At 65.8% G+C, this 55,825-nt stretch carries 56 protein-coding genes (2 of these 56 only partly in view); 39 read left to right on the forward strand and 17 right to left on the reverse strand.

Annotated features, from left to right (window positions below; genetic code table 11):
- A protein-coding gene (locus NZL82_RS08380) for a transglutaminase family protein (protein ID WP_261269297.1) crosses the window boundary here: on the forward strand, positions 1–45 show its end. 849 nt of this gene lie to the left of the window's left edge; 45 of the gene's 894 nt are visible here — the last part of the coding sequence; its start codon lies off the left edge, out of view; its stop codon occupies positions 43–45.
- Positions 46–110: 65 nt separating this feature from the next.
- On the opposite strand, the gene NZL82_RS08385 is transcribed toward NZL82_RS08380, so the two are convergent.
- Positions 111–341 carry a hypothetical protein gene (locus NZL82_RS08385; protein WP_261269298.1) on the reverse strand — a complete coding sequence of 77 codons (231 nt, stop codon included), beginning with the start codon at positions 339–341 and terminating at the stop codon, positions 111–113.
- Between the two features lie 99 nt (positions 342–440).
- On the opposite strand from NZL82_RS08385, the gene NZL82_RS08390 reads away from it, so the two are divergent.
- The 6 genes from NZL82_RS08390 to NZL82_RS08415 all read left to right on the forward strand — a co-directional run bounded on the left by NZL82_RS08390 (position 441) and on the right by NZL82_RS08415 (position 5,468).
- Complete coding sequence (locus NZL82_RS08390) at positions 441–1,388, forward strand: J domain-containing protein (protein WP_261269299.1); 948 nt, start codon at positions 441–443, stop codon at positions 1,386–1,388.
- Positions 1,389–1,395: 7 nt separating this feature from the next.
- Positions 1,396–2,367 carry a YihY/virulence factor BrkB family protein gene (locus NZL82_RS08395; protein WP_261269300.1) on the forward strand — a complete coding sequence of 324 codons (972 nt, stop codon included), beginning with the start codon at positions 1,396–1,398 and terminating at the stop codon, positions 2,365–2,367.
- 8 nt (positions 2,368–2,375) lie between these two features.
- Positions 2,376–3,167: an enoyl-ACP reductase FabI gene (gene fabI, locus NZL82_RS08400; RefSeq protein ID WP_261269366.1), complete on the forward strand. Its 792-nt coding sequence runs from the start codon at positions 2,376–2,378 to the stop codon at positions 3,165–3,167.
- 200 nt (positions 3,168–3,367) lie between these two features.
- Positions 3,368–3,913: a GNAT family N-acetyltransferase gene (locus NZL82_RS08405; RefSeq protein ID WP_261269301.1), complete on the forward strand. Its 546-nt coding sequence runs from the start codon at positions 3,368–3,370 to the stop codon at positions 3,911–3,913.
- Positions 3,910–4,977 carry a chorismate synthase gene (aroC, locus tag NZL82_RS08410; protein ID WP_261269302.1) on the forward strand — a complete coding sequence of 356 codons (1,068 nt, stop codon included), beginning with the start codon at positions 3,910–3,912 and terminating at the stop codon, positions 4,975–4,977. The genes NZL82_RS08405 and aroC overlap by 4 nt, the downstream gene beginning before the upstream one ends.
- 62 nt (positions 4,978–5,039) lie before the next feature.
- The gene (locus NZL82_RS08415; protein ID WP_261269303.1) at positions 5,040–5,468 is read left to right on the forward strand and encodes a hypothetical protein; all 429 of its coding nucleotides are present in this window, start codon (positions 5,040–5,042) and stop codon (positions 5,466–5,468) included.
- Positions 5,469–5,621: 153 nt separating this feature from the next.
- Here the strand turns inward: NZL82_RS08415 and NZL82_RS08420 are convergent, their stop codons facing one another.
- From NZL82_RS08420 to NZL82_RS08440, 5 genes are all read right to left on the reverse strand, one after another.
- Entirely contained in the window at positions 5,622–6,911 is a 1,290-nt protein-coding gene (locus NZL82_RS08420) for an adenylosuccinate synthase (protein WP_261269304.1), read from the reverse strand.
- Between the two features lie 113 nt (positions 6,912–7,024).
- The gene (locus NZL82_RS08425) at positions 7,025–8,131 is read right to left on the reverse strand and encodes an ATP phosphoribosyltransferase regulatory subunit (protein ID WP_261269305.1); all 1,107 of its coding nucleotides are present in this window, start codon (positions 8,129–8,131) and stop codon (positions 7,025–7,027) included.
- A complete protein-coding gene (locus NZL82_RS08430) occupies positions 8,128–8,469 on the reverse strand; it encodes an endonuclease domain-containing protein (RefSeq protein ID WP_261269306.1) in 342 nt (113 codons plus the stop codon). The genes NZL82_RS08425 and NZL82_RS08430 overlap by 4 nt, the downstream gene beginning before the upstream one ends.
- Before the next feature lie 177 nt (positions 8,470–8,646).
- Complete coding sequence (serA, locus tag NZL82_RS08435; protein WP_261269307.1) at positions 8,647–10,224, reverse strand: phosphoglycerate dehydrogenase; 1,578 nt, start codon at positions 10,222–10,224, stop codon at positions 8,647–8,649.
- Between the two features lie 151 nt (positions 10,225–10,375).
- Positions 10,376–11,530 carry a phosphoserine transaminase gene (locus tag NZL82_RS08440; protein ID WP_261269308.1) on the reverse strand — a complete coding sequence of 385 codons (1,155 nt, stop codon included), beginning with the start codon at positions 11,528–11,530 and terminating at the stop codon, positions 10,376–10,378.
- A gap of 143 nt (positions 11,531–11,673) precedes the next feature.
- Here NZL82_RS08440 and NZL82_RS08445 point away from each other — a divergent pair, with 143 nt between their 5' ends.
- The 5 genes from NZL82_RS08445 (at position 11,674) to NZL82_RS08465 (ending at position 14,790) form a co-directional block, all read left to right on the forward strand.
- Positions 11,674–12,336 carry a DUF4328 domain-containing protein gene (locus NZL82_RS08445; RefSeq protein WP_261269309.1) on the forward strand — a complete coding sequence of 221 codons (663 nt, stop codon included), beginning with the start codon at positions 11,674–11,676 and terminating at the stop codon, positions 12,334–12,336.
- Positions 12,337–12,436: 100 nt separating this feature from the next.
- Positions 12,437–12,943: a DUF2975 domain-containing protein gene (locus NZL82_RS08450; protein ID WP_261269310.1), complete on the forward strand. Its 507-nt coding sequence runs from the start codon at positions 12,437–12,439 to the stop codon at positions 12,941–12,943.
- The gene (locus NZL82_RS08455) at positions 12,943–13,164 is read left to right on the forward strand and encodes a helix-turn-helix transcriptional regulator (RefSeq protein WP_261269311.1); all 222 of its coding nucleotides are present in this window, start codon (positions 12,943–12,945) and stop codon (positions 13,162–13,164) included. The genes NZL82_RS08450 and NZL82_RS08455 overlap by 1 nt, the downstream gene beginning before the upstream one ends.
- 42 nt (positions 13,165–13,206) lie before the next feature.
- On the forward strand, positions 13,207–13,869 hold the full coding sequence (locus NZL82_RS08460; protein WP_261269312.1) for an extensin family protein: 663 nt from the start codon (positions 13,207–13,209) through the stop codon (positions 13,867–13,869).
- A gap of 33 nt (positions 13,870–13,902) precedes the next feature.
- Entirely contained in the window at positions 13,903–14,790 is an 888-nt protein-coding gene (locus tag NZL82_RS08465; protein ID WP_261269313.1) for a TIGR00730 family Rossman fold protein, read from the forward strand.
- 1,066 nt (positions 14,791–15,856) lie between these two features.
- Here the strand turns inward: NZL82_RS08465 and typA are convergent.
- Both typA and NZL82_RS08475 read right to left on the reverse strand, forming a co-directional pair.
- Complete coding sequence (gene typA / locus NZL82_RS08470) at positions 15,857–17,698, reverse strand: translational GTPase TypA (RefSeq protein WP_261269314.1); 1,842 nt, start codon at positions 17,696–17,698, stop codon at positions 15,857–15,859.
- A 245-nt stretch (positions 17,699–17,943) separates the two neighbouring features.
- Positions 17,944–20,895 (reverse strand): pitrilysin family protein, encoded by a 2,952-nt coding sequence (locus NZL82_RS08475; RefSeq protein ID WP_261269315.1) that lies wholly within the window; start codon positions 20,893–20,895, stop codon positions 17,944–17,946.
- Between the two features lie 359 nt (positions 20,896–21,254).
- Between NZL82_RS08475 and NZL82_RS08480 the strand changes: the two genes are divergently transcribed.
- The 13 genes from NZL82_RS08480 (at position 21,255) to NZL82_RS08540 (ending at position 30,603) form a co-directional block, all read left to right on the forward strand.
- Entirely contained in the window at positions 21,255–21,884 is a 630-nt protein-coding gene (locus tag NZL82_RS08480) for an aspartyl/asparaginyl beta-hydroxylase domain-containing protein (RefSeq protein ID WP_261269316.1), read from the forward strand.
- Between the two features lie 130 nt (positions 21,885–22,014).
- A complete protein-coding gene (locus NZL82_RS08485) occupies positions 22,015–22,587 on the forward strand; it encodes a NifU family protein (RefSeq protein WP_261269317.1) in 573 nt (190 codons plus the stop codon).
- Positions 22,587–23,177, forward strand: a complete 591-nt coding sequence (locus NZL82_RS08490; RefSeq protein WP_261269318.1) for a malonic semialdehyde reductase — start codon at positions 22,587–22,589, stop codon at positions 23,175–23,177. The genes NZL82_RS08485 and NZL82_RS08490 overlap by 1 nt, the downstream gene beginning before the upstream one ends.
- Before the next feature lie 8 nt (positions 23,178–23,185).
- Positions 23,186–23,824, forward strand: a complete 639-nt coding sequence (gene tsaB / locus NZL82_RS08495; protein WP_261269319.1) for a tRNA (adenosine(37)-N6)-threonylcarbamoyltransferase complex dimerization subunit type 1 TsaB — start codon at positions 23,186–23,188, stop codon at positions 23,822–23,824.
- Positions 23,824–24,294, forward strand: a complete 471-nt coding sequence (locus tag NZL82_RS08500) for a GNAT family N-acetyltransferase (RefSeq protein WP_261269320.1) — start codon at positions 23,824–23,826, stop codon at positions 24,292–24,294. Before tsaB ends, NZL82_RS08500 begins: the two co-directional genes overlap by 1 nt.
- Before the next feature lie 100 nt (positions 24,295–24,394).
- Positions 24,395–24,817, forward strand: a complete 423-nt coding sequence (locus NZL82_RS08505) for a Fur family transcriptional regulator (protein ID WP_261269321.1) — start codon at positions 24,395–24,397, stop codon at positions 24,815–24,817.
- Positions 24,817–25,563: a 1-acyl-sn-glycerol-3-phosphate acyltransferase gene (locus tag NZL82_RS08510; RefSeq protein ID WP_261269322.1), complete on the forward strand. Its 747-nt coding sequence runs from the start codon at positions 24,817–24,819 to the stop codon at positions 25,561–25,563. The genes NZL82_RS08505 and NZL82_RS08510 overlap by 1 nt, the downstream gene beginning before the upstream one ends.
- Before the next feature lie 78 nt (positions 25,564–25,641).
- The gene (locus tag NZL82_RS08515) at positions 25,642–26,037 is read left to right on the forward strand and encodes a hypothetical protein (protein ID WP_261269323.1); all 396 of its coding nucleotides are present in this window, start codon (positions 25,642–25,644) and stop codon (positions 26,035–26,037) included.
- A gap of 134 nt (positions 26,038–26,171) precedes the next feature.
- Positions 26,172–27,494 (forward strand): tRNA (N6-isopentenyl adenosine(37)-C2)-methylthiotransferase MiaB, encoded by a 1,323-nt coding sequence (miaB, locus tag NZL82_RS08520; RefSeq protein WP_261269324.1) that lies wholly within the window; start codon positions 26,172–26,174, stop codon positions 27,492–27,494.
- Between the two features lie 402 nt (positions 27,495–27,896).
- Positions 27,897–28,895 (forward strand): PhoH family protein, encoded by a 999-nt coding sequence (locus tag NZL82_RS08525; RefSeq protein WP_261269325.1) that lies wholly within the window; start codon positions 27,897–27,899, stop codon positions 28,893–28,895.
- Positions 28,896–28,989: 94 nt separating this feature from the next.
- Positions 28,990–29,505 (forward strand): rRNA maturation RNase YbeY, encoded by a 516-nt coding sequence (ybeY, locus tag NZL82_RS08530; protein WP_261269326.1) that lies wholly within the window; start codon positions 28,990–28,992, stop codon positions 29,503–29,505.
- A gap of 9 nt (positions 29,506–29,514) precedes the next feature.
- On the forward strand, positions 29,515–30,420 hold the full coding sequence (locus NZL82_RS08535) for a hemolysin family protein (protein ID WP_261269327.1): 906 nt from the start codon (positions 29,515–29,517) through the stop codon (positions 30,418–30,420).
- A 6-nt stretch (positions 30,421–30,426) separates the two neighbouring features.
- Entirely contained in the window at positions 30,427–30,603 is a 177-nt protein-coding gene (locus tag NZL82_RS08540; RefSeq protein ID WP_261269328.1) for a hypothetical protein, read from the forward strand.
- A gap of 481 nt (positions 30,604–31,084) precedes the next feature.
- Here NZL82_RS08540 and NZL82_RS08545 read toward each other — a convergent pair whose 3' ends face one another.
- Positions 31,085–31,933 (reverse strand): hypothetical protein, encoded by an 849-nt coding sequence (locus NZL82_RS08545; RefSeq protein WP_261269329.1) that lies wholly within the window; start codon positions 31,931–31,933, stop codon positions 31,085–31,087.
- Between the two features lie 201 nt (positions 31,934–32,134).
- Between NZL82_RS08545 and NZL82_RS08550 the strand changes: the two genes are divergently transcribed.
- Complete coding sequence (locus NZL82_RS08550) at positions 32,135–33,463, forward strand: sorbosone dehydrogenase family protein (RefSeq protein ID WP_261269330.1); 1,329 nt, start codon at positions 32,135–32,137, stop codon at positions 33,461–33,463.
- A gap of 38 nt (positions 33,464–33,501) precedes the next feature.
- Here the strand turns inward: NZL82_RS08550 and NZL82_RS08555 are convergent, their stop codons facing one another.
- From NZL82_RS08555 to NZL82_RS08565, 3 genes are read right to left on the reverse strand one after another with little or no spacing between them, the layout of a single operon-like run.
- Positions 33,502–34,131 (reverse strand): LysE family translocator, encoded by a 630-nt coding sequence (locus NZL82_RS08555; protein ID WP_261269331.1) that lies wholly within the window; start codon positions 34,129–34,131, stop codon positions 33,502–33,504.
- Positions 34,132–34,171: 40 nt separating this feature from the next.
- The gene (locus NZL82_RS08560) at positions 34,172–34,474 is read right to left on the reverse strand and encodes a polyhydroxyalkanoic acid system family protein (protein WP_261269332.1); all 303 of its coding nucleotides are present in this window, start codon (positions 34,472–34,474) and stop codon (positions 34,172–34,174) included.
- The gene (locus NZL82_RS08565) at positions 34,471–34,902 is read right to left on the reverse strand and encodes a VOC family protein (RefSeq protein WP_261269333.1); all 432 of its coding nucleotides are present in this window, start codon (positions 34,900–34,902) and stop codon (positions 34,471–34,473) included. Before NZL82_RS08565 ends, NZL82_RS08560 begins: the two co-directional genes overlap by 4 nt.
- Before the next feature lie 118 nt (positions 34,903–35,020).
- Between NZL82_RS08565 and lnt the strand changes: the two genes are divergently transcribed.
- Both lnt and metK read left to right on the forward strand, forming a co-directional pair.
- Entirely contained in the window at positions 35,021–36,559 is a 1,539-nt protein-coding gene (lnt, locus tag NZL82_RS08570) for an apolipoprotein N-acyltransferase (RefSeq protein ID WP_261269334.1), read from the forward strand.
- A 41-nt stretch (positions 36,560–36,600) separates the two neighbouring features.
- Entirely contained in the window at positions 36,601–37,800 is a 1,200-nt protein-coding gene (gene metK / locus NZL82_RS08575; protein WP_261269335.1) for a methionine adenosyltransferase, read from the forward strand.
- Between the two features lie 48 nt (positions 37,801–37,848).
- Here metK and NZL82_RS08580 read toward each other — a convergent pair whose 3' ends face one another.
- A complete protein-coding gene (locus NZL82_RS08580) occupies positions 37,849–38,658 on the reverse strand; it encodes a formate/nitrite transporter family protein (protein ID WP_261269367.1) in 810 nt (269 codons plus the stop codon).
- Between the two features lie 64 nt (positions 38,659–38,722).
- On the opposite strand from NZL82_RS08580, the gene trmB reads away from it, so the two are divergent.
- Positions 38,723–39,403 carry a tRNA (guanosine(46)-N7)-methyltransferase TrmB gene (gene trmB, locus NZL82_RS08585; protein ID WP_261269336.1) on the forward strand — a complete coding sequence of 227 codons (681 nt, stop codon included), beginning with the start codon at positions 38,723–38,725 and terminating at the stop codon, positions 39,401–39,403.
- A gap of 32 nt (positions 39,404–39,435) precedes the next feature.
- Here the strand turns inward: trmB and NZL82_RS08590 are convergent, their stop codons facing one another.
- Positions 39,436–39,648 carry a hypothetical protein gene (locus NZL82_RS08590; RefSeq protein WP_261269337.1) on the reverse strand — a complete coding sequence of 71 codons (213 nt, stop codon included), beginning with the start codon at positions 39,646–39,648 and terminating at the stop codon, positions 39,436–39,438.
- A gap of 156 nt (positions 39,649–39,804) precedes the next feature.
- Between NZL82_RS08590 and NZL82_RS08595 the strand changes: the two genes are divergently transcribed.
- Positions 39,805–40,254 (forward strand): hypothetical protein, encoded by a 450-nt coding sequence (locus NZL82_RS08595; RefSeq protein WP_261269338.1) that lies wholly within the window; start codon positions 39,805–39,807, stop codon positions 40,252–40,254.
- Positions 40,255–40,478: 224 nt separating this feature from the next.
- Positions 40,479–41,750: a methyltransferase family protein gene (locus tag NZL82_RS08600; protein ID WP_405051351.1), complete on the forward strand. Its 1,272-nt coding sequence runs from the start codon at positions 40,479–40,481 to the stop codon at positions 41,748–41,750.
- 61 nt (positions 41,751–41,811) lie between these two features.
- Here the strand turns inward: NZL82_RS08600 and NZL82_RS08605 are convergent, their stop codons facing one another.
- The gene (locus NZL82_RS08605) at positions 41,812–43,185 is read right to left on the reverse strand and encodes a glutamate--cysteine ligase (protein WP_261269340.1); all 1,374 of its coding nucleotides are present in this window, start codon (positions 43,183–43,185) and stop codon (positions 41,812–41,814) included.
- A gap of 45 nt (positions 43,186–43,230) precedes the next feature.
- Positions 43,231–43,974, reverse strand: coding sequence for a 16S rRNA (uracil(1498)-N(3))-methyltransferase (locus NZL82_RS08610; RefSeq protein ID WP_261269341.1), 744 nt, complete (start codon positions 43,972–43,974; stop codon positions 43,231–43,233).
- A 77-nt stretch (positions 43,975–44,051) separates the two neighbouring features.
- Between NZL82_RS08610 and ppk2 the strand changes: the two genes are divergently transcribed.
- Together ppk2 and NZL82_RS08620 are read left to right on the forward strand one after the other, a co-directional pair.
- A complete protein-coding gene (gene ppk2, locus NZL82_RS08615; protein WP_261269342.1) occupies positions 44,052–44,807 on the forward strand; it encodes a polyphosphate kinase 2 in 756 nt (251 codons plus the stop codon).
- A gap of 89 nt (positions 44,808–44,896) precedes the next feature.
- A complete protein-coding gene (locus tag NZL82_RS08620) occupies positions 44,897–45,907 on the forward strand; it encodes a glycosyltransferase family 2 protein (RefSeq protein WP_261269343.1) in 1,011 nt (336 codons plus the stop codon).
- Between the two features lie 145 nt (positions 45,908–46,052).
- Here NZL82_RS08620 and NZL82_RS08625 read toward each other — a convergent pair whose 3' ends face one another.
- The gene (locus NZL82_RS08625; protein WP_261269344.1) at positions 46,053–46,196 is read right to left on the reverse strand and encodes a hypothetical protein; all 144 of its coding nucleotides are present in this window, start codon (positions 46,194–46,196) and stop codon (positions 46,053–46,055) included.
- A gap of 87 nt (positions 46,197–46,283) precedes the next feature.
- On the opposite strand from NZL82_RS08625, the gene ubiA reads away from it, so the two are divergent.
- The 6 genes from ubiA to glgA all read left to right on the forward strand — a co-directional run.
- Complete coding sequence (gene ubiA, locus NZL82_RS08630) at positions 46,284–47,192, forward strand: 4-hydroxybenzoate octaprenyltransferase (RefSeq protein WP_261269345.1); 909 nt, start codon at positions 46,284–46,286, stop codon at positions 47,190–47,192.
- A 153-nt stretch (positions 47,193–47,345) separates the two neighbouring features.
- Positions 47,346–48,656 (forward strand): Nramp family divalent metal transporter, encoded by a 1,311-nt coding sequence (locus tag NZL82_RS08635; protein WP_261269346.1) that lies wholly within the window; start codon positions 47,346–47,348, stop codon positions 48,654–48,656.
- A 91-nt stretch (positions 48,657–48,747) separates the two neighbouring features.
- A complete protein-coding gene (locus tag NZL82_RS08640; RefSeq protein WP_261269347.1) occupies positions 48,748–51,180 on the forward strand; it encodes a glycogen/starch/alpha-glucan phosphorylase in 2,433 nt (810 codons plus the stop codon).
- Positions 51,177–53,330 (forward strand): 1,4-alpha-glucan branching protein GlgB, encoded by a 2,154-nt coding sequence (gene glgB / locus NZL82_RS08645; protein ID WP_261269348.1) that lies wholly within the window; start codon positions 51,177–51,179, stop codon positions 53,328–53,330. Before NZL82_RS08640 ends, glgB begins: the two co-directional genes overlap by 4 nt.
- 80 nt (positions 53,331–53,410) lie before the next feature.
- A complete protein-coding gene (glgC, locus tag NZL82_RS08650; RefSeq protein WP_261269349.1) occupies positions 53,411–54,673 on the forward strand; it encodes a glucose-1-phosphate adenylyltransferase in 1,263 nt (420 codons plus the stop codon).
- Positions 54,674–54,681: 8 nt separating this feature from the next.
- On the forward strand, positions 54,682–55,825 hold the 5' portion of the coding sequence (glgA, locus tag NZL82_RS08655) for a glycogen synthase GlgA (RefSeq protein ID WP_261269350.1). 311 nt of this gene lie beyond the right edge of the window; only the first 1,144 of its 1,455 coding nucleotides appear in the window; the start codon lies at positions 54,682–54,684; its stop codon lies off the right edge, out of view.

Raw genomic sequence — 55,825 nt, forward strand, 5'->3', positions numbered from 1 at the left:
GTCAGCGTCGATGTCGCACCGCTGGGGGAGTTGGTGGCCGGGTAGCGGATTGCCCCTTCGCCCTGCCCCGCCCTCCATTCGATCTGAACGGAGGGCGGAGTAAGAAGCGTCTACCCGTCCTCGGTCACTGCGTTGGGATTGTCCTTGTCCGGGTCGGGGTGGCCACCCGATCCATGATAGGCCGCTCCGCTCTGGCCGCCATGGAAGTCGCCCTTGCGTTCGGGCACGCCTTCATATCCGCCGCCCTGGCTTTCGCCGCCATGTTTGCCGGGTGTGTCCGAGACGCCGTCGGGGGCGCCCTTCTTTCCGTCCTTATCGACGGCCTGCATCGGCTGGGTCATGATCCGTCTCCTTCCCGGCTGCAACGCACGGGGCACGGATTGCGCTCCGGCGCGGACTGCCCCACATAGATCGATAAGACACTGCCAACGGGGAAAAGAGTGGCCGATCCATATCAGACGCTGGGCGTGAGCCGCACGGCCAGCGAAGCCGATATCAAGAAAGCCTATCGCAAGCTGGCGAAGGAACTGCATCCCGACCGCAATAAGGATAATCCCAAGGCGGCCGAGAAGTTCAGCCAGGTGACCAATGCCTATGACCTGCTGAACGACAAGGACAAGCGCGCCCGGTTCGATCGCGGCGAGATCGACGGTGACGGCAATCCCACCTCGCCCTTCGGCTATGGTGGCGGCATGGGTGGCGGCGGCCCGCGCCCCGGTGCGGGCAGCGGCGGCTTTCGCCAGCAATTCGACTTTGGCGGCGAGGGTGCCGACATGTCCGACATCTTTGAGGGGATGTTCGGCGGGGCCGGTCGCGGCGGGTTCAGCGGCGGCTTTGGCGGTTTCGGCGGCGGCCGCCGGCCCGCGCAGAAGGGCAACAACATCGCCTATGCGCTCAAGGTCCCCTTTGCCGACGCCGCGACGCTCAGCGCGCAGCGGGTGACGCTGGGCGATGGCAAGACCATCGACCTGAAACTGCCCGCCGGGGTCGAGACCGGTACCCAGATGCGACTGGCCGGCAAGGGCGAACCCGGCGCGGGCGGCGCGGGCGATGCGATCGTCACGATCGAGGTCAGCCCCCATGCCTTCTTCACGCGTGACGGCGACGATGTCCGCCTGGACCTGCCCATCTCGCTGACCGAAGCGGTGCTGGGCGGACAGATCAAGGCCCCCACCGTCGAGCGCCCGGTCATGCTGACCGTGCCCAAGGGCACTACGTCGGGCAAGACGCTGCGCCTGAAGGGCAAGGGCTTTCACAAGAAGAATGGCGGGCGCGGCGACCAGTTGATCACGTTGATCATCGACATCCCCGCCGATGATGCAGCGCTGCAACGCTTTGCCGCCGAATGGACCGATGGCAGGAACCCGAGGGCCGCCATGGGCGTCTGATCGTTCCATGAGCGATGCGACCGGCCTGACCCCTGAAGAACGTGCACATTATCATGGCAAGGCCCGTCGACGGCTGGACCGGCAGATCGCCAAGGTCCGGCCGGGTTCCTATGCTTTCGAGGTCCTGAAACGCACCAGCCTGGGCGTGTTCAACGACGGCTTCATCCATGCCGGGAACCTGGCCTATCTGGCGCTGATGACGCTGTTCCCCTTCTTCATCACCACTGCCGCGCTCCTTTCTCTGTTCGGACAGAGCAACGAGACACAGCATGCGGTGGAAGGCTTTCTCCATGTGCTGCCGCCCGATGTCAGCGAATTGCTGCGAAAGCCCATTTCCGATGTCCTGGCGGCGCGAACCGGTTCGCTGCTATGGCTCGGCGGGCTGGTCGGGCTGTGGACGGTGGGCGGTTTCATCGAGACGATCCGCGACATCTTCCACCGCGCTTACGGGGTGAAGGCGACGGCGGCCTTCTGGCGCTCGCGGCTGTCCTCGACGCTGGTCATCATCGCCTCGGTCATCATCGCGCTGCTATCCTTCCTCGCCGCCGGTATCCTGACCGCTGCGGAACAGTTCATCTATCGCCTCGTACCCTTCGCGCAGGACGTGGCGGGCTGGGTCGGCCTGTCGCGCTTCATTCCCGGCGCCGTGATGTTCGGCGCGCTCTACATGCTCTTCTATTCCGTCACGCCCTCCAAATATCGCGAAAGCGACTGTCCCAAATGGCCCGGCGCGCTGTTCACCGCCGCCTGGTGGGTCAGCATGACGGCCTTGCTGCCCGTGGTGCTGGCGCAACTGGGCGGGTATGACCTGACCTATGGCAGCCTGGCGGGCGTGGTCGTGATGCTGTTGTTCTTCTATCTCATCGGCCTGGGCCTGGTTTTCGGCGCGCATTTGAACGCGGCACTGGCGGAACCACCGGAAACGGCGCTAGAGAGGGCGATTGAAGACAGTGAACCGGCAGGAGCGGTAACGGCGTGAACGGATTGATGGCAGGCAAGCGGGGGCTCATCATGGGCCTGGCCAATGACAAATCGCTGGCCTGGGGCATCGCCAAGCAGCTTTCGGAGGCGGGCGCGGAGCTCGCCTTTTCGTATCAGGGTGCAGCGATGGAGAAGCGGGTGCGCCCGCTGGCGGAACAGCTTGGCGTGGCGCGCCTGTTCGACTGCGACGTCTCCGAGATGGAGTCGCTCGACAAACTGTTTGAGGACCTGAAGGCGGAATGGCCGACGATCGACTTCGTCGTCCATGCCATCGGCTTTTCCGACAAGTCGCAGCTGCGCGGGCGCTATTACGACACCACGCTCGACAATTTCCTGATGACCATGAACATCTCGGCCTATTCGCTGGTCGCGGTCGCCCAGCGCGCGCGCACGATGATGCCCGAGGGCGGCTCGATCCTGACGCTGACCTATTATGGCGCGGAAAAGGTCATTCCGCATTACAACGTCATGGGCGTGGCCAAGGCGGCGCTGGAGACGAGCGTCAAGTATCTCGCGGTCGATCTGGGTCCGGAGAATATCCGCATCAACGCGATCTCCGCGGGCCCGATCCAGACGCTGGCCGCGCGCGGCATCGGCGACTTCAACTATATCCTCAAGTGGAACGAGCTGAACTCGCCGCTGCGTCGCACCGTGACGATCGAGGATGTGGGCGGCGCTGGCCTGTACATGCTGTCCGACCTGTCGTCGGGCGTGACGGGCGAGATCCACCATGTCGACGCCGGGTACAACGTCATCGGCATGAAGGCCGAGGACGCGCCGGACATCGCGCTGGCGTAATCAACTCTTCCTCCCCTGCAAGGGGAGGGGGACCAGCGAAGCTGGTGGAGGGGTGTCGCGCTCTGCGAGCGAAGCCCTTTCTCTCCACCGGCTACACCCCTCCGTCAGGGCTGCGCCCTGCCACCTCCCCTTCCAGGGGAGGAATAGCGGCCAACATTATCTATCGCGCCTTGCGCTCCGGCGACGCTAAAGACGAACCCATGTCCGAACAGCCCAACGCTGCCATCACCATCCGCCCCGCCCAAGGGCAGGACGTCGCCGCGCTCGACGCGCTGCTGGTCGCCAGCTTTCCCGCCCCCGCCGAAGCCGCGCTGGTCCGCGACCTGTGCGTCGAAGGCGACATGGTGCTGATGCTGGTCGCGATCGACGAGGCGACGGACGCGCTGGTCGGCGCGATCGCCTTCAGCCGCATGAGCGTCGAGATCGGCGGCAAGCCGATCAACGCGGTCGCGCTCGCCCCGATCGCCGTCGCGCGCGACTGGCGGCAACAGGGCGTCGGCGAGGCGCTGGTCGCCGCGGGGATCGAGCGGCTGGAGCAGGAGGGCGTCGTCCTGTGCTTCGCGCTGGGCGATCCCGCCTTTTACGGTCGCTTCGGATTCGCGGCGGACGTAGCGAGCGGTTTCGACAGCCCCTATGGGGGCGACTATTTCCTGGCGGTGCCGCTACAGGGCGGATTGATCCCCTGCGGCGTGCGGGGCGCCGCCGCCCATGCCCCCGCCTTCGCCCGGCTTGGAGACGCAGCGTGAGTTTCAACAGTTTCGGTCGCCTGTTCCGCTTCACCACCTGGGGTGAGAGCCATGGCCCGGCGCTGGGCGCGGTGGTCGACGGGTGCCCGCCGGGAATCGCGCTGTCCGAGGAGGATATTCAGCCCTGGCTCGACAAACGCCGTCCGGGCACCAGCCGCTTCACCACCCAGCGCCGCGAGCCCGATCAGGTCCGCATCCTGTCGGGCGTGTTCGAAGGCAAGACCACCGGCACCCCGATCAGCCTGATGATCGAGAATGTCGACCAGCGGTCGAAAGACTATTCCAACGTCGCGCTCGCCTATCGCCCCGGCCATGCCGACTATGCTTATGACGCGAAATACGGCTTTCGCGACTATCGCGGCGGCGGGCGCTCCTCGGCGCGCGAGACGGCGGCGCGGGTTGCGGCGGGCGCGGTCGCGCGGGCGGTGATCCCACAGGTCCGCATCCGCGCCTGGGTCGAATCGATCGGCGGCGACCGGATCGACTATGATGCCTTTGACGATGCGCAGATCGACGCGAACCCCTTTTTCTGCCCCGATGCGGCGGCGGCGGAACGCTGGGAAGCGATCGTCGACGGCGCCCGCAAGTCGGGCTCCTCGGTCGGTGCGGTCGTCGCGTGCGAAGCGACCGGGGTTCCCGCCGGCTGGGGCGCGCCGCTCTATGCCAAGCTGGACAGCGAACTCGCCTCGGCCTGCATGAGCATCAATGCGGTCAAGGGCTTTGAAATCGGCGACGGGTTCGCCGCCGCCGCGCTGACCGGCGAGCAGAATGCCGACCCGATGCGGATCGGTGACGGCACCCCGCAATTCCTGGCCAATCATGCCGGCGGCATCGCGGGCGGGATCGCCACCGGCCAGCCGGTGACGATGCGCGTCGCGTTCAAGCCGACCAGCTCGATCCTGACCCCCGTCGACACCATCACCCGCACCGGCGAGGAAACGCAGATCGCGACCAAGGGCCGTCATGATCCCTGTGTGGGCATTCGCGGCGTTCCGGTTGTGGAGTCGATGGTCGCGCTGGTTTTAGCCGATCAGGCGTTGCTTCATCGCGGTCAGTGTGGTTAAATAGAGGAACGGACGTTCTCCTGCCTCGTTAACCAAGACGAGAACATAGCAGGAGAGAATCGATGCGTATCAAGCACATGATCGCCGCTGGCGCCCTTTTGATACCCGCCGCCGCCTTTGCGCAGGTGTCGGGCGGTGCAACTGGGACCATGTCGGGCCAGACCACGGTACCGGGCCAGACCACGGTACCGGGCCAGACCATGCCCGGACAAACCACCTTGCCCGGCCAGACCATGGGCCAGTCCGGTGACACGCTGACGACGCCAAGCACCACGACGCGTTCGACCACCCGCTCCAAGAGCCGTGCGCGCACCACCACGCCGGACAGCACGGTAAACACGCCGTCGACCCTGCCTGACGCGACCGGTTCGTCCACCACGACCGGCAGCGGCTCGCTGGGCAGCGACGCGACGACCAGCGGTTCGGTCGGCAGCGGGACGAGCGGCGGCACCACCACTCCGCCGACCAGCAGCGGCGGCGGCATGCGCTGATCCCTTTCGGGTGAGTCACTACGGGAAAGGCCCGGTCGCGGAAGCGGCCGGGCCTTTTATTTGGGTGTGGGCCGTGGCCTGAGCCAAGTCGAAGGCCAAGGGACTCCGCCTGAAAAGAAAAAAGGCCCCGACTCTCGCCGGGGCCTTCGCAAATCAATCCGCGAACGGATCGCGAACCAGGATCGTGTCCTCCCGCTCCGGGCTGGTCGAAACCAGCGCCACCGGGCAGCGGATCAGTTCCTCGATCCGCCGGATATATTTGATCGCCTGCGCCGGAAGGTCGGCCCAGCTCCGCGCGCCAGCGGTCGATTCCTGCCAGCCTTCCATCGTCTCATAGACGGGGACGACCTTGGCCTGATCCGCCGCATGGGTCGGATAATAATCGAGCGTCTGGTCGCCCAGCTTGTAGCCCACGCAGATCTTCACCTCGTCGAACCCGTCGAGCACGTCGATCTTGGTCAGCGCAATGCCGGTGATACCGCCGACCGCCGCCGACTGGCGCACCAGCACCGAGTCGAACCAGCCGCAACGCCGCTTGCGGCCCGTGACGGTGCCGAACTCATGCCCGCGCTCGCCCAGCCGCTGGCCGGTCTCGTCCTCCAGCTCGGTCGGGAACGGGCCCGATCCGACGCGGGTGGTATAGGCCTTGGCGATGCCCAGCACGAAGCCGACGCCCGACGGCCCCAGGCCCGAGCCGCCCGCCGCCGCACCCGCAATGGTGTTGGACGAGGTGACGAAGGGATAGGTACCGTGATCGATGTCGAGCAGCACCCCCTGCGCACCCTCGAATAGAATGCGCTTGCCGCCCGCTCGCGCCTCGTTGAGGTCGCGCCACACCGGCTTGGCGAAGGGCAGGACGAAATCGGCGATCTCGCGCAGATCGGCCAGCAGCCGCTCGCGATCGATCGGCGGCTCGCCGAACCCGGCGCGCAGCGCGTCGTGATGCGCGCAGAGGCGGTCGAGCTGCGGCCCCAGGTCATCCAGATGCGCCAGATCGCAGACGCGGATCGCGCGACGGCCGACCTTGTCCTCATAGGCGGGGCCGATGCCGCGCCGCGTGGTGCCGATCTTGCCCGCACCGCTCGCATCCTCGCGCAGACCGTCGAGATCGCGGTGGATGGGGAGGATCAGCGGACAGTTGTCCGCGATGCGCAGCGTGTCCGGCGTGGCCCTCACGCCCTGCTCGCCCAGCCGCTCGATCTCGGCCTTCAGCGCCCAGGGGTCGAGGACGACGCCGTTGCCGATGACGCTGGGGGTGCCGCGCACGATGCCCGAGGGAAGCAACGACAGCTTGTACACATTCTCGCCGACGACCAGCGTGTGACCGGCATTATGCCCGCCCTGGAAGCGGACGACCATGTCGGCGCGCTCGGCCAGCCAGTCGACGATCTTGCCCTTGCCTTCGTCGCCCCATTGCGCGCCGATGACTGCTACATTTGCCATGGATGCTATGCTCCGCCTGCCGGACGGACCCCATGCGCCCTTCGACAGGACTCGGCGCGAGGGGGGTTTCCAAAGATGTGCGGGGCGCGCCTAGCGGGACGCGGCCCCCGATGTCAACCGGCGATGGCGCGCGGCTCACCACCTTCGAGGATATGGGTGCAAAGCTGTGCCTGCGGGGTGTCCCCCTCGTCCAGCGCCTGCACCGTCACCCAGCCCTGCGCGCGCAGCGAGGCGCCCGTCGCAGGCGCGGTGCCGAAGGGGAGGAACAGCCGCCGCCGCTCGGTCGGCGGGGCGGTGGCGACGATGGCGTCGGCATAGAGCGAGAAGCCGGTCGCCTTCTCCTCCGCGCCATCCTCGTGGAAGATGGTATAGGTGCCGCCGCGTCCCACCTCGCGCGGGGGCCCCGCGACGAACAGCGAGAAACCCAGCCAGCTCTGGAATTCAAAGCCATGCCGCTCGGTTGGGTCGAGCGTCATCGACACCCCCTCGCCCAGCGCGGCCGCGATGACCTCCAGCGCATCGAGACGGCTGGCGAGCACGCCTTGGGTATCGAAGGCGCGGAGACGCGCGATGGCGGTTGCGAACGGCCCGGCGGCCTCGACCAGCGGCAGATAGGCGGGTGCGATCGCCGCGACGCCGCCCGCATCCTTGGCATCCAGCCGATCGCGGAGCGCCGCCACCTGATCGCTCGCGACCGGCAACGGTCCGGCGGCCAGCAGGTCGACCAGATCGGGCAGGGTGAAGTCGATCGAGATACCCGTCGTCCCCGCCGCGACCAGGGCCTCGACCGCGACCCGCACCACCTCGGTCGCCGCCGCCGTCGAGTCGAGCCCGATCAGCTCGGCCCCGATCTGCCGCCACTCGCGTGCAGGGGCGATTTCGGAGCCGCGCAGGCGCACCACGGTGCCGGCATAGGACAGCCGGACCGGGCGCGGGTGATGCCCCATGCGGGTGGCGGCGATCCGCGCCACCTGCGCGGTCAGGTCGGGCCGGATGGCGAGCGTACGCTGCGACACCGGATCGACGAAGCGCACCGCGTCATGCAGCCCCCCCGCCTTCAGCCGCGAGCCCAGCGCCTCGGCGAATTCGATCGATGGCGGATCGGCGCGCTCATAGCCATGCAGCCGCGCCGCCTCCAGCACCCGCGCCTCGACCGATGCGGCGGCATCGGCATAGGGCGGAAGACGGTCGTGATAGCCTTCGGGAAGGAGCGCGGTCATCGGGTAAACCTGTTCATCAGCGTGTGCGCCACGCCGTCGGGGTTGGTCATCACATCCGCGTTTTGAAAGCGGATCACCGCATATCCATGCTGCGCCAGCGTGGAGGTGCGATGGGCGTCGCGTGATTGGTCGCTATGCGTATCGCCGTCAACCTCTATGACCAGCTTGTGGGACCGCGCGGCGAAGTCGGCGATATAGGGGCCGATCGGGACTTGGCGGGAGAATTTGATCCCCCGGAAGCGCCGGTCGCGCAGGATGAGCCAGAGGCGTTTCTCTGGTTCGGTCATCTCACGGCGCATGGCGCGGGCACGATCTCGAAGGATCGGATCCGTCTTCATGTCGATAGCTCCCCCTCGTCAAGAGAGCATACCACTCCCTCTCCCCCTCGGGGAGAGGGTCGGGGTGAGGGGCAGGGGCGAGGCGAGGCGAGGCGAGGCGAGACATTTGTGCCCAGCCCCCACCCCTCACCCAACCCTCTCCCCGAGGGGGAGAGGGCTTTTTTTTACCTCAACCGATCAGAACACCAGGCCCATCGCGGTCTTCACGCCTGGCAGCGCCTTGACCTTGGCGAGCAGATCCGCGTCCACCGCCTCGTCGACCGAGAGCAGCAGCACCGCCTCGCCGCCCGCCGAGCGGCGGCCGAGGTGGAAGGTGCCGATATTGACGCCCGCCTCGCCCAGCGTGGTGCCCAGGCGGCCGATAAAGCCCGGCGCGTCCTCGTTGACGACGTAGAGCATCGGCCCGGCCAGATCGGCCTCGACCTTGATGCCGAACAGCTCGACCAGGCGCGGGGCCTGATCGCCGAACAGCGTGCCCGCGACCGAACGCTCGCCGTCCGCCGTCTTGACCGACACGCGCAGCAGCGTGTGGTAATCGCCCTCGCGCTCGGTCCGCACTTCGCGCACCTCGACGCCGCGGTCGCGGGCGAGCAGCGGCGCGTTGACCATGTTGACCGTATCGGTCTGGTTGCGCAGGAAGCCCGCCAGCACCGCGCTGACCATCGGCTTGGCGTTGAGGTCGGCCGCCGCACCCTCGGTATGTACCGAGATGCGCGCGATCGCACCCGTCGTCAGCTGGCCGACCAGCGCGCCCAGCTTTTCAGCGAGCGCCATATACGGCTTCAGCTTGGGGGCCTCCTCGGCCGACAGGCTGGGCATGTTGAGCGCGTTGGTGACGCCGCCCGACACCAGGAAATCGGCCATCTGCTCGGCGACCTGGATCGCGACATTGACCTGCGCCTCGGTGGTCGACGCGCCGAGATGCGGCGTCGAGATGAAGTTCGGCGTGCCGAAGAGCGGGCTCTCCTTGGCGGGCTCCACCTTGAACACGTCGAGCGCGGCGCCCGCGATATGACCCGAGTCGAGCCCGGCCTTCAGCGCCTCCTCATCGACCAGGCCGCCACGCGCGCAGTTGATGATCCGCACGCCCTTCTTGGTCTTGGCGAGATTCTCGGCCGACAGGATGTTGCGGGTCTGGTCGGTCAGCGGCGTGTGCAGCGTGATGAAGTCGGCACGGGCAAGCAGCTCGTCCAGCGTCACCTTCTCGACGCCCATTTCCAGCGCACGCTCGGGCGTCAGAAACGGGTCGAAGGCGACGACCTTCATCCGCAGGCCCAGTGCGCGGTCGGCGACGATCGAGCCGATATTACCCGCGCCGATCAGGCCCAGCGTCTTGGACGTGAGTTCGACGCCCATGAAGCGGTTCTTCTCCCACTTGCCGGCCTGGGTCGAGGCATCGGCCTCGGGCAGCTGGCGGGCGAGCGCGAACATCAGCGCGATGGCGTGTTCGGCGGTCGTGATCGAGTTGCCGAACGGGGTGTTCATCACCACCACGCCCTTGGCGCTGGCGGCGGGAATGTCGACGTTATCGACGCCGATCCCGGCGCGGCCGACGACCTTCAAATTGGTCGCGTGCTCCAGGATCTCCTTGGTGACCTTGGTCGAGCTGCGGATCGCCAGGCCGTCATACTGGCCGATGATCGCCTTCAGCTCTTCAGGCGTCTTGCCGGTGATCTCGTCCACCTCGACCCCGCGCTCGCGGAAGATCTGGGCGGCCTTGGGGTCCATTTTGTCGCTGATGAGAACTTTGGGCATGGGGATTGCTCCGGGAATAGGGGAATTTCTCCCTCTCCCCACTGGGGAGAGGGTCGGGGTGAGGGGTTGGGGCCGGGCGACCTAATCGCCGCCTGGCCAAGCACCGCCCCTCACCCAACCCTCTCCCCAATGGGGAGAGGGCTTTAGAAGGTCAGGCCTTGGCGGTGGCGTAGGCCCAGTCGAGCCAGGGGCCGAGCGCCTCGATATCGGCGGTCTCGACCGTGGCGCCGCACCAGATACGCAGGCCCGCGGGCGCGTCGCGGTAACCCGCCACGTCATAGGCGGCCCCTTCGGCCTCCAGCAGCGCGGCCATCTTCTTGATGACCGCCTCGTCCGCGCCCTCGACCGTCAGGCAGACGCTGGTGGTCGAGCGGATCGCCGGATCGGCCGCGAGATGGCCCAGCCAGTCGCGCTCTTCGACGATCTTGTTCAACGCCGCCGCATTGGTGTCCGAACGCTTGACCAGCGCCTCCGCGCCGCCCAGCGCCTTGCCCCATTCGAGCGCGAAGATCGCGTCTTCGACGGCCAGCATCGACGGCGTGTTGATCGTCTCGCCCTTGAACACGCCCTCGGTCAGCTTGCCCTTCGACACCAGGCGGAACACCTTGGGCAGCGGCCAGGCGGGGGTGTAGGTTTCGAGGCGCTCGACCGCGCGGGGGCCCAGGATCAGGACGCCGTGCGCGCCCTCGCCGCCCAGCACCTTCTGCCACGAGAAGGTCGCGACATCGATCTTGTCCCAGGGCAGGTCATAGGCGAACACCGCGCTGGTCGCGTCGGCGAAGGACAGGCCCTCGCGGTCGTCGGCGATCCAGTCGCCATTGGGCACGCGCACGCCCGAAGTGGTGCCGTTCCAAGTGAAGAGCACGTCGTTCGACCAGTCGACCGCGTTCAGATCGGCGATCTGGCCGTAATCGGCGCGCAGGACGGTGGGATCGAGCTTCAACTGCTTGACCGCGTCGGTCACCCAACCCTCGCCGAAGCTTTCCCAGGCCAGGGTGGTGACGGGGCGCGCGCCCAGCATGGTCCACATCGCCATCTCGAACGCGCCGGTGTCGGAGCCGGGGACGATGCCGATGCGGTGGGTGTCGGGGAGCTTGAGCAGCTCGCGCATCAGGTCGATGCAATATTGCAGCCGCTGCTTGCCCAGCTTCGAGCGATGCGAACGGCCGAGGCTGTCCGTCGCGAACTTGGCCGCTTCCCAACCGGGAGGCTTGGCGCAGGGACCGCTGGAGAAATAAGGGCGCGCCGGTTTTGTGGCGGGCTTCGCGGGCGCAAGAGTGGCGTCAGCGGCAATCGTATCAGTCATTTAAGACTCTCCTCACAGAGAGCACGCGCGGCGTTGGGACCGCGTGGCCCGTCGACGGCCCTAGCGATGTCGATCGAAGATGACAACCACAATCGCGATGGCGCAATATTGCGTCCGAGTAACGACCGATGGGGGAATTTCGAGTGCTCAAGGACCCGGACCGTTCGACCCGATGGACACTCGCGCTGACCTGTCTTTGGCTGCTCGGCAGCTTGGGCCAGACGACATTATATCTGTGGCGGATCAGCGTTCTACATAGCGCGGCCATCACACCGGAAGCCGTGGATCGGGTGATCGAGGGGCAAGTATCGACCCTTGATCTGTTTGCCCTGCTCACCCTGTTCTACCATCTCGTCTTCTTTCGCTGGGTCTATATCGTCAATCGCAACGCCCAACAGTGGAACTCGGCGATGACGATCAGCCCGGGCTGGAATGTCGGATGGTTTTTCATGCCGATCGCAGCCCTCTGGAAACCGTTCGAGGGGATTCGGGAAACGCGCGGCGTCACCATTGCTCCAGAGGCTCCCGCTTGGGTCTCCGTTCCGATCTGGTTGAAGCTGTGGTGGGGCTTATGGATCGCAGCGGCGATCTACGGCAACATGACGGTACTCTTCCTCGCGGCGTCGGAGACTTCCGACCAATGGATTTCGATGTCAGGCGCGAATGTGGCACGAATTGCGATCGACGTGCCGCTGGCGGTGCTGACCTGTCAATTGCTGACCGACATCTCAACGCTGCAAAGCCAGCGGATCGCCGCCGCAGAGCGTGCCGCCGTGGCGGGAGGCACGCCGCCCGCGCAGCGATGAACACGCGCAGTACATATCGATTTTCGATATTGCTCTTGATTGATAATCAATACCTCCTTATTGAATAACAATACTAATATGACAAGGAGGACCATTCGGCATGACACGCTTCGCCAGTCACATCAGCACCTTGCTGTACGCCGCGCTGCTCGCCATTCTGGCGTTTGTCACGGCCGTCATCCTGGCGTCGGTCGGCGTGCTGATCGTAGATGCGATTTCGCCGGGGGCGCTGGGGGCGGTGCATGTCAATGCGCAGGCGCTCGACACTAAGACCCCCGCCGTGGTCGCCGCTGCGCTGGCGGTCATGCTGATGGTCTTGGGCCTCGCCTGGGCCGCGCTGCTGCCGCTGATCCAGATGTTGCGTAGCACGGCGGCAGGCGCGCCCTTTACCCTCGCCAACGTCAAGCGGCTCAACTGGATCGCGGGGACCATCGCGGTCGCCTATCTGCTGCAAATCATCCTGCCCCCTATTCTGCCCTTCGAGTCGCAGGGCATGGTCAAGCCGATGGGTGTGGACGGAGTGTTCGCGGTCCTGCTGACCCTGGTGCTGGCGCAAATCTTTCGCGAGGGCGTGCGCCTGCGCGAGGATGCCGAGGGCACGATCTGATGGCGATCCGCATCAATCTCGACCGGCTGCTGCTCGACCGGCGTATGTCGCTGACCGAGCTGGCAGAGCGGGTCGACCTGACGCTCGCCAATCTGTCGATCCTGAAGACCGGCAAGGCGCGGGCGATCCGCTTCACCACGCTGGATGCGATCTGCACCGCGCTCGGCTGCCAGCCGGGCGACATATTGGAACATGTCGCAGACACGCCTCCGCATGGCTGATCGGGGCTGACAAAAGCGAAGCGGCGAGGAACAAGGGGGCATATGGTTCGCGTCCCCCTGTTTCTCGTCATTCCGATTCTGGGGGCTGTGCTCCTATCTGCCTGCGGCCGTCCCGACCGGCCCGTTCAGCAGGCCACGCGCCCAGAACCCTATCGCCCGCCGATCCGTGAAAGCGCACAGTGCGAGGCCGACCTTCGGCGCGAAGGGGTCGATTATCGCCGCCTGCCCGACAAGGAGCTGGGTCCCGGCTGCGGCTTGTACGGCGCGGTACAGCTGACCGATATCGGCGTGCCTGTGACCGGCGTCACGGCGATGCGATGCGGCAATGCCCGCGCCTTTGCCGGATGGGTGCGCAACGCCGTCGCGCCCGCCGCCTGGCAGATCCTGGGCTCGCCGCTCGTCAAGGTGGAAGGCATGGGCACCTATGCCTGTCGCAACATCGTCGGATCCACCCGGATCGGCGACCGGCGTTCGGGCCATGCGCTGGCCAATGCGGTGGATGTCGGCGGCTTCGTATTGAAGAACGGGCGGCGGATCACGCTGCTGAACGACTGGTATTCGACCGATCCGCAGATTCGGCAATTCTGGACCACCATCCGCGCCTCGGCCTGTCGGCGCTTCGGCACGGTGTTGAGTCCCGATTACAATGCCGCCCACCGTAACCACCTGCATCTGGAAGACGACAAGGCGCATTTTTGCCGGTAGCGCACGCCGGGTCGATACCCTACATCACCCAAAATGACCGATAAGACCCAAGTACCGAACCGCGTCTTCCCCAATGCCAGCCAGGACGCCGAAAGCGCCAAGACGATCGTCTCGACGCCCCAGACCGAAAGCCCGGCCTATACGCTGGCCTTTCAGGATATGGATTTCCTGCTGCGCGAAGACCTTCGCCCCGTTCGTTTCCAGCTGGAATTGCTGAAGGCGCAGCTGCTACTCGAAGAGGCCAAGATCGCCTCGACCTTCGTCTTCTATGGCTCGGCGCGCATTCCGGAGCCCGCCAAGGCCAAGGCGATGCTCGATCTGGCGCATGACGACAAGTCGCGCAAGATCGCCGAGAATCTCGTCGCCAAGAGCAAATATTACGACATCGCACGCGAGCTGGCGCAGATCACCAGCCGCCTGCCGCGCGACGACCGTGGCATGCGGCAATTCGTGGTCTGCTCGGGCGGGGGCCCGTCGATCATGGAGGCGGCCAATCGTGGCGCGCATGACGTCGGCGCCGAGTCGGTGGGCCTGAACATCGTCCTGCCGCACGAGCAGGCGCCCAACCCTTACGTCACGCCGTCGCTGTCGCTCCAGTTCCACTATTTTGCGCTGCGCAAGATGCACTTCCTGCTCCACGCGCGCGCGCTGGCGGCCTTTCCGGGCGGGTTCGGGACGTTCGACGAGCTGTTCGAGCTGCTGACGCTGATCCAGACCGGCAAGATCCAACCTATTCCCGTGCTGCTGTTCGGCCGGGCCTTTTGGGAGCGCGTCGTCAATTTCGAGGCGCTGGTCGAGGAGGGCGTGGTGTCCGAGCGCGACCTGGGCATCTTCACCTATGTCGAAACCGCCGAGGAAGCGTGGGACGTCGTGCGCAACTTCTATGAGGAACGCGCCCGCAAGGAAGACGAGCGGGGGTAATTCGCTCCGTCGGTTAAGGCGTTTGCAAAGCCCGTCTCCCATCGGAGGCGGGCTTTGTTTTTGGATATGTCAGTGAACATGCGGCGAGGCGACGGCTTTCGTCCAAAAGTAGATATCAAGCGGCGAAGGAGCCACTCCTCACGACGAAATGCTCATGACAGTTTACCTGCACGCCCTGTCCACATCGCACATCGCCGGGATCTGCAATTCACGGCTTTCTTATTTCGGTATTTCGAATCCTACACTCTGCGTTCGCACAACCCTGTGAGCGACCCCATTTGGGTCACGCGCTGGAGCAAATGTATAACGCCCAGGCATCGCACGGCACGCTGCAGCGTCAAGCGATGGCACCCCGCTAGTAATGTCCACTTCGCATTGAACGATCTTGCCTGCTTCATCCACAATGTAACGCAGGCGTACGCCGGCCGACCTTAGTCCGTTCGGGAGGCGGGCAACTTCAAGGGTGACGTCAGGGGGGAGAGGAGAGGAGCGGCGCTCCTGCAGACGCCATTGGGCTCGGAAGCTGTAGATGCCTGGCATGGAGCGTCCGTCCGAAGATCGTGCCGCCACAAACTTCCCCTTCTGCATCGCTGCTGCGCACGTTTGACTGTCCAAAAGGTCAGAACCGCTGCTCACAACAATGTAGCACGCCCTCTGCTTACCAAGCTCGTCGACGTAGATGTCAGCTTGAACGAGCCCCTGTTCTTCGAGGGCAAGAGATCGGGCCAAGTAGTTGTTCGAATTCAACCAGTCATTAACGTTGAGTGCCTCGACAGGAGTAAAGCTTCCCGCCGTTGCCGTCGCGAGAGCCAAAACCATAGTCGCAAACAGCATCCCTCTCCCTCGCCCCCTGCCCCTATTATTTGATACTAACACGATGGTCGGCAGCGGAGAAACCCCCGTCGCGACCAACCGGAGCATCCCGTTTCACTGATGGCGATACCGGTTGCGGTGGTAACGGTACCCGCGTCAGCTTCCGCCTGAGTGACATCGAAGGCCACGGACGCACCCCAAAGAAAAAGGGCCGGACGTTTCCGCCCGGCCCCTTTCCGATAGGCTAGCCTGATTACGCCGCCTTCGACCGCGCGGCGCGCTTGCGCTCGTTGGGATCGAGGAAGCGCTTGCGCAGACGGATCGACTTCGGGGTCACTTCGACCATTTCATCGTCGTCGATATAGGCGATGGCCTGTTCCAGCGTCATCTTCTTCGGCGGGGTCAGGCGGATGGCATCATCCTTGCCGCCCGACGCGCGGAAGTTGGTCAGCTGCTTCGCCTTCATCGGGTTGACCTCGAGGTCATCCGTCTTGGCGTTCTCGCCGATGATCATGCCTTCGTACAGCGCTTCGCCATGGCCGACGAACAGGATGCCGCGCTCTTCGAGCGGACCCAGGGCATAGCCCTGCGCTTCGCCCGCGCCGTTCGAGATCAGGACGCCGTTCTTGCGGCCCTCGATCTTGCCCTTGTGGGGGCCGTACTTCTCGAACAGGCGGTTCATGATGCCGGTGCCGCGCGTGTCCGACAGGAACTCGCCGTGATAACCGATCATGCCGCGCGACGGCGCGGAGAAGGTGATGCGGGTCTTGCCGCCGCCCGAGGGACGCATGTCGGTCATCTCGGCCTTGCGCAGGTTCATCTTCTCGACGACCGTGCCCGAATATTCCTCGTCCACGTCGATGATGACGGTTTCGTACGGCTCGGTCTTCTTGCCGTCCTCGTCCTCGCCGAACAGCACGCGCGGGCGGCTGATGCCCAGCTCGAAGCCTTCGCGGCGCATCGTCTCGATCAGAACGCCCAGCTGGAGTTCGCCGCGACCGGCAACCTCGAAGCTGTCACGATCGTCGCTCTCGGTGACCTTCACCGCGACGTTCGATTCCGCTTCGCGCATCAGGCGGTCGCGGATCATGCGGCTGGTGACCTTGGTGCCCTCACGGCCTGCCATCGGCGAGTCGTTGACCGCGAAGCGCATCGACAGCGTCGGCGGATCGATCGGCTGCGCCTGAAGCGGCTCGGACACGCTGGTGTCGGCGATGGTGTTCGCCACGGTGGCGACGGCCAGACCGGCCAGCGAGATGATGTCGCCCGCCTTGGCTTCGTCCACCGGCACGCGGTCCAGGCCGCGGAACGACAGGATCTTCGACGCGCGGCCCGTTTCGATCACATTGCCCTCGGCGTCGAGCGCGTGGATCGCCTGGTTCAGCTTGACCGTGCCCGAATTGACGCGGCCGGTCAGGATGCGACCGAGGAAGTTGTCGCGGTCGAGCAGCGTCACCAGGAAAGTGAAGGGCACGTCCTCGACTTCCACCTTCGGGGCGGGGACGTGGTTCACGATCGTCTCGAACATCGGGATCAGCGTGCCTTCGCGCGCGTCCATGTCGGTCGAGGCATAGCCGTTGCGACCCGAGGCGTAGAGGACGGGGAAGTCCAGCTGCTCGTCATTCGCGTCGAGCGAGACGAACAGGTCGAACACTTCGTCCAGCACTTCCTGGATACGCGCGTCGGCGCGGTCGACCTTGTTGACGACGACGATCGGCTTAAGGCCGAGCGCCAGCGCCTTGCCGGTCACGAACTTCGTCTGCGGCATCGCGCCTTCCGACGAGTCGACCAAGAGGACGACGCCGTCGACCATCGACAGGATGCGCTCCACCTCGCCGCCGAAGTCGGCGTGGCCGGGGGTGTCGACGATGTTGATGCGGATCGACTCGTCGCTGCCCGGCGGAGTCCAGTCGACCGAGGTCGGCTTGGCGAGAATCGTGATCCCGCGCTCCTTTTCCAGGTCGTTGGAGTCCATCGCGCGCTCTTCGACGCGCTGGTTGTCGCGAAAGGTGCCCGACTGGCGGAACAGCTGATCGACCAGGGTCGTCTTGCCATGGTCGACGTGCGCGATGATCGCCACGTTGCGGAGGCTCATGCAAATTTCTCTTGTTCGGAGGGTATGTCGCCGCGGCCCATAGCCGAAAGCGGGGCAAAGCGAAAGGGCGGCGCGGATATTGCGGCGCACAAAGCTGGTTGGCGCAAAAAACGTGCGAGCCAATCCCTTGTTCCTCTCCCGCAAGGGAAGGGGGACCAGCGAAGCCGGTGGAGGGGTAACCCCGTTAGCGGTGACACCCCTCCGTCAGCCCTTCGGGCTGCCACCTCCCCTTCCAGGGGAGGAGATTACTTGGCCCTTGGCACCACCTTCAGCGTCCAGTCGGTGTCCGGCCGCAGATATTTGGCCGCCACCGCCTGAATATCGGCGGGCCCGATCGAAACGAAATCCTGCGCCAGACGCTGGGTCGCCTCGACGCGTTGCGGGTCATAGGCCGCCCCCGCCAGGCGCTGCATCCAGAACTGATTGCCCGACGCCATGCGCGCCAGGCGTTGCGCCATGGGCCGCTTGATCCGTTGCAACTCGTCCGCGCCGATCGGATGGGCGGCCAGATCGGCGGCGATGGCACGGGCGGTCGTCAGGAAGAAATCGACCTTGTCGGGCGCGACCATGCCGATCGCGATCATCCGCCCGCCGCCGGGAAGCCCGACGGGCCATTGGCTGGCGACCTGCGGACTATAGCTTGCCCCCGCCTTGGAGCGGAGTTGGTCCATCAGCCGGTCCGAAAAGACCTGCGCCAGCACGTCCAGACGGTTGCGGACGCGGTCGTCCGCCGATCCGCCGCCGGTCGGCCAGACGATCACCGCCGCCGCCTGGTCGGCGGGGCCGGTATGCGTCCGCACGACCGGGGTCGCGACATGGGCGGGGAAGCGAACCGGCGGCACCGGGCCCGTCGCCGTGGGCCGCGCCGGGACCGCACCAAAGCTGTTCGCCACCGCCGCGATCGCCTCGTCCGCCTTCACGTCGCCGAAGATCGAGACTTCGATCGGTCCGCTGGCGAGCAGCGGCGCCCAGAGCGCCTTGAAGGATTCGGGTGTGGTCGCCTGGATCGCCTCGCGCGGGGGCGTGCCCCAACGCGGGTCGCCGTCGCGCAACAGCCGCTCCAGATCATGGCCCAGCACCCCGTCCGGCGAGGAATCGAACCCGTCATAGCCCGCGAGCATCGCCGCCTTGGCACGATTGATCGGCGCGGGGTCCCAGCGCGGCGCGACCAGCTTGGCCGCCATCAGCCGCAGATTGTCGGCATAGTCGCTGGGGGCACTCAGTGCGTTGAAGGCAAAGGCATCGTCGTCGATGTCGAAGTCCATCCCCATGCGACGCCCGGCGGTCAGCCGGTCCAGATCGCCCTGGTCGAACTTGCCGATGCCGCCCGCAACCAGGGCAAGGTCCGCCGCCCAGGCCGCGCTCTCCCGGTCGGCGGGCAAGGCATCATAGCCACGCCCGAACCGCACCCGCAGATAGACGCGCGCAGTCTCGCCGTCATTGGCGAGCAGCAGCAACCGGGTGCCATTGGCGAAGGTGACCTTTTCCAGCCCCAGTTCGGCGATCTTTTCACGCGAGACGACCTTGCCCGGCGGGCCCAGCCGGGGAAGCTGCGCGAAGGTCACCTCCCCCTGGCGACGGCGATGCTCGGCCAGCGGGCGGACATCGGCCTTCAGCGCGGTGGTCAGGCGCGCGACCGCATCGGGCTCCGCCGTGCGGGTATTGACCAGCGCGCGGGTCGCGGTGCCCTGGAATATCCTGCGGGTGGAGGCGAGGATCGTGTCCGGCGTGAACATCTTCTTGTCGATCGCCTGACGCAGGATCTGATAGCTCGTCTCGGGCGCGGTCACGGTTTCGCGAATGTCGAGCGCGCCGACCATGTCGTCGGCCTGCTTCGCCCCGGCCTCCACCCGCGCGGTTTCGACCTGGGTGCGCAGGATCGCGTCGTAATCGGCCAGTTCGCGATCGATCTCGCCTTGTGTCGGCTTACTCGCCATGGCGGAGGCGATGACCGCGCGCACGTCCTTCAGCGCGGCCTCCCAATTGTCGCCGATCGGGACGACATTGACCGTGGTGACATTGGCCGAGCGCGAAACATCGTCGAGCGCGACGCTGGATTGCAGGAAGCTGCCCCCCGCCCGCGCACGGTTTTCCAGGCGACGGCTGATCAGCCGGGCGGCGACCATGTCGACCATCCGCTTCTGGTTGAAGATCGCCGTATCGTCCTGATAATGCCAAGGGCGCAGCACCGCCATCGCGACGACCGGCGGCATGGCCGGTTCGACCAACGCACCCGCCACCGGCGCATCCGCCCTGGGGCTGCCAAAATCGGGCGCGGGCGGCTTGGGGCCGACGCCTTGCCACGCCCCGAAATTCTTGGCGACCAGACGCGCGAACAGCAGCGGATCGAGATCGCCCGAAATGATCACCACGGTATTTTCGGGGCGATACCAGCGGTCGTGAAAGGCGCGCACCGTATCGGGCGTCGCGGCCTCCAACGTCTTGAGCTGACCGATCGGGGAACGCTCGGCCAGTGGCTGCCCGGCGAAGAAGGTTTCGCGCAGCTTGTCCGAATAGCGGACCTGCGGCCCCGGCTGTTCGCGCCGTTCCGCGAGGACCACCGGGCGTTCGGCATTGAGCGCTTCCGCCGTCAGCGACGGAGCGGCCATCATGCCCGCCAGAATCTTCAGGCTTTCGTCCAGCCCCTGCTCGGTCGCGCCGGGCAGGTCGAGCTGATAGACGGTCTGGGTCGGCGTGGTGGACGCGTTGGAGTCCGAGCCGAAGGTCGCGCCCAGCCGCTGCCAGATGCGTTTGGCCTCGCCATCGGGCACATGCTGCGATCCGCGAAAGGACAGATGCTCGATCAGATGGGCAAAGCCGCGCTCCGAATCGCGTTCGTTGAGCGACCCGGCATCGATCCGTACGCGAACCGCCACCTGCCCCGGCGGCACGCCGTTGCGCCGGACGGCATAGCGAAGACCATTGGGCAAGGTACCGAACTTCCACGCCTTGTCCTGCGGCAGATCGGAGTCTTTGTAGAGCCATGCGCTTTGGTCCACGCCCGGAATTGGCGGCAGCGGGGCGAGCGGATCGCGGACCGCCTCCTGCGGCGCGGTCGCCACGGTGGCGGGGACCGGCATCCCCTGCGGGACCGATCGGTCGTCCGGCCTGTTGGTCTGGGGGGGCGTCCCCCCGGAGGCCTGGCCGATGACAGGAAGCGCCAGCCCGAGAAGGACCGGCAGGGCAAGACAGCGCATTGCGCGGGACGGAAACGCCATCCCCCCTCTTACCCTGCGACCCGCCGCTTCGCCAGTCGCCCCTAAATCGCCCCAAATCGCCTTGATCGCGCCGCGCCGCCGGACCGAGCGCCATCATTTGGGCGCACTATGCGACTAGGCCGAGATCACCGATCCAGCGTGACAAGGGCCGCCAAATGCCCGGACGCGGGAGACGGGCCGGGGATGTGCAAAGCGTGATGACCAAGTCGATGAATGCCGGTGCCCGGCGGCGGGCGTCGGACACAATATGGCCGGAATCGGTCAAGCCGGATCATAGCGTGCCATCGCCTGCCCCCATGGCTGTCCGGAGCGATTCGAGGCGAGACGGACAGGTGGCGATGCTGGTTCCCCCGCCCGCCGCCTCGCAGATTCCCGCCGCCGACACAGGCCATAGCTCCCTGCTCCACCGATTCACCCGCCTGTTCGACCCGCTGATCGCCACCCAGTCGCTGGCGTCCAACGATCCGGTGCTCGACGTTCGCGATTTCACCTGGACCGCCGCGCTGCGTCGCGAGTGGGCGGCGATCGCCCGGGAAGCGTTGGCGATTTCGTCCTTCGCCCTGATCCCGCTCTGGCAGCATGGCGAAGCGGTGGAAGAGCATCTGGGGCGATGTCCGCATACCGCCGCCAGCCTTGGCGCGATTCCTGGCCTGTACGACGCGGCCTTCGCCACGCTGACGCCCGGAGCGCATCTGGGCGCACGGCGCGGGGCGACCAAGGGGCTGATCACCTGTCACCTCGGGCTGGCCGTGCCGCGCGACGGCGGGGCGCGGATTCGCATTCGCGATCGCATCCTTCGCTGGGCCGAGGGCGAGACGCTGATCTTCGACGACAGCTTCGATCATGAAATCTGGAACGAGGCCGGCGGGCAGCGAATCGTCCTGCGCATCCGCTTCGCCCGCCCGCTCAAGCGGCCGGGGCAGTGGGTGGCGGGCACGGTGCTGCGGCTGTTGCGCGGGCGGATCTAGGCGAGGCATCATGCCGAGAGGGATTTGAGCGCCTGCGGCCATCCCCGCAAAGGCACAGGTTGCGGCCGGGAAACGCATCCTTTCCGCGCCCGCGCTTGATCCCCGCCGCCGCCCGCGCCACATGAGGGCCATGCTGATCGAGACCGAACTCACGCCCAACCCGGCGACGCTGAAATTCCTGCCCGGCCGCAAGGTGATGGACAGCGGCACCCGCGACTTCGCCTCGCCCGAGGAAGCCGCCGCCAGCCCGCTGGCCGAGGCGATCTTCAACCTGGGCGATGTGACGGGCGTGTTCTTCGGCCGCGACTTCGTCTCGGTGACGATCGCACCGGGCACCGAATGGTCGGATGTGAAGCCCGATGTATTGGGTATCCTGCTCGATCATTTCTCGGCGCAGATGCCGCTGTTCAAACAGGGCGCGGCCGATTTCGCGGTGCCGGGCGAGGAAGAGGCGTTTGCCGACGATCCCGAGGATGCCGACATCGTCGCGCAGATTCGCGAACTGATCGACACGCGCGTTCGGCCCGCAGTGGCGAATGACGGTGGCGACATCGTCTATCGCGGCTTCGACAAGGGCAAGGTCTTCCTCAAGATGCAGGGCGCGTGCGCCGGCTGCCCCTCCTCGACTGCGACGTTGAAGAATGGCATCGAGCAGTTGCTGCGCCATTATGTCCCCGAAGTCACCGAAGTGAGAGCCGTCTGATGAATCCGATCGACGACGCCAGCCTGGACCGGCTGTTCCGTGAGGGCCGGACCTTCAACCATTATCTCGACAAGCCGGTTGGCGAGGACGAGATCCGGGCGCTCTGGGATCTGATGAAGATGCCCCCGACTTCGACCAACCAGAGCCCCGCACGGATGGTCTGGTGCCTGAGCCAGGAGGCGAAGGACAGGCTGGCCGATTGCGCCACCGGCAGCAATCCGGACAAGATCCGCGCCGCCCCCGCCGCCGTGGTCATCGGCATGGACGTGAATTTCCACGAAAACCTGCCGCAGCTTTTCCCGCATGTCGATGCCAAGAGCTGGTTCGACGGCAATACCGAGTTGCGCGAGGCCTCGGCCTTTCGCAACAGCTCGCTTCAGGGCACCTATCTGATCCTGGCCGCGCGCGCGCTGGGGCTGGACACCGGCGCCATGTCGGGCTTCGATCAGGGCGCGGTGGACAAGGCGTTCTTCGCCGATCAGCCGGGCGTGCGGTCCAACTTCATCGCCACCCTGGGCTATGGCGACCGTGAGACCCTGCACCCGCGCAATCCGCGCCTGGCGTTCGAACAAGCCAACCGCATCGTCTGATCCCCATCTTGCTCACGCTGGTCATCGACACCGCCACCGCCGCCTGCTCGGTCGCCCTTCTGGACGGCGCGCGGGTGATCGCCCGCGCGCATGACGTGGTCGGGCGCGGCCATGCCGAAAAGCTGGTGCCGATGATCGCCGGCCTGCCGGACGGCGGGCGGGCGGAACGCATATTGGTCGATTGCGGGCCGGGCAGCTTCACCGGCATTCGCGTCGGCATTGCCGCTGCGCGCGGGTTGGCGCTGGGATGGGGCGTCAAAGCATCGGGCTATCATTCGCTGGCGCTGGTCGCGGCGGCCTTCTTCGCGACCGCCGACGACGATGGCGTCTCGGTCGTGCTGGAAGGTGGACATGGCGAGGTGTTCGTGCAGGCCTTTGCGCGCGACCTGACGCCCCTCACCCCCTTCGCGTCGATGAAGCCCGATGCGGCGCTGGCGTCGCTCGATGGGCGGGCCGCCGTCGGCAACGGCGTTCGCTGGCTGACGGCATTGCAACCCGATCTGCGAGTGACAGAGATGTTGCCCGATGCGGCGGAGGCGTGGCGTTTGCCCGATTCGCTGATCGATCTGCCCCCCCGCCCCGTCTATGGCCGTGCGCCCGACGCCAAGCTGCCCGGCGGGATCACTCCGCCCGGCCTTGCCGCCTGATGGCAAGCATCAGCCTGACACTGCGCGACGGCGATGCGCGCGATGCCGGGGTGATCGAACAGGTCATGGCCGCCGCCTTCGACCCGATCTGGGGAGAGGCCTGGACCCGCGCGCAATTGCTGGGCGTGATGACGATGCCGGGCATCCATCTGCTGATCGCGGAGGCGGGCGGCGAGGCGGCCGGTTTCGCATTGACCCGGTCGGTGATGGACGAGGCGGAGTTGCTGCTGCTCGGGGTCGCACCCGATTATCGCCGCAACGGAATCGCCAGCGCCCTGGTCGAGATGGTCGTCGCCGACTGCGCCGCGCGCGGGGTCGTCACCCTGCATCTGGAGGTCCGCGCGAACAATCCCGCCGTGCTGTTCTACACCGCGCACGGCTTTGCCAAGTGCGGGGAACGGCGCAATTATTACAAGGGCGCAGACGGGCGGCACTATGACGCCCATACCTATACCCGCGCCATCGGCTGACCCGATTACAGTTTCCGGGTTATTGCGAGTCGCTATCCCCTTTTCGCAACAAGCCTTTGCGCGTACATAGGGGGACGAACACCCGGAGTTGAACGTTACCATGGCCCGCAAAATCGATCTCGAAGCGCTGTGCGCACAAAAGGGACTGCGCATCACCGAACAGCGCCGCGTGATCGCCCGCGTCCTGTCGGAGGCGGAGGACCATCCCGATGTGGAAAAGGTCTATGAGCGCGCCGCCAAGATCGATCCAGGCATCTCGATCGCGACCGTCTATCGCACCGTCCGCCTGTTCGAAGAGGCGGGCATCCTCGACCGTCACGATTTCGGCGACGGCCGTGCGCGCTACGAACCCTCGCCCGAGGCGCATCACGACCATCTGATCGATGTCGAGACGGGCCGGGTGATCGAGTTCGTCGACCCGGAACTGGAGCTGCTGCAAAAGGCGATCGCGGAGAAGCTGGGCTTTCGCCTGGTCGATCACCGGATGGAGCTTTACGGCGTCAGCCTCGACCGCAAGGGATGATGGCGGCGATCGCCTCGTCCGAAGTCGACAGCAAAGGCGGCCTGCGTGCAGCGGGTCGCCTTTCGTGCATTATCGGCGCGCTGCTGATCGCACTGACATTGCACGGAATATGGCGCGCGGTCGGGCACCGCTCGCCATGGCCGCGCCGGTTCCTGCGGCGGGTGGCGATCATTCTGGGCGCGGATATTCGGATCGTCGGCCGCCCGCTGACCCGCGATGCGGTGATCGTGGCCAACCATCTCAGCTGGTTCGACATCCTCCTGCTCGCCGGTACGGCGGGCGCGCGCTTCGTCGCGAAGGCGGAAGTGGCGGCGCTGCCACTGATCGGCTGGCTGGCGGGGCTGAACCGCACCCTGTTCGTCGAGCGCGGCGACCGGCTGGGCGTCAGCGATCAGGTGGCGACGATCCGCGCGGCACTGGCCGAGGGACAGCCGCTGGCGATCTTTCCTGAAGGCACGACAGGGGACGACCTTAGCCTCCTGCCCTTCAAGCCCGCATTGTTCGCCGCGCTGGTTCCTCCGATCCCCGGCATCCGGGTGCAACCGGTCAGGATCGACTATGGCGCCGCGTCGGGCGATCTGGCGTGGCTCGGCACCGACCCAGGCGATGCCCATGCCAAGCGCGTGCTGCGCCGGGCGGGGCGGTTCAGGGTGACGCTCCACTATCTCGATCCGTTCGATCCCGCCGACTTTCCCGATCGCAAGGCCATGGCAGCCGAGGCGCGGGCGCGGATCGCCGCGTCCTGACATCGCTCCCCTGAATTTGACCGTCGCCACGAATAGGATGCCGCGATAGGATCAGGTCATTCCTTCGGGGGGTGGACCATGTTCAAGACGATCGTCGTTGCCGCCAGCCTGTTCGCCGCGACCGCGGCCGTTGCACAGACGGGCAATCCCTGTCCGGGCGGCACGCAACCCGCGACGATCCGCCACAGCAAGATCAAGCCCGGCCAATGGGCGACCTTCGCCAAGGCGGTCGCGGCACATAATGGCTGGTATGCCAGCCATAACGAACCGACCCACACGGCCCTAGTCCGCGTCCTGACCAAGGGGGCCAGCGGCCCGGTGGTCAGCGATGCGGAAGCGGTGACCATCACCCGCTATGGCGCGACCAGATCCACCGCGACGCGCGACGCGGCCTATTCGGCCTTTACCGATCTCTATCGCCAGAGCAGCGACATGGCGGACGAAACCCGCGTCTGCCTGCCCGCCTCCCCGTGATCCGTCATCCCGGCGAATGCGGGGATCTCTGACGAACTGGCCGGTCGCCGGAGGCCCAGAGCTTCGCCGGAGCGATGGCGTGGGGCGACAGCCGACGCTGGCGAGGGCGTGTGATTTGCGATAAGGGGCGCGTCATGCCCGCATCCCCCAAGACCTTTCACGTCAAGTCCTTCGGCTGCCAGATGAACGTCTATGACGGCGAGCGCATGGCCGAGTTGATGGCCGCGCAGGGCCTGTCCGCGACCGACGATGCCGCCGCCGCCGATCTGGTGGTGCTGAATACCTGCCACATCCGTGAAAAGGCGACCGAGAAAGTCTATTCGGACATTGGCCGCCTGCGAAAGGATGCGGGCGAACAGGGCCGCAAGCCGATGATCGCGGTGGCCGGTTGCGTCGCACAGGCCGAGGGGGCGGAAATCGTTCGTCGCGCCAAGGTGGACGTGGTGGTCGGCCCGCAAGCCTATCACAATCTGCCCGAACTGGTCGCCAAGGCGGCGGCGGGCGAGGCCGCGCTCGACACCGACATGCCGGTCGAGTCGAAATTCGTCCATTTGCCCGGCCGCCGCAAGGTCGGCCCATCCGCCTTCCTGACCGTGCAGGAAGGATGCGACAAATTCTGCACCTATTGCGTGGTGCCCTATACGCGCGGGGCGGAGGTCAGCCGCTCCTATTCGGCGATCATGGAGGAGGCGCGCGCGCTGGTCGATGCGGGTGCGCGCGAGATCACGCTGCTGGGCCAGAACGTCAATGCCTGGAACGACGCCGACGATCGCGGCCTGCACGGCCTGATCCGCGAGATGGACCGGATTCCGGGGCTGCACCGCATCCGCTACACGACCAGCCATCCCAATGACATGACGCAGGGGCTGATCGACGCGCATCGCGACGTCGAGAGCCTGATGCCCTTCCTCCACCTGCCGGTCCAGTCGGGCAGCGACCGCATCCTGAAGGCGATGAACCGCCAGCATACGCGCGACAGCTATATGCGGGTGATCGACCGCGTGCGCGCGGCGCGGCCCGACATTGCGCTGTCCGGCGATTTCATCGTCGGCTTCCCCGGCGAGACCGAGGCCGAATTCGCCGACACGCTCAGCCTGGTCGATGCGATGGGCCATGCCCAGGCGTTCAGCTTCAAATATTCGCCCCGACCCGGCACGCCCGCCGCGACCATGGCCGATCAAGTGCCCGCCGAAGTCATGGACGACCGGCTTCAGCGGCTTCAGGCCTCGCTCAACCGCGACCAGCACGCCTTCAATGCGAATTCGGTCGGCCGCACCTGCACCGTCCTGATCGAACGGCGCGGCAAGCTGCCCGGCCAGATGCTGGGCAAGTCGCCCTGGCTGCAGTCGGTCCACCTGATCGGCGACCATCAGATCGGCGATCTGGTCGAGGTCGAACTGGTCGCGGCGGGCCCGAACTCCCTAACCGGACAGGCCAAGGTCAAGGCGGCGGCGTAAGCCGTCCCCCTACCTCCGTTCGGGCTGAGCGAAGTCGAAGCCCAAGATGATTGTTCGCGCGGAGGCGCGGAGATGTCTCGCCCGCTGATGCCTCACTCTGCCCTCGCGACCGGAAGACCTTTTCCACGGCGAATGGCTAACAGGCGAAGATCGCGGCTGGATGCGCACTCTCCGCGCCTCCGCGTCTCCGCGCGAACCCAATCTTCCTGATCGCGCAGAGGCGCAGAGAGCGCGGAGGAAGAAGAGGGTCTGCCGATCGCGAGGGAGCGCCCTTCTTCTCTGTGTCCTCCGCGCCTCTGCGCGAAAAACCGTCCCGCCGTCACACCTATGTCATGCAATTTCGCTGGCGTTCCGTGCCCCGCCATCCCATCTTGGTAGGACAACAGACGGTGAAAGGACCGCATGAGCCGCAAGCCCCTCCCCGCCCAGGCCGGTGAACGTAGCCGGGCGGAACTCAGCTTCGACAAGCCGCAAGTGCTGGCGCAGCTGTTCGGCCAATATGACCGCAATCTGGTCGCATTGGAAAATCGATTGGGCGTCTACATCACCGCGCGGGGCAACCGGGTCGGGCTGGAGGGGACCGCCGAACAGGTGGGCTTGGCCCGCGACGTGCTGAACGACCTTTATGCCCGTATCCAGCGCGGCGAAGAGGTGGATACCGGCTTGGTCGACGCCTCGATCGCGATGGCGTCCGAGCCGACGCTCGACGGCATCCTCAGCGCCGAGCGGACGTCCGCCCCGCCGATCATGATCCGCACGCGCAAGAAGACGATCGTCCCGCGCACGCCCGCCCAGGCGCATTATATGAAGCAGCTCGTGTCCAACGACATGATCTTCGCGCTCGGCCCGGCGGGCACCGGCAAGACCTATGTCGCGGTCGCGCAGGCGGTGGCGCAGCTCATCACCGGCTCCGTCCAGCGGCTGATCCTGTCGCGCCCGGCGGTCGAGGCGGGCGAGCGGCTGGGCTTTCTGCCCGGCGACATGAAGGAGAAGGTCGATCCCTATCTCCGTCCGCTCTACGACGCGCTCTACGACTGCCTGCCCGCCGAGCAGGTGGAGCGGCGGATCGCCAGCGGCGAGATCGAGATCGCGCCCATCGCCTTCATGCGCGGCCGGACGCTGGCCGATGCCTTCGTCATCCTCGACGAGGCGCAGAATACCACCCCTGCGCAGATGAAGATGTTCCTGACCCGCTTCGGCCAGAACAGCCGGATGGTGATCTGCGGCGATCCCAACCAGGTCGACTTGCCCGGCGGCGTCGCGGCCTCGGGGCTGGCGGATGCGGTGCGGCGCCTGGAGGGCGTGGAGGGGATCGCGATGAGCCGCTTCACCGCCGCCGACGTGGTGCGCCATCCCATCGTCGGGCGGATCGTCGATGCCTATGAAGGGCCGAACGCCTAACGGCCTCGTCCTTTCGTTGGCGTAACGCCGGAACTGTTGATAGGGGGCGGCGATTTACCGTCCGACCGCCCCCGCCGCCCCCTGAAAGGCCCCGATGATCGAGATTGCGCTGATCCATGAAGAGCCCTGGTCCGGCGACGAGGACCAGTGGACCGCACTCGCCACCCGCGCCGCCCGCGCCGCGATCGAGCGGACGCCGCATGGCCCCTTGCTGACCACGCCCGCGATCATCGAGATTTCGGTCCGTCTGACCAGCGATGACGAGGTCCATTCGCTGAATCGCCAGTATCGGCAGAAGGACAAGCCGACCAACGTCCTGTCCTTCCCGATGGTCCAGCCCGACCTGATCGAGACGGTCACGCAGAATTCGGACGATGGCGAGGTGCTGCTGGGCGACATCGTGCTGGCGTACGGCGTCTGCGTTGCGGAAGCCGAGGAGCGTGGCATTTCACCCGAAACGCACGCGACTCATCTTCTGGTGCATGGCGTGCTGCATCTGCTAGGCTATGACCATATGAACGATGACGAGGCAGAGGCGATGGAGGCGATCGAACGCGACGCGCTGTCCAGCCTCGGCATCGACGACCCCTATCTAGTACGCGAGGACTGACACCCCCCGATGGCCGACGGCCCCAGTAGCAGCACCGGCAACGGTGACTCCAACGAGAACAGTATCTGGCAGGGTCTCAAGACCCTGATCTTCGGCGGCGATCAGGAAGAATCGCTTCGCGACCAGTTGGAAGATGCGATCGACCGGCATGAAGGCGATCCCGGCCCCGATGCCAAGGGCGATCTGACCCCGCTGGAACGGCAGATGGTGCGCAACCTGCTCCATTTCGGTGAGCGCGATGCCGGCGATGTGGGCGTCCCCCGTGCCGACATCACCGCGATCGAGGAGCGGACGACCTTCGACCACCTCGTCCAGATCTTCGCCGAGGCGGGGCATAGCCGCCTGCCCGTCTATCGCGAGACGCTCGACCAGATCATCGGCATGGTTCACATCAAGGATGTGTTCAACATCCTGGCGACCGGCGCCGAGCATCCCGCGAGCATCGACGGGCTGATCCGCGATCCGCTCTATGTGCCGATGTCGCGCGGTGCGCTCGATCTGCTGGCCGATATGCGGCAGAAGCGGGTCCATCTGGCGGTGGTGCTCGACGAATATTCAGGCACTGAGGGCCTGGTCACGATCGAGGATCTGATCGAGGAGATCGTCGGAGAGATTGAGGACGAGCATGACGACGCGCCGCAGGCGCTGCTCGTACCGCTCGACGGCGGCGCCTGGGACGCTGATGCCCGCGTCAGCCTGGAGGAAGTCGGCCGCGCGGTCGATCCGGCGCTGGAAGAGGCCGAGGACGATGTCGACACGCTAGGCGGCCTGACCGCCGTGCTGGCAGGCCAGGTGCCCGAGGTCGGCACCTGCATCGACCATCCCAGCGGCTGGCGGATCGAGGTGACCGAGGCGGACGAGCGCCGCATTCACCGTCTGAGGCTGCATCCGGGGATGGCGGCCGAAGTTGAGTGACCGGCAATGTCCGACCTGTTCGTCCGTGCTCACGAGACGGCAGACCGGCATGCATGCTTTTCGCTTTTCGACGGCAATAGCCCCGACTTCTTTGCCGACGCCAAGCGCAACGATTTCATCGATTTTGCGAACGTCACGCAGGGCAATGGCGGTTTCAGGTTATCGAGCGGGACGGCCGAGTAACGTGCAGCGGCTTTGCTGCTGGGCAGGATGCAATGGTTGCCCATCTATCCAGGTGGGCTTGGTGGCAGGAGACCTGCATCACCAGGGCTTCGGCCGTATACTCACCGAAGCTCAGATAGAGGCACTGCCGAGGCGGGTGTAACTCGCGTTCATCTAAGTACGAGTCAGCCAAGCCAGAACTTTTATACCAGCCCGGATTTTGTCAGCCAGCAGGTCGAGATGGACGGCTATGGTAGCGGGCTGGATCGACTCCATATGGCGAAACCACTCTATCGTGGGCACGCGGCCCGGCAAGTTACGCAGTCGATCACTGTAGGTGCAGTAATACGTTATCGCGATCTCAGCCGGCCTATTATGAGGGAAGGGTATCAAGCGATCGACCAAGTTGCGAGATCGAAGGCGTGAGACAATCTCCCTGACGCTTGCGCTTTCGAAGGCCGCCGGTGCGCTCCCCGTGGCACCGGCGGCCGAAATTCATTCGTCAGGCGGGAATCAGCGTATCTACATTGCGCGCCGCTACCACCCAGCGATAGAATGCCTCGGTCAGGACATAGCGGAAATAGAGGGGCTCGACCCTAGCTGACTTGATACCTCCCAGGCAGACTTTTCCGCGATCCATAATCCGGTAAACATACTGAACCTGCAGCGCTGGTGTATCGCGAGCCTGGAACATCTTGGTCACTTGTTCCGGCTGGCTCATAACGAGGCATTCGGCAATCTGCATTCGCGCCTTGTCGGCAGGGAGCGCCAGGGCCAACCGTGTGGCCTCCCTTGCGTCCAGTCTCTTTTGAACCTCCTTGTCCGCTACCTCTGCCATCGTAAGAGTCGCATCGGGTGCGAAATGCGCCACGGCGCCCTCGATGATGGCTCCGCGATCATAATAGCTGCGGCAAATCGGCAGACGATCATTCCCTATAACAGCCCGGCAATAAGAGTAGCCGGGCGATTCGGGCGGCGGCTGCTGCGCACCGGGGTAACAGGCCACATTTATACGAATGAATCGATCCAACGAATATTCATGCTGTGGACTATTGGGTCGCCCATCGACCACTTGGCGCAGGGTATCAGTAGGCGTGAACTTGACACAACGTTGGAAAATCTTGGACTGGTCATCGACTTGGGCGACAGCCAAAGTATTACCCTGCTTCTTAATCCCTGGGGGAGGGGGGGCTTTTTCATCCGGCAGACGTTCTCCCTCGACGACGACCTCCTGCCCGGCCGCGTGCTGAGCGTGAACAATCGATGCACCAGACATCAAAATCAGCGTTACCACCAGCGTGAACGATCTAAACATGCGCTTACCCCCTGAAATATCCGGTCCCTGCTCCATCTTTCCGAATCACCTTACGGATCGATGATTTTCCAGAACACCTCGAAATATTTAAGTTTTACTCGCGATAACGCCGCTTATCCTAAGATCTTTGCCGATCCAATCTGACAGAAACATGAACGGCTATTCATCGCGCAAAAAAACGCGGCGTGCATGGCGTTCACGCTTCCCCCCGCTCGCGCCAAGGCCTAGTTTCGTCCCATGCGCAAACATGTCCTGATCCTGCTCGGCATCCTCATCCTGGTCGGCGTGGCCGTCTTCGCCTGGCTCGCCTGGCCCGATACCGCACGGTTGAGCGTCGATCAGGTCGCGGGCCGCCAGCCGACGATCCAGGCTCCGCGTGAGCAGGTCATCCCGACCGTCAACATCGCCAAGCCGGTGGGCTGGGCGAACGGGGCGAAGCCGACGGTGGCGCAGGGGCTGACCATCCGGTCCTTCGCCACCGGACTCGATCATCCGCGCTGGCTGTACGAGCTGCCCAATGGCGATTTGCTGGTGGCCGAGACCAACTCGCCGCCGCGCCCCAATGCCGGGATCGTGCAACGGGTGATGAACTTCTTCCTCGGTCGGGCGGGCGCGGCGGTGCCGTCGGCCAACCGGATCACCCTGCTGCGCGACACCAATGGCGACGGGGTCGCGGACCTGAAGACGCCGTTCATGACCGGGCTCAATTCGCCGTTCGGCATGGTGTTGTTCGACGGGCAACTATACGTCGCCGATACCGATGCTCTGGTCCGTGTCCCCTATCGCGACGGCGAGACGAAGATTTCCGTGAGCCCCGAAAAGGTCGTACCGCTCAATCCGGCGGGCAATCACTGGGCGCGCAACGTCATCGCATCGGGCGATGGGCGGACGCTGTTCGTCTCGGTCGGCTCATCGAGCAATGTCGCCGAGAACGGCATGGACGCGGAGAAATACCGCGCCGCCATCCTGCAGGTCTGGCCCAAGGACAAGAATTGGCGCATCTATGCGGCGGGTCTCCGCAACCCGACCGGCATGGCGATCAATCCCGGCAACGACCGCTTGTGGACCGTCGTCAACGAGCGGGACATGCTAGGCTCGGATCTGGCGCCCGACTATCTGACCCAGGTCGAGTTCGGCGATCACTTCGGCTGGCCCTGGTACTATTGGGGCGGCTATCCCGACACGCGGGTCGAGCCTTCCAATCCCCCGCTTCAGCAATATGTGAAGCGCCCCGATTATGCGCTGGGACCGCATGTCGCGGCGCTGGGCCTGACCTTCTCGAAGGGCGCCAGGCTGGGCGACCGGTTCGCCAAGGGTGCGTTCATCGGCGAGCATGGCTCGTGGAACCGCAAGCCTGCCTCGGGCTACAAGGTGGTATTCGTGCCGTTCGGTGCGAACAACTTCCCCGTGGCCAATGCCAAGCCGGTCGAGGTGGTCGGCGGCTTCCTCAACGCCAAGGGCGAGGCGCAGGGCCGGCCGGTCGGCGTGATCGTCGACAAGACCGGCGGCCTGCTGGTCGCGGACGATGTCGGCAATGTCGTGTGGAAGGTCAGCGCGGCACGGTAATTGGGGGGGGGCGGCCCTGCCCCCCCCTTTTCACCGGGTCAGGCCGGCTTGACCTTCAGAAGAGCCAGACCGAAACCCACGAAGATCGCGCCCGTCATGCGGTTGAACGCCCGCTTCACCGTCGGCTTGTTCAGATAGCGCGACAGCGAATGACCGCCGAGCGCATAGACGGCGTACCAAAAGGCCTCGATCACCGCGAAGGTGCCGACCAGGATCGCGAATTGCGGCATCTGGGCTTTGGCGGGATTGACGAACTGCGGCAGGAAGGCGACCGCGAACAGGATCAGCTTGGGATTGCTGATCCCGATCAGGAAACCGCCACGAAGGACGGCGAAGTGCGAGAGGCCGGGCGCGATCGATCCGTCACCGACATCGACAGGCGCGACATCCGCCCGCCAGGCCTTCACCCCCAGGAACAGCAGATAGGCGACGCCCGCATAGCGGATCACCTCGAACGCGCCGGGTAGCGCCAGCAGCAATGTCGTCAGACCGGCGGCGGACGCGGCAAGGACGATCACCACCGCACTCAGGCATCCGGCCATGGCGGCCATGCTGCGCCGGAACCCCATATCGACCGACCGGGTCATGACGTGCAGCATATTGGGACCGGGCGTCCCCGACAGCAGAAACACCGCCCCGACGAAGAGCCACCATGTGTGAAGTGCCATATTCCCCCCTTATCGAATCGACGGGAGGACGAATCCCCCGTCACTTCAAGAGTTTCGGCGCCTCCGCGCGGATCACCGCCTCCAGCTGGCTGGAAAAGAGCGCCAGAAACCCTGGCAGATTTACCACAGCATGGACTTTGTCATCAAATATGGTCGCCTCCGCACCGATCGACTGGCCCATCGCGCCGACGGTGAAGTGCATCGTGTCGCCGTCCCAACGATGCTCCACGGTCGCGCCGCCGGGGATCAGCTTGCCGATCTTCCCGATCCCGCCGTCCAGGCGTTCGCGCACCGCCGCCTTGCCGAGCTTGTGCGGAATATCGAGCGAAATGGGGGCGCTCATGCGGTCATCTCCGTGGCAAAAAGCATCGCGTCGTCGGCAAAGGCCTTGAACTCCAGCGCATTGCCGCTGGGGTCGCGAAAGAACATCGTCGCCTGCTCGCCCGGTTGCCCCTTGAAGCGGACATAGGGCGCGATGCCGAAGGGCACGCCCGCCGCTTCCACTCGCGCGGCCAGCGCTTCCCAGTCGGGCATGGTCAGCACGACGCCGAAGTGCGGCACCGGCACCTGATGGCCGTCCACCGCATTCTCGACCGCAACCGGCTTGGCGTCGGGGTCGAGATGGGCGACGATCTGATGCCCGAACAGGTCGAAGTCGATCCAGTGGTCGCTCGACCGGCCTTCGGGGCAGCCCATGACCTCACCATAGAAATGGCGGGCGGCGGCCAGGTCGTGGACCGGGAAAGCGAGGTGGAAAGGGCGAAGGGTCATGAGGGGAAGCTAGGGTGGTGGGGCAGGTTTTTCCACCCAAACTTCCTCGCCTTGCAGGAGAGGAATAGCTACGATCCCGCATTGCCCCTGTCACAGTGGCTTGCCATAGCCTGTCGCCGTGACCCGCTATCCCGCTCTTGTCGCCCTGATCGCCGGGGCCGTCGCCGCCTGCGGCTTTGCGCCGCTCGACCTCTGGCCGCTGCTCGTCGCCGGGCTGATCCTGCTGCTGGCTCTCGTCCATGACGCTCGCAACATTCGTTCGGCGCTATGGCGCGGATGGGTGTTCGGGGTCGGGCATTTCACGGTCAACAACAACTGGTTCCAGCACGCCTTCGACTTTCAGGACAAGATGCCGCCGGTGCTGGGCTATTTCGCGGCGGTGGGATTGGCGCTCTACCTCGCGGTCTTCCCGATGGCGGCGGCGGGCGTTGCATGGCGGTTGCGGGGGAAGCGGCCGGATACGCCGTACGTCCTGATCTTCGGAGCCGCCTGGATCGCGACCGAATATCTCCGCGCGCGACTGTTCACCGGCTATGCCTGGGATCCATTGGGGGTGGCGTGGCTGCCCGTCATCGGCGTGGCGCGGATGAGCGCCATTGTCGGCACCTATGCGCTGTCGGGGCTGACCGTGGTGCTGGCGGGGGCGATCTGGCTGGCGCTTCGACGGCGCTGGCATCTCGCCGCGATCATGGTCCCCGCGACCGGGCTCGCCGCCCTCTCCGCCCCCCTGACTCGCGCGCCCGAACCGAGCCCGGATGCACCCTTGGTCCGCGTCGTACAGCCCAATATCAGCCAGGATCAGCGCGGGCAGAGCGACGGGCCGCTGCTCCTCGAACGGCTGGTGCAATTGTCGGGGCGTCCCGGCCCCCGCCCCCGGCTGGTCGTCTGGCCCGAAGGCGTGGTCCGCGACATGATCGAAGATGGCTATCCCGAATGGGCCTATTTCGGGTTCAACTATGCCCCGCCCTTCTGGACCCGCCGCCAGATCGCGCGCGTCCTGGGGCCGCGCGACACCGCGCTGGTCGGCGGCACCGCGCTCTATTTCTCGCCAGATCGCGCGCGCGTGACGAGTGCGACCAACAGCGTCTTTGCAATCTCGCCAGCCGCGCGGATCACCGGTCGGTACGACAAGGCGCATCTGGTCCCCTATGGCGAGTATCTGCCCATGCCCTGGCTGCTCAAGCCGCTCGGCCTGGCGCGACTCGTTCCTGGCGATATGGATTTCACCCCCGGCCCCGGCCCGCGCAACTTGCGCGTCGCGGGCTTCGGCCCGGTCGGGGTGCAGCTCTGCTACGAGATCATCTTTTCCGGTCAGGTGGTCGATGAGGCGCATCGCCCGCGCCTGCTCTTCAATCCCTCCAACGACGCCTGGTTCGGCCGCTGGGGCCCGCCCCAGCATCTGGCGCAGGCGCGGATGCGCGCGATCGAGGAAGGATTGCCGATCATCCGCGCGACGCCCACCGGCATCTCCGCCATCATCGCCGCCGATGGCCGCCTGATTGCGACCGTGCCCCACGAAACGGCGGGCGCAGCCGAGGCCCCCCTGCCCGCCGCGTTGCCGCCGACGCTCTTCTCGCGGATCGGCAACATGCTGGCGCTGGCCATCGCCATGGGTCTGGCAGCGATCGGCGTTGCCATTCGCCGCCGCGCTCGCTAGAGGACATATAAAGCTATCTTTATATCGTTATGAGGACGGGAATGCGGAACTCGTACATCTTCACCTCGGAATCGGTTTCCGAAGGTCACCCCGACAAGGTCGCCGACCAGATCAGCGACGCGATCGTCGACCTGTTCCTGTCCAAGGACTCCGAAGCGCGCATCGCGTGCGAGACGCTGACCACCACCAACAAGGTCGTGCTGGCGGGCGAAATCCGCTGCAAGGGCGTGTTCGAGAACGACCAGTGGGCCGAGGGCGCACTGGAAGAGATCGAGCAGACCGTTCGCGATACCGTCAAGCGGATCGGCTATGAGCAGTCGGGCTTCCACTGGGAGAATTTCGACTTCTCGAACAACCTGCACGCCCAGTCGGCGCACATCGCGATGGGCGTGGACGAGAGCGGCAACAAGGACGAAGGCGCCGGCGACCAGGGCATCATGTTCGGTTACGCGACCGACGAGACCCCGGGCCTGATGCCCGCCACCCTCTATTACAGCCACAAGATCCTGGAAAAGATGGCGGCCGACCGCCATTCCGGCGCGGCCCCCTTCCTGGAGCCCGACGCCAAGAGCCAGGTGACGCTCCAGTACGAAAACGGCGTGCCCGTCCGCGCGACCGCGATCGTCGTGTCGACCCAGCATTCGGCCGAGCTGTCGAACGAGGCGGGCCAGGCCAAGCTTCGCGACTATGTGAAGTCGGTCCTGACCGAAATCCTGCCCGAAGGCTGGCTGCCCGACGACAAGCAGATCTACGTCAACCCGACCGGCCTGTTCGAAATCGGCGGCCCGGACGGTGACGCCGGCCTGACCGGCCGCAAGATCATCGTCGACACCTATGGCGGCGCGGCTCCGCATGGCGGCGGCGCGTTCAGCGGCAAGGACCCGACCAAGGTCGACCGCTCGGCGGCTTATGTCGCGCGCTACCTCGCCAAGAACGTCGTCGCGGCGGGCCTGGCCAAGCGCTGCACCATCCAGCTGTCCTACGCGATCGGCGTTGCCGAGCCGCTGTCGGTCTATGTCGACCTGCACGGCACCGGCACCGTCGAGGAAGCCAAGCTGGAGGCCGCGCTTCCCAAGCTGGTCCGCCTGACGCCTAAGGGCATTCGCGAGCACCTGAAGCTCAACGCGCCGATCTATTCCAAGACCGCGGCCTATGGCCATTTCGGCCGCGAAGCCGAAGGCGCGCTGTTCACCTGGGAAAAGACCGATCTGGTCGACCGGATCAAGGGCGCCGTCGCCTGATCCGATCACCAAGGAATGACGTGAAAGGGGAGCTTCGGCTCCCCTTTTTCATGGCTGGTCCGGCGTCTCGCCCTGCACCTGGCCATGCGCCAGCAGCGTGAACAGCCCCGCTCCGCCGACCAGATTGCCGAGGATTGCCGGGAGCATCAGCCCGAACACGGCCTGTTCGATCGTGATCTTCCCGATGAACATCAGCAGGAAGGTCTCGTCCGCGCCGACGATCGAATGGCTGAACCCGGCGATGGCGATGACATAGGTGATCGCCAGGATGATCCAGAAGGCCTGGTTCCGGCCATTGGGCAGGATCCAGGCAACCACCGCGATCAGGAAACCGGCGGGGATGGCGTTGATGAACGTCTGCCATCCGTTCAGGTCCAGAATGCCCGCCGACACCGCGATCATCGCCTCGCGAATCTCCGGATTGCCCAGCGCCCCGCCCGCCACCATCCCGGCGGCGAGCGCGGTGCCGATCAGGTTGGCGAAGAGCACGATCCCCCACAATCGCAGAGTCCGCTGCAACGCCCAGCCCGATGGCCTGGTCACCAGCGGCAGCATCGCAGTGATGGTGCTTTCCGTGAACAATTGCATCCGGCCCAGGATCACCACCAGAAAGCCGACCGGATAGCCGAGTGACGCCACCAATTCGCGCCACGGTGCCTCGGGCAATCCGGCATGCAGCGCGCCCTCCGCAATCAGCGAACTGTGGATCGCGACGCCCGCTGCCAGCCCCGACCAGAACAGTGCGCCCGCGGGGCGATCGAGTTCGCTCTCCCCCGCCTCGCGTACCGCACGGTGGAGATCCTTGGCATCGGCGGCTTTCTGCGCCTTGCCCTCGGCTTTGCTGTCATCCTGATCCATTCCCAGCCAGCAACGCGCGCGCACGGTCTTGGCTCCCGCCCCCTCCCCGCGCTAAGGGCGCGCGATGAACGATCCGACGACGATCCGCCGCCTCTATGGCCGGCGACAGGGCCATAAGCTGCGCCAAGGTCAGGCTGCGCTGGTCGAGGACATGCTGCCCACCCTCAGCGTGCCCGAGGACGGCTCGCTCGATGCGATGCGGCTGTTCGGGGACGATCGCCCGCTACAGGTCGAGATCGGCTTCGGCGCGGGCGAGCACCTGGCGGGTCAGGCCGAAGCGACGCCGGGCACCGGCTTCATCGGCTGCGAACCGTTCCTGAACGGGGTGGTCGGCGCGCTGGGCCATATCCGCGACCGCGACCTGTCCAATGTCCGCCTGCACATGGGCGACGCGCTGGAGGTGATCGAGCGACTGCCCGATGCCAGCCTCGACCGCGTATACTTGCTCCATCCCGATCCCTGGCCCAAGGCGCGCCATGCGAAGCGGCGAATGATGAACCACGGCCCGCTCGACACCATTGCCCGCAAGCTCAAGAGCGGCGGCGAGTTCCGGCTGGGCACCGACGACCCGACCTATTGTCACTGGTCGATGATGATCATGAACGCGAGGGCCGATTTCGAATGGCAGGCGAAAAGCCCCCGCGATTTCCTGACCCGCCCCGCCGACTGGCCCGAGACCCGATACGAACGCAAGGCGCGGCGCCAGGGGCATGAGGTGTGGTATTTCCGGTATATCCGGCGGTGATCCACGATCCCCGCTGGTGGTGGCGAGGTCGTCTATAGTCGGACCGTGATAGATCGCTGGTCCGCGCGGTTTGTCGCAACGAGATCGGGTGTGACCGGCACGGGGGTCAGGTCGCGCCGGGTCAATTCGTCCAGGATCGCGGTGCGATCGCCATTGTCGGGCGCGGTGCTGACCATTTGGAATGCGGCCAGCAGAGTCTCATCATCCATGAACTCGATCAGGTCGGGGTCTAGCATCGGGTCCATCGCTTTCCTCCCTTCTATTATTCTGCATCAATAACAAGCGGATCGCGGACAGGTTGCCAAGCGGAATATGTCAGGGTGAGACGCTGGACCTGATCGCCCCTGGCCAGCAAAGGCCATGCGGCTATAGACGGCGCGACGATCCGGGGAGCGGTGAGAATGGTGGATGACAGCTGGGGCGTGACCCCGCCCAAGGGCGGTTTGCGCATCCGTACGAACGACAGTCTGGAGGATCGCGCTGCCGCGCGGGCGCGGGCTCGCGAAGCAAGAGCCGGGGATCGGGCGTCGGCGATGACGGCGCGGATCGAGGCGCGGGCCGCCTTTCGCGAGCGCGAGACGGCAGCACGCGAGGCCGATCGTACGGCACGGCGCGAAGCCGAAATGGTCGCCGCCGCGAAAGACCCGCATGCCGTTGCCGCCAAGCGCCATCGCACTTCCGGCCGCAAGGATGTGGTTCGCGAACAGCGCGATACGCGCGGCTATGCCACGGTGGTCGATGAGGGGCGGATTCGCGAACTTGCCAAGCGCGGCGCATCGCTATCCGGACTGGCCGGAGCGTTCGGCATCACCGAAGACGCGATTCGGGACATATTGGCGTCGGAGGCATAGGCTCCGTCCCCCCGGCGCGAGAATGGTCGCGGAGCTCGGCGTTCCGATCCCCCTACGCACCCCATCAAAGGTCAGGATTCAGCCAGAGCGCCGTGGAGCTATTACCGAAGCTTGCCCGACTGGATGTCCGCCTGCACCCGGATTGTGTGGGGGCAACGATCTTTGCACTAAGAGGGACCCGGCCTAACGCCTTGCTTACCGAATTGCGCTAAGCCCCCTATTCGATGGCCGATATTCCGCCCCCTTCCGTGCGCCCGCCGCGTCCTGCCTCCGCCGTCAGCGCGGGCGTCGGGCTGGCGGGGCTGGTCGGGTCGGTCGCCTGGATCGGCTTTGCGCGGTGGCGTCATCTGGACGGGCCTTATGCCGCCCTGGTCCACCTGGTGTGCGCGGGGGTGCCGATGCTGCTCTGGTCGATCCTGATCGACCGGGTCCATCGATCGCCCACGACGGGGATCGACTGGGCCCATCCACGCCCTGCCCGCGAGACGCTGGACATCAGCCTGACCAAGCTGGCCGGGCTCTGGGCGACGTTCGGATTGATCGCGCTGATCTACGCCACGGGGCGCTTCTATTGGCAGGGCATTTTTCTGTTCGCGATGAACTGCCTGGCCTGGGCGGCGCCGGCCCTGTTCCTGTTGTCCATTCCCTATGTGCTGTGGCTCGACCGGCGGCTGGTCGAGCCCAGGGATGGCGCATGGATGCTGGGCGCGTGGTTGACCGGACAGCCCGGTGTCGAGCGCGAGGCGATCTGGGCGCATTTGCGTGCCTGGGGGGTGAAGGCCTTCTTTCTCCCCTTCATGCTGGGGGTGGTGCCCGGTGGGTTCGGGATGTTCGTGCGCGGCGACCTCGGCACCGTGCTGCACGATCCGGTGGCTTTGGCAAATTGGCTGATCACGCTGATGTTCCTGATCGACGTGGCGTTCGCGACGGTCGGCTATATGCTGACGATGCGACCGCTCGATGCGCATATCCGCTCGGCCAATCCTTATGCGGCGGCGTGGGCGGCGGCGCTGATCTGTTACCCACCGACGATTCTGATGGGCGATGGCGGCCCGCTCAACTATCGGCCGGGGACCGTCGAATGGAGCTATTGGTTCGCGGGGCATCCGATCATCCTGTCGGCGATCGGGACGATGCTGATCGCGTTGACCGCCATCTATGCCTGGTCGACGGTGGCGTTCGGGATACGCTTTTCCAACCTGACGCACCGGGGCATCCTGACCCACGGGCCTTATGCGGTGTCGCGGCATCCCGCCTATCTGTCGAAGAATATCTTCTGGTGGATCGCGACCATTCCGATCCTGTCGACGGGTAGCTGGATGGATGCAGGCCGCAGCAGCTTGCTGCTCGGGGTGGTCAACGGGGTCTATTATTGGCGTGCGAAGACGGAGGAGCGGCATTTGTCCGCTGATCCGGCCTATCGGGACTATTCGGACTGGATGGCGCGCTACGGGTTGGTGCCGCGGTTCTTTCGGTGGGTATCAGGGCGGGGGTAAGCCTTTGGCCTTCGACTTCGGCGCTTAGCCCATCAGCCGAAGGCCACGCCCCCATGCTTCGTCAGAAGCTGGCCTCGTCATAGACCCGCGAAATATCTCCACCCCATACGCCATGATAATGGTCGAGCAGCACCTGAGCCGGCACCTTGCCCGACCGCACGATCTCGCGCAGCGGATCGAGGAAGCCGGTCTCGTTATCCCCGGCCCCGTTCAGCCGCGCCCGCGCCGCCAGGCCCGCATGGGCGATGTCGAGCACTTCGCCCGCAATGTCGCGCAGGCGTCCGCCGCCCGGCAGCGGGGCGTCGAGCGCCAGTTCGGGCACCGCGTCGCGTAGCGCCTGCCGCTCGTCCAGCGACCAGCTCTTCACCAGATCCCAGGCGGCATCCAGCGCCGCGTCGTCATAGAGCAACCCGACCCAGAGCGCGGGCAGCGCGCAGATGCGGTTCCACGGGCCACCATCGGCGCCGCGCATTTCCAGGAAGGTCTTGAGCCGCACCTCGGGAAAGGCGGTCGACAGATGGTCGTTCCAGTCGTCGATCGTCGGCAACTCGCCCGGCAGGACCGACAATTCACCCTTCAGGAAGTCGCGGAAGGACAGCCCGGCGGCGTCGATATACTTGCCGTCGCGGTAGACGAAGTACATCGGCACATCGAGCGCATAGTCGGCGTAGCGCTCATAGCCGAACCCGTCCTCGAACACGAAGGGGAGCATGCCGGTGCGCGCGGGGTCGGTGTCCGACCAGATATGGCTGCGGAAGGACAGCTTGCCGTTGGGCTTCCCTTCCGTGAAGGGCGAGTTGGCGAACAGCGCGGTCGCCAGCGGCTGCAGCGCCAGGCCGACACGGAATTTCTTCACCATGTCCGCTTCCGATGCATAATCCAGGTTCACCTGGATCGTCGAGGTCCGCAGCATCATGTCGAGCCCCAGCGAGCCCACGCGCGGCATGTGCCGCAGCATGATCGCATAGCGGCCCTTGGGCATGATCGGCAGTTCGGCACGCGTCTTGTCCGGCCACATGCCCAGCCCCAGGAAACCCAGGCCCAGCTTCTCGCCCGCCGCCTTCACCTGTTGCAGGTGACGGCCCGTCTCGGCACAGGTCTGGTGCAGATTGTCGAGCGGTGCACCCGACAGCTCGAACTGCCCGGCGGGCTCCAGGCTGATCGAGCCGTCCGCTCCGTTCAGCGCGATGACGTTGCCGCCCTCCAACACCGGCGTCCAGCCATATTGCTCCAACTCGCCGAGCAGCGTGCGAATTCCCGAAGCCTCGTCATAGGAGGGCGCGTGATGATCGCCCCGCGCATAGACGAACTTCTCATGCTCGGTCCCGATCCGCCAGCGGTCGCGGGGCTTCTCCCCCTTCGCGAAGCTGGCGATCAGTTGGTCGCGCGACTCGATGATGGCGCCCTTGGCGGTGCTCGCGGTCTTGGTGCTCATGAACCGCGCCTTACGCGGGCGCGCGCGTCCGCGCCATAGGGTGAATCAACGCCAGTCGCCCGCTGCCGCCATCCAGAGCGACACCGCCGCCGCCGCCGCCGTATCCGCGCGCAGGATACGCGGGCCCAGGCCGATGCCGACCGCCTGTTCATGCGCCCGGATCGCCTCGCGCTCCTCGGTGTCGAAGCCACCCTCCGGCCCGATCAGGATCGCCGCCGGCCCCTGATGCGCGCGCATCGCGTCGAGAGCGGGCACGCCGCCATTCTCATCCGCGAAGAACAGTGCACGCTCGGGCGGCCAGTCGCGCAGCAGCGCGGGCAGCTTCACCGGCTCGGCCACCTCCGGCAAGGCCGTCCGCCCGCATTGCTCGGCCGCCTCGATCATATGGGCGCGAAGCCGATCGGTATTGGGCTTGTCGACCACGGTGCGCCGCGTGACCACCGGCACCAGCCGCGCCACCCCCAGTTCGCATGCCTTTTCCGCCAGCCAGTCGACACGGCCCTTCTTCAGCGGCGCGGCGCAGAGCCACAGGTCCGGCACCGCCTCGCGCTCGCGCAGGCGCTCGGTCACGTCCAGCGTCAGGTCGCGCTTGCCCACCGAACCCGCGATGCCCAGCCATTCGCCGGTACGGTCGTCGAACAGCTTGACCGGATCGCCGACCTTGGTCCGCATCACCGAGATCAGATAATGCGCCGCCGGGCCATCGATGCGGATCGCCCCCTCCGCCAAAGGCTGATCGACGAACAGACGGGGCGTGGATTGCGGCGGCCAGGCGGGGGTAGCGGGCATGGGCTCCGCTTACACGGGTTGCGGGGCGCTTGCCACTTTTGCCGTCTCGGGTGTTTTGCCTCCCGAAAGGACGGATGATGGGCAAACATTATCAGGAAGAGCTGGAGGCGCTGCAACTGGCGCTGGTCCGCACGCAGATGGCGATGGCGGAATCGGACGAACGGGTCGTGATCCTGCTGGAAGGACGCGACGGGGCCGGCAAGGACGGGACGATCAAGCGCATCACCGAGCATCTCTCGGTCCGCGCCACCCGTGTCGTGGCGCTGCCCAAGCCCTCCGATCGCGAGCGGACGCAATGGTATTTCCAGCGCTATGCCGGCCATCTGCCCGCGGCGGGCGAGATCGTGATCTTCAACCGCAGCTGGTATAACCGGGCGGGCGTCGAGGTGGTCATGGGCTTCTCCACCGCGACCGAGCAGGAGGCGTTCCTGCGCGACGCCCCCGATTTCGAGCGGATGCTGGTCGAAAGCGGCATCCGGCTGGTCAAGATCTGGCTCGACATCGGCAAGGGCGAACAGGAAAAGCGGCTGGAGGCGCGGCGCACCGATCCGCTGAAGGCGCTCAAGGTCTCCGACATGGACAAGGTCGCGCAGGCCAAATGGGCCGATTATTCGGCGGCGCGCGACACGATGCTGACGCGCACGCATACCCCCTATGCACCGTGGCATATCGTCCGCGCCGACGACAAGAAGGACGCGCGGATCGCGATCATCCGCCACATCCTCCACCGCATCGCGCCGCCAGAGATCGCGGCGGGTGTCAAACTGCCCGATCCCGACCTGCTCTTTCCGTTCGAGCTGGCGGCGCTGGAGGATGGACGGCTGGCGAAATAGGGGCGACGTTCAGCCTTTCTTGACCATGTCCGGGCCATAGCGTCGGCGTGTCATGGCACCGGGCCATGGCCGGGATCGAAAGCATCGCCATGAAACGGGCCGCCCCCCGGATCGCCGCCACTCTGATCGTCCGGGACGAGGCGCGCTGCATCGCGCGGTGCCTGCGCAGCGTCGCGCCCTGGGTCGACCGGATGGTGGTGCTCGATACCGGATCGACCGACGACACCGTCGCCATCGCGCAAGAACTGGGGGCGGAGGTCTATCACCTGCCCTGGCCCGACAGCTTCGCGGCGGCGCGCAACCATGTGCTGGAGTTGGCCGATGCCGACTGGAACCTGGTGCTCGACGCGGATGAGTGGATCATCGCGGGCGGCGAATCGCTACGCGCCTGGTGTCAGGCACCGGACCGGCTCGGATGCCCGTGCCTGCACCACGAGATGGATGGAGCGGACACCAGTTTGCGCAGCTGGGTGACGCGGGTGATCCCGCGCGGCGTCCGATATGAGGGGCGGGTGCACGAACAGGTCGCATCCCCCCTGCCCCGCACACGGGTCGGCCTGGATATCGGCCATGACGGCTTTCACGCGGCGCAAATCGCGCGCAAAACCCATCGCAACCACGCCCTGCTGCTGGTCGATCTGGAGGAGCGGCCCGACGATCCGTATCTGGTCTATCAATTGGCCAAGGACGCCCAGATGCGCGGCGATGTGGCGGCAGGGTGCGATCATTCTCTGCGCGCGGTGGCGTTGACCGCACGAGATGCCAATTGGCGACACGAGCTGGTGATCAACGCCATACAATTGTTGGCCAAGGCGGGCCGCCTGGACGACGCGCTGGCATTGGCCGATGCGGAATTCCCCTATTGGCCGCAGTCGCCGGACTTTTTCTTCGTGCTGGGCGACCTTTTGCTCGATCACGCTGTGGCCGATCCCGCGCGGGCGGTCGATCACTGGCTGCCGCTGGCCGACGGAGCATGGGAACGATGCCTGGCGATCGGCGAGCGCCCCGAGCTGGAGGGAAGCGTCGCCGGACGGGGCAGCCATCTGGCGCAGCACAATCTGAACGTCATCCGGTCGCAACTGGCGGCATTGTCCGTCTAGAGCGGTTTCCGATCAGCTTGGATCATCGGCGCGGAGGTGATTTCGGTCCGGGCAAGGCGCGCGAAGGGAGCGATGCACCAGCATCGTGACCGACAAGCCACGCCGCCCCGCGCCGAACGAGGCCGCCTCCGGGACCTATCGTGCGTCAGCGCCGCCGGATCAGCCACCATGCCACGACCAGCGCAAGCACCGCGACCAGAACCACACCGCCAATCATCCCCGCCACGCGCAGAATGGCCCAGAACAGCGCCTCGACGAAACGGCCGACCGCGACCGACAGGCCGATCATGGGATGGAGACGGAGTGGGAGGTCACGGACCGAAGATAGGTGCGAACGCTCTTGCGCGCCACGGGGGACCTCCATAGGCGCAAGCCCATGACCATCGAGATCGTACCCGATAGCGAGCATAAGGGGTTGGTCGGGCGACTGCCGCCCCGGTGGCGGGGGCTTGCGCTGCTGGCGCGATTCGACCGGCCGATCGGCTGGTGGCTGCTTTTCTGGCCGGGCGTCTGGGCGATCGCGCTGGCCGGCGGACTGCCGCAGCGCTGGCCGCTGATCCTGTGGTTCCTGCTCGGCTCGATCGCGATGCGCGGCGCGGGCTGCGTCTTCAACGATATTGTCGACCGCGATCTGGATGCCAGGGTCGCGCGGACCCGTGCGCGACCGATCCCGTCGGGGCTGGTGTCGGTCAAGCTGGCAGCGGTCTGGCTGAGTGCGCTGTGCCTGATCGGACTCGTCGTGCTGGTGCAGTTGCGCCCCCTCGCCGCGATCGTCGCGGTCGCCAGCCTCGCGCCGGTCGCCGCCTATCCATTCATGAAGCGGATCACCTGGTGGCCGCAGGCCTGGCTGGGCATGGTGTTCAGTTGGGCCGCCCTGGTCGGCTGGGCGGAGGTGGCGGGCGAACTCTCCGCGCCGCTCTGGCTGCTTTACGCCGGATCGATCGCCTGGGTGATCGGATACGACACCATCTATGCGCTGCAGGACCGCGAGGACGATGCGCTGATCGGGGTGCGATCCTCGGCGCTGCGCATGGGGGCCCATGTGAAGTCGGGGGTCGGGGCCTTCTACCTCGTGGCTGTCCTTTGCTGGGCGGCGGCGATCTGGCTGGTTCGGCCGGACGTGCTGGCCATCGCGGCGCTGGCACCGGTGGCGCTGCATCTGGCGTGGCAGGTGGCGACGCTGACGCCCGATGACGGTGCCGGGGCGCTGTACCGGTTCCGGTCGAACCGCTTCGCCGGGCTGCTGATGGCGCTGGCCTGTGCGGTGGTGGGGAGCGCAGGCTGACCGTCGCCCCAGCGCAGGCTGGGGCCTTTTCGAGAGGACATCCGATCATCGCCACAGATCCCGGCCTTCGCCGGGATGACGACCTTGCCTTGATCTCGCGCAACGCTTTGGCGGGTTGTCGCGTTGAGGCATTTCCGTCACATCTCGAGGTCGATGACCGTAGCCACGCCCGTCACCCGCTCGCTTGCCGAAAGCCATCGCTCGATCGCCATTCCGGAAGGGGCATCCTTCCTGCGGCGGTTGTTCGCCTTTGCGGGGCCGGGCTATCTGGTCGCGGTCGGCTATATGGACCCCGGCAACTGGGCGACCGACATCGCTGGCGGATCGGCCTATGGCTATGCGCTGCTCTCGGTCATCCTGCTCTCGAACATCATGGCGATGATCCTCCAGGCGCTGTCGGCGCGGCTGGGTATCGCCGCCGGGCTGGACCTGGCCCAGGCGTGCCGGGCGGCCTATTCCAAGCCGGTCTCGCGGATCCTATGGCTGCTCTGCGAGGTCGCAATCATCGCCTGCGACCTGGCGGAGGTGCTGGGGACCGCCATCGCGCTGCAACTGCTGTTCGACCTGCCGCTGGTCTGGGGCGTGCTGATCACCGGGTTCGACGTCTTCCTGATCCTCGCGCTCCAGCGTTACGGCTTTCGTAAGGTCGAGGCGTTCATCATCGCGCTCCTCCTCATCATCGGCGGGTGCTTCCTCTACGAACTGATCGCCTCGCGCCCCGATCCGCGGTCGGTGCTGGCGGGATTCGTGCCCACGACCCGGATCGTGACCGACCCGGCGATGCTCTATATCGCGATCGGCATCCTCGGTGCGACGGTGATGCCGCACAATCTCTACCTCCATTCCTCGGTGGTGCAGACGCGCGCCTTTGGCCTGTCGACCGAGGGCAAGCGCGATGCGATCAAGATGGCGACGATCGACAGCACGGTGGCGCTGTTCTTCGCCTTCTTCATCAACGCCGCGATCCTGATCGTCGCCGCCGCGACCTTCCACGTCGCAGGGCGCACCGACGTAGCGGAGATCGACCAGGCCTACCGGTTGCTCGCCCCGATGCTGGGCGCGGGCGCAGCGAGCGTGGTGTTCGGCGTCGCCCTGCTCGCCTCGGGCCAGAATTCGACCGTCACGGGGACACTCGCCGGGCAGATCGTGATGGAGGGCTTTCTCGACCTGCGGCTCGCCCCCTGGCTGCGGCGGCTGATCACGCGAGGGCTGGCCATCGTTCCGGCGGTGCTGGTGGTGGGGGCCAGCGGACAGGCGGGCGCGACCAGGCTGTTGGTGCTCAGCCAGGTGATCCTCAGCCTGCAACTGCCCTTCGCGGTGGTGCCGCTGGTCCGCTTCACCGCGGACAAGGGGATGATGGGGCCCTTTGCCAGTCCGATTTGGCTCCGTTTCCTGTCCTGGGTGATTGCGGCGGTGATTATCGTGCTTAACCTGACCCTGCTCTGGGGCATCGCCACCGGCTGATCTTCGTCGTCTTTTGCAAAGGAATGCCGCGTGACTTCACCCTCTGCGCGGCTAAGCTGGCGATGACCGGACCACAGGGATCGCCGAATCGATGACGACCACCATCACCACTCTCCACGTCGACGACACCGGGCCGCTGGCCGACGCCATTGTCGATACGCTGGTGCACCGGATCGGCAAGGACGCCGCCAATGCCCGCCTGCACGACTGGCTGGCCGCGACCATCCTGACCGTCCGCAACGACATTATCGAGCGCTGGATGGCGTCCACCCGCGAAGCCCATGCGGCGGGTGCCAAGCGGGTCTATTATCTCAGCCTGGAATTCCTGATCGGACGGCTGCTGCGCGATGCGCTGTCGAATATGGGGGTGATGGCGCAGGTGGCGGGCGCGCTCCATGCGCTGGGCGTCGATCTCGCCGAACTGGAAGAGATCGAACCCGATGCGGCGCTGGGCAATGGCGGCCTGGGGCGGCTGGCGGCGTGCTTCATGGAGAGCCTCGCCAGTCTCGATCTGCCAGCTTACGGCTATGGCATCCGCTATGTGAACGGCATGTTCCGCCAGCGGATCGACGATGGCTGGCAGGTCGAACTGCCCGAAACCTGGCTGAGCCACGGCAATCCCTGGGAGTTCGAGCGTCGCGAGAGCGCCTATTTCGTCGGCTTCGGCGGCGAGGTGATCGGGACCGAGACCGGCGCGGTCCATTGGAAACCCGCCGAGGCGATCGAGGCGATCGCGGTCGACACCCCCGTGGTCGGCTGGCGGGGCAAGCGCGTCAACACGCTGCGGCTATGGACCGCGCAGGCGATCGATCCCATCCGGCTCGATCGGTTCAACGCGGGCGACTATACCGGCGCGCTGGCGGGGCAGTTGGCGGCGGAGACGTTGGTCCGCATCCTCTATCCCTCCGATAGCTCGCCCGCCGGGCAGGAATTGCGGCTGCGGCAGGAATATTTCTTCTCGTCGGCTTCGATCCAGGACATCGTCCGGCGGCATATCCAGTATTTCCACGACATCCGGACCCTGCCCGACAAGGCGGCGATCCAGCTCAACGACACGCATCCCGCCGTGTCGGTCGCCGAGCTGATGCGGCTGCTGGTCGATCATCACGATCTGGGTTTCGAGGAAGCGTGGGACATTACCCGCCGCACCTTCGGCTATACCAACCACACGCTGCTGCCCGAGGCGCTGGAAAGCTGGCCGCTGCACCTGTTCGAACGGCTGCTGCCACGCCACATGCAGCTAATCTATGCGATCAACGCCAAGCTGTTGCGCGAGGCGCGCGGGGTCGAGGGGATTGACGACCGCGCCATCGCCGCGATCAGCCTGATCGACGAAGGCGGCGAGCGGCGGGTGCGCATGGCGAACCTGGCCTTTGCGGGTAGTCACAGTGTCAACGGCGTCGCCGCGCTGCATACCGAGCTGATGAAGAAGACGGTCTTCGCCGACCTGCACCACCTCTATCCGACACGGATCAACAACAAGACCAACGGCATCACGCCGCGCCGCTGGTTGCAGCAATGCAACCCGCAGCTGACCGCCTTGATCCGCGAGGCGATTGGGCCGGGTTTCGAAGATGACGCGGAAAAACTGATAGCGCTCACGCAATTCGCAGAAGATGCGAATTTCAGGGAACGCTTTCTCAGCATCAAACGTTCCAACAAGGTGGGGCTGGCAAATTATCTCCGGGAATCGAGCGGGCTGCGTATAGACCCCGATGCGCTGTTCGACGTCCAGATCAAACGCATCCACGAATATAAGCGCCAGTTGCTCAACATCATCGAGACTGTCGCGCTCTACGACCAGATCCGCAGCCATCCGGAGCGTGACTGGACCCCGCGCGTCAAGCTGTTCGCCGGGAAAGCGGCGTCGAGCTATCACAATGCCAAGCTGATCATCAAACTGGCCAATGATGTCGCCCGCCGGGTGAATTCGGACCCCAGCGTCGGCCATCTGCTGAAGGTCGGGTTCATTCCCAACTATAATGTCAGCCTGGCCGAAAAAATCATCCCGGCCGCCGATCTGTCCGAACAGATTTCGACCGCGGGAATGGAAGCGTCGGGCACCGGCAATATGAAGTTCGCGCTTAACGGCGCGCTGACCATCGGCACGCTCGACGGCGCCAATGTCGAGATCAAGGAGCATGTGGGCGACGATCATATCGTCATCTTCGGCCTGACCGCCGACGAGGTCGCCGCCAAGCGTCGCGACGGCTACAATCCGCGCGAAGTCATCGAGGGCAGCCCGGAACTACGCCAGGCGGTTTCCGCCATCGCCTCGGGCGTGTTCTCGCCCGACGATCCCGGCCGTTATGCCGGGCTGATGGGCGGGCTGTATGACGGCGACTGGTTCATGGTTGCCGCCGATTTCGATGCTTATGCCGCCGCGCAACGCCAGGTCGATGCCCGCTGGCAGGACCAGGCGGGCTGGGCGACCTCGGCCATCCACAATGTCGCGAAAGTCGGATGGTTCTCCTCCGATCGCACCATCCGGCAATATGCCGAGGAAATCTGGAACGTGATGTGAAGCCACCCCGTGCCGCCTTGGATGCCCTGATCGAGGGCCGCAACGCTGATCCCTTCGCGTTGCTGGGACCTCATCAGGGACCGAGCGGCACCTTCCTTCGCGCCGTGGTGCCGGGGGCGGAACAGGTGATCGCCTTCGATCTGGCGGGCACCCGATTGGGCGAACTGAAGCAGGTCGACGCGCGCGGTCTGTTCGAGGGGGCGGTGACGGGCGAGCCCCAGCCGGTCAAATATTGCGCCAGCGGACACGGCGCGGAATGGTGGATCACCGACCCCTACAGCTTCGGCCCGGTGCTGGGGCCACTCGACGATTTCCTGATGGGCGAAGGCAATCACTTCCGCCTGTACGACAAGATGGGCGCACACCTGATCGAGCATCAGGGGGTGGCGGGCGTCCACTTCGCGGTCTGGGCCCCCAATGCCGAGCGGGTGGCGGTCGTCGGCGACTTTAACGACTGGAACCCCGGCCGCCACGTCATGCGCCGCCGCCTGGATGTCGGCGTCTGGGAAATCTTCATCCCCGATATCGGCGAGGGCCGCGCCTACAAGTTCGCCATTACCGGTCCGCACGGCGCGGAACAGCCGATGAAGGCCGACCCCTTCGCCTTCGCCGCCGAGCTCCGCCCCAAGACCGCCTCGGTCACCACCGCCCCGCCCGAACATCGCTGGCAGGACAAGGAGCATCGCGAGCATTGGGCGGGCGTCGATCCGCGCCGCGTGCCGATCAGCATCTATGAAGTCCATGCCGGATCATGGGACCGCGACGAAAATGGCTGGTATCTCAGTTGGGATGCACTCGCCGAACGGCTGATCCCATACGTGGTCGAGATGGGCTTCACCCATATCGAATTCCTGCCCATTTCCGAACATCCCTACGACCCGAGCTGGGGCTATCAGACCACCGGCCTCTACGCGCCGTCCGCGCGGTTCGGGGATGTCGAGGGTTTCGCGCGGTTCGTCGACGGGGCGCACCGCGCCGGGATCGGGGTGATCCTGGACTGGGTGCCCGCCCACTTCCCCACCGATGCGCATGGCCTGTCGCATTTCGACGGCACAGCGCTCTACGAGCATGAGGACCCGCGTCAGGGCTTCCACCCCGACTGGAACACCGCCATCTATAATTTCGGGCGGCGCGAAGTGGCGAGCTTTCTCGTCAACAACGCGCTCTTCTGGCCCGAGCGCTATCATATCGACGGGCTGCGCGTCGATGCAGTCGCCTCGATGCTGTACCGCGATTACAGCCGCAAGGACGGCGAATGGGTGCCCAACGAACAGGGCGGTCGCGAAAATTGGGAAGCGGTCGAATTCCTCCGCCAGGTCAACCGACAGGTATATGGCCAGCATCGCGGCGTCTTCACCGTCGCCGAGGAATCGACCGCCTGGCCCGGCGTCTCGGCACCTGCGCATGACGGGGGCTTGGGCTTCGGGTTCAAGTGGAACATGGGCTTCATGCACGACACGCTCCAGTACATGGCGCGCGAACCCGTGCATCGGCGCCACCATCATGGCGAGATCCTGTTCGGGCTGCATTACGCCTTTGACGAGAATTTCGTCCTGCCGCTCAGCCATGACGAGGTGGTGCACGGCAAGGGCAGCCTGCTGACCAAGATGGCGGGCGACGACTGGCAGAAATTCGCGAACCTTCGCGCCTATTATGCCTTCATGTGGGCCTATCCGGGCAAGAAGCTGCTCTTCATGGGCCAGGAATTCGCGCAGCGCGAGGAATGGTCGGAGAGCCGCGCGCTCGACTGGCATCTGCGGTCCAGTCACGCGCATGAGGGCGTCCGCTCGCTGGTCCGCGACCTGAACCATCTCTACCGCGAGACGCCCGCACTCCACGCCCGCGACTGCGAGCGCGAGGGGTTCGAATGGCTGGTCGCCGACGACAGCGCGCATTCGGTCTTCGCCTGGCTGCGCAAGGCACCGGGCGAGAAGCCGGTGGCGGTCATCGTCAATATGACGCCGGTGGCACGGGCACCCTATCGCCTGCCCTTGCCGCATGACGGCCGCTGGACCGAGGTGCTGAATTCGGACGCCAGCCAATATTGGGGTTCCGGCCTGGGCAATATGGGCGGTGTGGATGCGAATGATGGCGCGGCCTGGGTGACGCTGCCGCCGCTCGCGACCGTCATCCTGCGTTTCGACGGCTGATGCAGGTTTAGGCTTTTCCAAGAATATCGATGCGTTGTCAGCGCGTTACGACACCAACAAACGGATGGGGAGACGGAAAAATGGACCTGAGGCGCGGACAACCGCTGGCGCGCGATGCCATGGCCTATGTGCTGGCGGGTGGCCGCGGCAGTCGCCTGATGGAGATGACCGATACCCGCGCCAAGCCCGCCGTCTATTTCGGCGGCAAGGCGCGGATCATCGACTTCGCTTTGTCCAATGCGATCAATTCGGGCATCCGCCGCATCGGCGTCGCGACCCAGTACAAGGCGCATTCGCTGATCCGCCACCTCCAGCGCGGCTGGAACTTCCTGCGCGACGAGCGCAACGAGAGCTTCGACATCCTGCCCGCCAGCCAGCGGATCAGCGAATTCCAATGGTATGAGGGCACCGCCGACGCGGTGTTCCAGAATATCGACATCATCGAGAGCTATGCGCCCGAATTCATGGTCATCCTGGCGGGCGACCATGTCTACAAGATGGACTATGAACTGATGCTCCAGCAGCATTGCGACAGCGGCGCCGACGTCACCGTCGCCTGTCTGGAGGTCAGCCGCGCCGAGGCGAGCGCGTTCGGCGTGATGCATGTCGATGAGACCGACCGCATCGTCGATTTCGTCGAGAAGCCCGCCGATCCGCCTTCCATCCCCGGCAATCCGGACATCGCGCTGGCGTCGCTGGGAATCTATGTTTTCCGCACCGCCTTCCTGTTCGAACAATTGCGCCGCGATGCCGAGACGCCGGGATCCAGCCGCGACTTCGGCAAGGACATCATCCCCTATCTGGTCGAGCACGGCAAAGCCCAGGCGCACCGCTTCTCCGCCTCCTGCGTCCGCTCCAGCGACGAACCCGGCGCCTATTGGCGCGATGTCGGCACGGTCGACGCCTATTGGGAGGCGAGCCTCGACCTGACCGACGTGGTGCCGCAGCTCGACCTGTACGACCGCAGCTGGCCGCTCTGGACCTATGCCGAGATCACGCCCCCCGCCAAGTTCGTCCATGACATCGACGGACGGCGCGGATCGGCGGTGGCCAGCCTCGTCGCGGGCGACTGCATCGTGTCGGGATCGTCCATCCACCGCTCGCTGCTGTCGACCGGGGTGCGCACCCACAGCTTCGCGATGCTGGACGAAGCGGTGGTCCTGCCCTTCTGCCATATCGGACGCGGGGCACGGTTGCGGCGCGTGATCCTCGACCGCGGCGTCAAGATTCCCGACGGGCTGGTGGTCGGCGACGATCCGGTGCTCGACGCGCACCGTTTCCGGCGGACCGATAAGGGTATCTGCCTCATCACCCAGCCGATGATCGATCGTCTGGCCAACTGAAAGTCCCCATGACCCTCTCCGTCCTGTCGGTCGCCTCGGAGGCGTTCCCGCTCATCAAGACCGGCGGCCTTGCCGATGTGGTCGGGGCGCTGCCCGAGGCGCTCGCGCCCCATGACATTGCCGTCACCACGCTGATCCCCGGCTTTCCCAAGGTGATGCGCGCGATCGGCGACGGCGCTCCCCGCGTCCATCACTGGACGCACATCATCGGTACAGAGGCCTGGCTGCGCGAGGCCCGGATCGGCGAGTATCGGCTGCTGGTGATCGAGGCGCCGCAGCTTTGGGAGCGCGACGGACTTCCCTATGTCGATACCGCCGGCAACGACTGGCACGACAATTGGCGGCGATTCGCGGTGCTGGCGCGGGCGGGGGCGGATCTGGCCTCGGGCGCGGTGCCGGGATATGACTTCGACCTGCTGCACGCGCATGACTGGCAGGCGGCACTGGCCCCGGCCTTTCTCCATTATGCCCCCGGCCCCGGCAAGGTCGCCAAGAGCATCGTCACCATCCACAATATCGCCTTTCAGGGGTCGTTCGCGGCGCATCACTTCCCCGATCTCGGCCTGCCGCCCGAGGCTTGGTCGGTCGACGGCGTCGAATATTATGGTCAGATCGGCTATCTGAAGGCGGGCCTGCGCACCGCGGACGCCATCACGACGGTCAGCCCCACCTATGCCGAGGAAATCCACCGCGCCCAATATGGCATGGGGCTGGAAGGGCTGATTGCCGCCCGCGCGGAATGCGTCAGCGGTATCGTCAACGGCATCGACCCCGCCATCTGGAGCCCAAAGGCCGACGCCGCCCTGCCCGCCCCCTTCACCGCGGAGACGCTGGACGACCGCGTCGCCAACAAGCGTGCCGTGGAAAAGGCGTTCGGGTTGGACGAGGACGACAGCCCGATCTTCACCGTCATCAGCCGCCTGACCTGGCAAAAGGGCATGGACGTGCTGGTCGAGGTGGTGGACGATCTCGTCGCGCTCGGCGGACGGCTGGTGGTGTTGGGCACGGGCGACCCGGCGTTGGAGATCGCCTTCGCCACCGCCGCGCTTCGCCATCCGGGGCGCGTCGCGGTCCGGATCGGCTATGACGAGCCCGTCTCGCACCTGCTGCAAGGCGGCTGCGACGCGATCCTGATCCCCTCGCGCTTCGAAC

Origin of the sequence: Sphingomonas sp. LC-1, from assembly GCF_025371035.1 — a bacterium.
In the GTDB taxonomy this organism is placed as follows: Bacteria; Pseudomonadota; Alphaproteobacteria; order Sphingomonadales; family Sphingomonadaceae; genus Sphingomonas; species Sphingomonas sanguinis_E.

Coding starts and splice junctions, on each gene's coding strand:
- NZL82_RS08385 (WP_261269298.1), bottom strand. CDS start 341: ATGACCCAGCCGATGCAGGCCGTCGATAAGGACGGAAAGAAGGGCGCC.
- NZL82_RS08395 (WP_261269300.1), top strand. CDS start 1,396: ATGAGCGATGCGACCGGCCTGACCCCTGAAGAACGTGCACATTATCAT.
- fabI (WP_261269366.1), top strand. CDS start 2,376: ATGGCAGGCAAGCGGGGGCTCATCATGGGCCTGGCCAATGACAAATCG.
- NZL82_RS08405 (WP_261269301.1), top strand. CDS start 3,368: ATGTCCGAACAGCCCAACGCTGCCATCACCATCCGCCCCGCCCAAGGG.
- NZL82_RS08415 (WP_261269303.1), top strand. CDS start 5,040: ATGCGTATCAAGCACATGATCGCCGCTGGCGCCCTTTTGATACCCGCC.
- NZL82_RS08420 (WP_261269304.1), bottom strand. CDS start 6,911: ATGGCAAATGTAGCAGTCATCGGCGCGCAATGGGGCGACGAAGGCAAG.
- NZL82_RS08425 (WP_261269305.1), bottom strand. CDS start 8,131: ATGACCGCGCTCCTTCCCGAAGGCTATCACGACCGTCTTCCGCCCTAT.
- NZL82_RS08430 (WP_261269306.1), bottom strand. CDS start 8,469: ATGAAGACGGATCCGATCCTTCGAGATCGTGCCCGCGCCATGCGCCGT.
- serA (WP_261269307.1), bottom strand. CDS start 10,224: ATGCCCAAAGTTCTCATCAGCGACAAAATGGACCCCAAGGCCGCCCAG.
- NZL82_RS08440 (WP_261269308.1), bottom strand. CDS start 11,530: ATGACTGATACGATTGCCGCTGACGCCACTCTTGCGCCCGCGAAGCCC.
- NZL82_RS08450 (WP_261269310.1), top strand. CDS start 12,437: ATGACACGCTTCGCCAGTCACATCAGCACCTTGCTGTACGCCGCGCTG.
- NZL82_RS08455 (WP_261269311.1), top strand. CDS start 12,943: ATGGCGATCCGCATCAATCTCGACCGGCTGCTGCTCGACCGGCGTATG.
- NZL82_RS08460 (WP_261269312.1), top strand. CDS start 13,207: ATGGTTCGCGTCCCCCTGTTTCTCGTCATTCCGATTCTGGGGGCTGTG.
- NZL82_RS08465 (WP_261269313.1), top strand. CDS start 13,903: ATGACCGATAAGACCCAAGTACCGAACCGCGTCTTCCCCAATGCCAGC.
- typA (WP_261269314.1), bottom strand. CDS start 17,698: ATGAGCCTCCGCAACGTGGCGATCATCGCGCACGTCGACCATGGCAAG.
- NZL82_RS08475 (WP_261269315.1), bottom strand. CDS start 20,895: ATGCGCTGTCTTGCCCTGCCGGTCCTTCTCGGGCTGGCGCTTCCTGTC.
- NZL82_RS08480 (WP_261269316.1), top strand. CDS start 21,255: ATGCTGGTTCCCCCGCCCGCCGCCTCGCAGATTCCCGCCGCCGACACA.
- NZL82_RS08485 (WP_261269317.1), top strand. CDS start 22,015: ATGCTGATCGAGACCGAACTCACGCCCAACCCGGCGACGCTGAAATTC.
- NZL82_RS08490 (WP_261269318.1), top strand. CDS start 22,587: ATGAATCCGATCGACGACGCCAGCCTGGACCGGCTGTTCCGTGAGGGC.
- NZL82_RS08500 (WP_261269320.1), top strand. CDS start 23,824: ATGGCAAGCATCAGCCTGACACTGCGCGACGGCGATGCGCGCGATGCC.
- NZL82_RS08505 (WP_261269321.1), top strand. CDS start 24,395: ATGGCCCGCAAAATCGATCTCGAAGCGCTGTGCGCACAAAAGGGACTG.
- NZL82_RS08510 (WP_261269322.1), top strand. CDS start 24,817: ATGGCGGCGATCGCCTCGTCCGAAGTCGACAGCAAAGGCGGCCTGCGT.
- NZL82_RS08515 (WP_261269323.1), top strand. CDS start 25,642: ATGTTCAAGACGATCGTCGTTGCCGCCAGCCTGTTCGCCGCGACCGCG.
- miaB (WP_261269324.1), top strand. CDS start 26,172: ATGCCCGCATCCCCCAAGACCTTTCACGTCAAGTCCTTCGGCTGCCAG.
- NZL82_RS08525 (WP_261269325.1), top strand. CDS start 27,897: ATGAGCCGCAAGCCCCTCCCCGCCCAGGCCGGTGAACGTAGCCGGGCG.
- ybeY (WP_261269326.1), top strand. CDS start 28,990: ATGATCGAGATTGCGCTGATCCATGAAGAGCCCTGGTCCGGCGACGAG.
- NZL82_RS08535 (WP_261269327.1), top strand. CDS start 29,515: ATGGCCGACGGCCCCAGTAGCAGCACCGGCAACGGTGACTCCAACGAG.
- NZL82_RS08540 (WP_261269328.1), top strand. CDS start 30,427: ATGTCCGACCTGTTCGTCCGTGCTCACGAGACGGCAGACCGGCATGCA.
- NZL82_RS08545 (WP_261269329.1), bottom strand. CDS start 31,933: ATGGAGCAGGGACCGGATATTTCAGGGGGTAAGCGCATGTTTAGATCG.
- NZL82_RS08550 (WP_261269330.1), top strand. CDS start 32,135: ATGCGCAAACATGTCCTGATCCTGCTCGGCATCCTCATCCTGGTCGGC.
- NZL82_RS08555 (WP_261269331.1), bottom strand. CDS start 34,131: ATGGCACTTCACACATGGTGGCTCTTCGTCGGGGCGGTGTTTCTGCTG.
- NZL82_RS08560 (WP_261269332.1), bottom strand. CDS start 34,474: ATGAGCGCCCCCATTTCGCTCGATATTCCGCACAAGCTCGGCAAGGCG.
- NZL82_RS08565 (WP_261269333.1), bottom strand. CDS start 34,902: ATGACCCTTCGCCCTTTCCACCTCGCTTTCCCGGTCCACGACCTGGCC.
- metK (WP_261269335.1), top strand. CDS start 36,601: ATGCGGAACTCGTACATCTTCACCTCGGAATCGGTTTCCGAAGGTCAC.
- NZL82_RS08580 (WP_261269367.1), bottom strand. CDS start 38,658: ATGGATCAGGATGACAGCAAAGCCGAGGGCAAGGCGCAGAAAGCCGCC.
- trmB (WP_261269336.1), top strand. CDS start 38,723: ATGAACGATCCGACGACGATCCGCCGCCTCTATGGCCGGCGACAGGGC.
- NZL82_RS08590 (WP_261269337.1), bottom strand. CDS start 39,648: ATGGACCCGATGCTAGACCCCGACCTGATCGAGTTCATGGATGATGAG.
- NZL82_RS08595 (WP_261269338.1), top strand. CDS start 39,805: ATGGTGGATGACAGCTGGGGCGTGACCCCGCCCAAGGGCGGTTTGCGC.
- NZL82_RS08600 (WP_405051351.1), top strand. CDS start 40,479: ATGGCCGATATTCCGCCCCCTTCCGTGCGCCCGCCGCGTCCTGCCTCC.
- NZL82_RS08605 (WP_261269340.1), bottom strand. CDS start 43,185: ATGAGCACCAAGACCGCGAGCACCGCCAAGGGCGCCATCATCGAGTCG.
- NZL82_RS08610 (WP_261269341.1), bottom strand. CDS start 43,974: ATGCCCGCTACCCCCGCCTGGCCGCCGCAATCCACGCCCCGTCTGTTC.
- ppk2 (WP_261269342.1), top strand. CDS start 44,052: ATGGGCAAACATTATCAGGAAGAGCTGGAGGCGCTGCAACTGGCGCTG.
- NZL82_RS08620 (WP_261269343.1), top strand. CDS start 44,897: ATGAAACGGGCCGCCCCCCGGATCGCCGCCACTCTGATCGTCCGGGAC.
- NZL82_RS08625 (WP_261269344.1), bottom strand. CDS start 46,196: ATGATCGGCCTGTCGGTCGCGGTCGGCCGTTTCGTCGAGGCGCTGTTC.
- ubiA (WP_261269345.1), top strand. CDS start 46,284: ATGACCATCGAGATCGTACCCGATAGCGAGCATAAGGGGTTGGTCGGG.
- NZL82_RS08635 (WP_261269346.1), top strand. CDS start 47,346: ATGACCGTAGCCACGCCCGTCACCCGCTCGCTTGCCGAAAGCCATCGC.
- NZL82_RS08640 (WP_261269347.1), top strand. CDS start 48,748: ATGACGACCACCATCACCACTCTCCACGTCGACGACACCGGGCCGCTG.
- glgC (WP_261269349.1), top strand. CDS start 53,411: ATGGACCTGAGGCGCGGACAACCGCTGGCGCGCGATGCCATGGCCTAT.